This is a genomic window from Spirillospora sp. NPDC048819, from assembly GCF_040650055.1.
Taxonomy (GTDB): domain Bacteria; phylum Actinomycetota; class Actinomycetes; order Streptosporangiales; family Streptosporangiaceae; genus Spirillospora.
This window is the reverse complement of sequence record NZ_JBEZGN010000035.1, coordinates 55532-108968: the sequence shown is the minus strand read 5'-3', so window position 1 is coordinate 108968 and position 53437 is coordinate 55532. Positions and strand designations below refer to the sequence as shown.

General features: G+C 71.8%; 62 protein-coding genes, 1 tRNA gene and 1 riboswitch. Of the genes, 23 read left to right on the top strand and 40 right to left on the bottom strand.

Features of this window, described 5'->3' with window-relative positions; all coding sequences use genetic code 11:
* Positions 1-25 precede the first annotated feature (25 nt).
* The 3 genes from AB0C35_RS35300 to AB0C35_RS35290 are packed head-to-tail and all read left to right on the top strand — an operon-like array spanning position 26 to position 3079.
* On the top strand, positions 26-1132 hold the full coding sequence (locus AB0C35_RS35300) for a ferritin-like domain-containing protein (RefSeq protein ID WP_358465883.1): 1107 nt from the start codon (positions 26-28) through the stop codon (positions 1130-1132).
* A 51-nt stretch (positions 1133-1183) separates the two neighbouring features.
* On the top strand, positions 1184-2047 hold the full coding sequence (locus AB0C35_RS35295) for an SDR family NAD(P)-dependent oxidoreductase (RefSeq protein ID WP_358465881.1): 864 nt from the start codon (positions 1184-1186) through the stop codon (positions 2045-2047).
* 60 nt (positions 2048-2107) lie between these two features.
* Positions 2108-3079 carry a diiron oxygenase gene (locus AB0C35_RS35290; protein WP_358465879.1) on the top strand — a complete coding sequence of 324 codons (972 nt, stop codon included), beginning with the start codon at positions 2108-2110 and terminating at the stop codon, positions 3077-3079.
* A 336-nt stretch (positions 3080-3415) separates the two neighbouring features.
* Here AB0C35_RS35290 and AB0C35_RS35285 read toward each other — a convergent pair whose 3' ends face one another.
* Positions 3416-4150 carry a hypothetical protein gene (locus AB0C35_RS35285; RefSeq protein WP_358465877.1) on the bottom strand — a complete coding sequence of 245 codons (735 nt, stop codon included), beginning with the start codon at positions 4148-4150 and terminating at the stop codon, positions 3416-3418.
* Positions 4151-4332: 182 nt separating this feature from the next.
* The gene (locus tag AB0C35_RS35280) at positions 4333-4512 is read right to left on the bottom strand and encodes an Arc family DNA-binding protein (RefSeq protein WP_358465875.1); all 180 of its coding nucleotides are present in this window, start codon (positions 4510-4512) and stop codon (positions 4333-4335) included.
* 17 nt (positions 4513-4529) lie between these two features.
* On the opposite strand from AB0C35_RS35280, the gene AB0C35_RS35275 reads away from it, so the two are divergent.
* Together AB0C35_RS35275 and AB0C35_RS35270 are read left to right on the top strand one after the other, a co-directional pair.
* Positions 4530-5738, top strand: a complete 1209-nt coding sequence (locus AB0C35_RS35275; protein WP_358465873.1) for a transposase — start codon at positions 4530-4532, stop codon at positions 5736-5738.
* A gap of 82 nt (positions 5739-5820) precedes the next feature.
* Positions 5821-7431 (top strand): ATP-dependent DNA ligase, encoded by a 1611-nt coding sequence (locus AB0C35_RS35270; RefSeq protein ID WP_358465871.1) that lies wholly within the window; start codon positions 5821-5823, stop codon positions 7429-7431.
* 145 nt (positions 7432-7576) lie between these two features.
* On the opposite strand, the gene AB0C35_RS35265 is transcribed toward AB0C35_RS35270, so the two are convergent.
* The gene (locus AB0C35_RS35265; RefSeq protein ID WP_358465869.1) at positions 7577-8647 is read right to left on the bottom strand and encodes a hypothetical protein; all 1071 of its coding nucleotides are present in this window, start codon (positions 8645-8647) and stop codon (positions 7577-7579) included.
* Between the two features lie 89 nt (positions 8648-8736).
* Between AB0C35_RS35265 and AB0C35_RS35260 the strand changes: the two genes are divergently transcribed.
* Positions 8737-9834: a PLP-dependent cysteine synthase family protein gene (locus tag AB0C35_RS35260; RefSeq protein WP_358465867.1), complete on the top strand. Its 1098-nt coding sequence runs from the start codon at positions 8737-8739 to the stop codon at positions 9832-9834.
* Here AB0C35_RS35260 and AB0C35_RS35255 read toward each other — a convergent pair.
* On the bottom strand, positions 9824-11122 hold the full coding sequence (locus tag AB0C35_RS35255) for a site-2 protease family protein (RefSeq protein WP_358465865.1): 1299 nt from the start codon (positions 11120-11122) through the stop codon (positions 9824-9826). The two genes, AB0C35_RS35260 and AB0C35_RS35255, sit on opposite strands and share 11 nt — an antisense overlap.
* Positions 11123-11364: 242 nt before the next feature.
* Here AB0C35_RS35255 and AB0C35_RS35250 point away from each other — a divergent pair, with 242 nt between their 5' ends.
* From AB0C35_RS35250 to AB0C35_RS35230, 5 genes are all read left to right on the top strand, one after another.
* The gene (locus AB0C35_RS35250) at positions 11365-11700 is read left to right on the top strand and encodes a hypothetical protein (RefSeq protein WP_358465863.1); all 336 of its coding nucleotides are present in this window, start codon (positions 11365-11367) and stop codon (positions 11698-11700) included.
* Between the two features lie 44 nt (positions 11701-11744).
* Positions 11745-11840, top strand: a riboswitch (glycine riboswitch).
* A gap of 164 nt (positions 11841-12004) precedes the next feature.
* Complete coding sequence (gene gcvT / locus AB0C35_RS35245; protein WP_358465861.1) at positions 12005-13099, top strand: glycine cleavage system aminomethyltransferase GcvT; 1095 nt, start codon at positions 12005-12007, stop codon at positions 13097-13099.
* Between the two features lie 17 nt (positions 13100-13116).
* Positions 13117-13506, top strand: a complete 390-nt coding sequence (gcvH, locus tag AB0C35_RS35240; protein WP_358465859.1) for a glycine cleavage system protein GcvH — start codon at positions 13117-13119, stop codon at positions 13504-13506.
* A gap of 2 nt (positions 13507-13508) precedes the next feature.
* Positions 13509-14765: a serine hydroxymethyltransferase gene (gene glyA / locus AB0C35_RS35235; RefSeq protein ID WP_358465857.1), complete on the top strand. Its 1257-nt coding sequence runs from the start codon at positions 13509-13511 to the stop codon at positions 14763-14765.
* A 55-nt stretch (positions 14766-14820) separates the two neighbouring features.
* Positions 14821-16194, top strand: a complete 1374-nt coding sequence (locus AB0C35_RS35230) for an L-serine ammonia-lyase (RefSeq protein ID WP_358465855.1) — start codon at positions 14821-14823, stop codon at positions 16192-16194.
* A gap of 28 nt (positions 16195-16222) precedes the next feature.
* On the opposite strand, the gene AB0C35_RS35225 is transcribed toward AB0C35_RS35230, so the two are convergent.
* Both AB0C35_RS35225 and AB0C35_RS35220 read right to left on the bottom strand, forming a co-directional pair.
* Positions 16223-16804, bottom strand: a complete 582-nt coding sequence (locus AB0C35_RS35225; RefSeq protein WP_358465853.1) for a hypothetical protein — start codon at positions 16802-16804, stop codon at positions 16223-16225.
* Positions 16794-17129 carry a hypothetical protein gene (locus AB0C35_RS35220; RefSeq protein WP_358465851.1) on the bottom strand — a complete coding sequence of 112 codons (336 nt, stop codon included), beginning with the start codon at positions 17127-17129 and terminating at the stop codon, positions 16794-16796. The genes AB0C35_RS35225 and AB0C35_RS35220 overlap by 11 nt, the downstream gene beginning before the upstream one ends.
* A 390-nt stretch (positions 17130-17519) precedes the next feature.
* Here AB0C35_RS35220 and AB0C35_RS35215 point away from each other — a divergent pair, with 390 nt between their 5' ends.
* Positions 17520-17861, top strand: coding sequence for a VOC family protein (locus tag AB0C35_RS35215; RefSeq protein WP_358465849.1), 342 nt, complete (start codon positions 17520-17522; stop codon positions 17859-17861).
* A gap of 6 nt (positions 17862-17867) precedes the next feature.
* On the opposite strand, the gene AB0C35_RS35210 is transcribed toward AB0C35_RS35215, so the two are convergent.
* The 17 genes from AB0C35_RS35210 to AB0C35_RS35130 all read right to left on the bottom strand — a co-directional run bounded on the left by AB0C35_RS35210 (position 17868) and on the right by AB0C35_RS35130 (position 30904).
* On the bottom strand, positions 17868-18356 hold the full coding sequence (locus AB0C35_RS35210) for a hypothetical protein (RefSeq protein ID WP_358465848.1): 489 nt from the start codon (positions 18354-18356) through the stop codon (positions 17868-17870).
* 229 nt (positions 18357-18585) lie between these two features.
* On the bottom strand, positions 18586-19032 hold the full coding sequence (locus AB0C35_RS35205; protein WP_358465846.1) for a helix-turn-helix domain-containing protein: 447 nt from the start codon (positions 19030-19032) through the stop codon (positions 18586-18588).
* Between the two features lie 352 nt (positions 19033-19384).
* Positions 19385-20548: a thiolase family protein gene (locus tag AB0C35_RS35200; RefSeq protein ID WP_358465844.1), complete on the bottom strand. Its 1164-nt coding sequence runs from the start codon at positions 20546-20548 to the stop codon at positions 19385-19387.
* Positions 20549-20669: 121 nt separating this feature from the next.
* Positions 20670-21260: a hypothetical protein gene (locus AB0C35_RS35195; protein WP_358465842.1), complete on the bottom strand. Its 591-nt coding sequence runs from the start codon at positions 21258-21260 to the stop codon at positions 20670-20672.
* Between the two features lie 312 nt (positions 21261-21572).
* Complete coding sequence (locus tag AB0C35_RS35190) at positions 21573-22151, bottom strand: alkaline shock response membrane anchor protein AmaP (protein ID WP_358465840.1); 579 nt, start codon at positions 22149-22151, stop codon at positions 21573-21575.
* Complete coding sequence (locus AB0C35_RS35185; protein ID WP_358465838.1) at positions 22151-22759, bottom strand: DUF6286 domain-containing protein; 609 nt, start codon at positions 22757-22759, stop codon at positions 22151-22153. The genes AB0C35_RS35190 and AB0C35_RS35185 overlap by 1 nt, the downstream gene beginning before the upstream one ends.
* Entirely contained in the window at positions 22756-23109 is a 354-nt protein-coding gene (locus AB0C35_RS35180) for an Asp23/Gls24 family envelope stress response protein (protein WP_358465836.1), read from the bottom strand. The genes AB0C35_RS35185 and AB0C35_RS35180 overlap by 4 nt, the downstream gene beginning before the upstream one ends.
* Complete coding sequence (locus AB0C35_RS35175; protein ID WP_358465899.1) at positions 23106-23285, bottom strand: hypothetical protein; 180 nt, start codon at positions 23283-23285, stop codon at positions 23106-23108. Before AB0C35_RS35175 ends, AB0C35_RS35180 begins: the two co-directional genes overlap by 4 nt.
* 168 nt (positions 23286-23453) lie before the next feature.
* On the bottom strand, positions 23454-23771 hold the full coding sequence (locus AB0C35_RS35170; RefSeq protein WP_358465834.1) for a hypothetical protein: 318 nt from the start codon (positions 23769-23771) through the stop codon (positions 23454-23456).
* Positions 23772-24004: 233 nt separating this feature from the next.
* Complete coding sequence (locus AB0C35_RS35165; RefSeq protein WP_358465897.1) at positions 24005-24436, bottom strand: Asp23/Gls24 family envelope stress response protein; 432 nt, start codon at positions 24434-24436, stop codon at positions 24005-24007.
* A 140-nt stretch (positions 24437-24576) separates the two neighbouring features.
* Positions 24577-24792, bottom strand: a complete 216-nt coding sequence (locus AB0C35_RS35160; RefSeq protein ID WP_358465832.1) for a hypothetical protein — start codon at positions 24790-24792, stop codon at positions 24577-24579.
* Between the two features lie 47 nt (positions 24793-24839).
* Complete coding sequence (locus AB0C35_RS35155; RefSeq protein ID WP_358465830.1) at positions 24840-25511, bottom strand: response regulator; 672 nt, start codon at positions 25509-25511, stop codon at positions 24840-24842.
* Positions 25508-27124: a sensor histidine kinase gene (locus AB0C35_RS35150; protein WP_358465828.1), complete on the bottom strand. Its 1617-nt coding sequence runs from the start codon at positions 27122-27124 to the stop codon at positions 25508-25510. The genes AB0C35_RS35155 and AB0C35_RS35150 overlap by 4 nt, the downstream gene beginning before the upstream one ends.
* A 295-nt stretch (positions 27125-27419) precedes the next feature.
* Positions 27420-27971, bottom strand: a complete 552-nt coding sequence (locus AB0C35_RS35145; RefSeq protein ID WP_358465826.1) for a hypothetical protein — start codon at positions 27969-27971, stop codon at positions 27420-27422.
* Between the two features lies 1 nt (position 27972).
* Positions 27973-28587 carry a DUF6286 domain-containing protein gene (locus AB0C35_RS35140; RefSeq protein WP_358465824.1) on the bottom strand — a complete coding sequence of 205 codons (615 nt, stop codon included), beginning with the start codon at positions 28585-28587 and terminating at the stop codon, positions 27973-27975.
* A gap of 144 nt (positions 28588-28731) precedes the next feature.
* Entirely contained in the window at positions 28732-29580 is an 849-nt protein-coding gene (purU, locus tag AB0C35_RS35135) for a formyltetrahydrofolate deformylase (RefSeq protein ID WP_358465822.1), read from the bottom strand.
* 166 nt (positions 29581-29746) lie between these two features.
* The gene (locus tag AB0C35_RS35130) at positions 29747-30904 is read right to left on the bottom strand and encodes an epoxide hydrolase family protein (RefSeq protein WP_358465820.1); all 1158 of its coding nucleotides are present in this window, start codon (positions 30902-30904) and stop codon (positions 29747-29749) included.
* A gap of 97 nt (positions 30905-31001) precedes the next feature.
* Here AB0C35_RS35130 and AB0C35_RS35125 point away from each other — a divergent pair, with 97 nt between their 5' ends.
* The 6 genes from AB0C35_RS35125 to AB0C35_RS35100 all read left to right on the top strand — a co-directional run bounded on the left by AB0C35_RS35125 (position 31002) and on the right by AB0C35_RS35100 (position 36944).
* Positions 31002-32135, top strand: coding sequence for a winged helix DNA-binding domain-containing protein (locus tag AB0C35_RS35125; RefSeq protein WP_358465818.1), 1134 nt, complete (start codon positions 31002-31004; stop codon positions 32133-32135).
* A 34-nt stretch (positions 32136-32169) separates the two neighbouring features.
* On the top strand, positions 32170-33102 hold the full coding sequence (locus AB0C35_RS35120) for a PHB depolymerase family esterase (protein WP_358465816.1): 933 nt from the start codon (positions 32170-32172) through the stop codon (positions 33100-33102).
* A gap of 55 nt (positions 33103-33157) precedes the next feature.
* Positions 33158-34342, top strand: coding sequence for an amino acid deaminase/aldolase (locus tag AB0C35_RS35115; RefSeq protein ID WP_358465814.1), 1185 nt, complete (start codon positions 33158-33160; stop codon positions 34340-34342).
* 308 nt (positions 34343-34650) lie between these two features.
* A complete protein-coding gene (locus tag AB0C35_RS35110) occupies positions 34651-35328 on the top strand; it encodes an SIMPL domain-containing protein (protein ID WP_358465812.1) in 678 nt (225 codons plus the stop codon).
* A complete protein-coding gene (locus tag AB0C35_RS35105; protein WP_358465810.1) occupies positions 35325-36596 on the top strand; it encodes a glycoside hydrolase family 4 in 1272 nt (423 codons plus the stop codon). Before AB0C35_RS35110 ends, AB0C35_RS35105 begins: the two co-directional genes overlap by 4 nt.
* Positions 36597-36632: 36 nt before the next feature.
* Entirely contained in the window at positions 36633-36944 is a 312-nt protein-coding gene (locus tag AB0C35_RS35100) for a zf-HC2 domain-containing protein (protein ID WP_358465808.1), read from the top strand.
* Here the strand turns inward: AB0C35_RS35100 and AB0C35_RS35095 are convergent.
* Positions 36895-37221 (bottom strand): DUF3618 domain-containing protein, encoded by a 327-nt coding sequence (locus AB0C35_RS35095; protein ID WP_358465806.1) that lies wholly within the window; start codon positions 37219-37221, stop codon positions 36895-36897. The two genes, AB0C35_RS35100 and AB0C35_RS35095, sit on opposite strands and share 50 nt — an antisense overlap.
* 138 nt (positions 37222-37359) lie before the next feature.
* On the opposite strand from AB0C35_RS35095, the gene bcp reads away from it, so the two are divergent.
* On the top strand, positions 37360-37827 hold the full coding sequence (gene bcp, locus AB0C35_RS35090) for a thioredoxin-dependent thiol peroxidase (protein ID WP_358465804.1): 468 nt from the start codon (positions 37360-37362) through the stop codon (positions 37825-37827).
* 57 nt (positions 37828-37884) lie between these two features.
* On the opposite strand, the gene AB0C35_RS35085 is transcribed toward bcp, so the two are convergent.
* Positions 37885-37969: transfer RNA gene (locus AB0C35_RS35085), tRNA-Leu, on the bottom strand.
* Positions 37932-39518 (bottom strand): MFS transporter, encoded by a 1587-nt coding sequence (locus AB0C35_RS35080; protein WP_358465802.1) that lies wholly within the window; start codon positions 39516-39518, stop codon positions 37932-37934. The genes AB0C35_RS35085 and AB0C35_RS35080 overlap by 38 nt, the downstream gene beginning before the upstream one ends.
* A gap of 79 nt (positions 39519-39597) precedes the next feature.
* On the opposite strand from AB0C35_RS35080, the gene AB0C35_RS35075 reads away from it, so the two are divergent.
* From AB0C35_RS35075 to AB0C35_RS35060, 4 genes are all read left to right on the top strand, one after another.
* A complete protein-coding gene (locus tag AB0C35_RS35075) occupies positions 39598-40257 on the top strand; it encodes a TetR family transcriptional regulator (RefSeq protein WP_358465800.1) in 660 nt (219 codons plus the stop codon).
* 161 nt (positions 40258-40418) lie between these two features.
* Positions 40419-41387 carry a sensor histidine kinase gene (locus AB0C35_RS35070; RefSeq protein WP_358465798.1) on the top strand — a complete coding sequence of 323 codons (969 nt, stop codon included), beginning with the start codon at positions 40419-40421 and terminating at the stop codon, positions 41385-41387.
* A gap of 79 nt (positions 41388-41466) precedes the next feature.
* Entirely contained in the window at positions 41467-42393 is a 927-nt protein-coding gene (locus tag AB0C35_RS35065) for an MEDS domain-containing protein (RefSeq protein ID WP_358465796.1), read from the top strand.
* Positions 42393-43334, top strand: a complete 942-nt coding sequence (locus AB0C35_RS35060) for a sensor histidine kinase (RefSeq protein ID WP_358465794.1) — start codon at positions 42393-42395, stop codon at positions 43332-43334. The genes AB0C35_RS35065 and AB0C35_RS35060 overlap by 1 nt, the downstream gene beginning before the upstream one ends.
* A 175-nt stretch (positions 43335-43509) precedes the next feature.
* On the opposite strand, the gene rdgB is transcribed toward AB0C35_RS35060, so the two are convergent.
* The 14 genes from rdgB to clpS all read right to left on the bottom strand — a co-directional run bounded on the left by rdgB (position 43510) and on the right by clpS (position 53364).
* A complete protein-coding gene (gene rdgB, locus AB0C35_RS35055; protein WP_358465792.1) occupies positions 43510-44127 on the bottom strand; it encodes an RdgB/HAM1 family non-canonical purine NTP pyrophosphatase in 618 nt (205 codons plus the stop codon).
* Positions 44124-44843, bottom strand: coding sequence for a ribonuclease PH (rph, locus tag AB0C35_RS35050; protein WP_358465790.1), 720 nt, complete (start codon positions 44841-44843; stop codon positions 44124-44126). Before rph ends, rdgB begins: the two co-directional genes overlap by 4 nt.
* Before the next feature lie 20 nt (positions 44844-44863).
* Complete coding sequence (locus AB0C35_RS35045; RefSeq protein ID WP_358465788.1) at positions 44864-45613, bottom strand: MBL fold metallo-hydrolase; 750 nt, start codon at positions 45611-45613, stop codon at positions 44864-44866.
* 29 nt (positions 45614-45642) lie between these two features.
* Positions 45643-46482 carry a glutamate racemase gene (gene murI / locus AB0C35_RS35040; RefSeq protein WP_358465786.1) on the bottom strand — a complete coding sequence of 280 codons (840 nt, stop codon included), beginning with the start codon at positions 46480-46482 and terminating at the stop codon, positions 45643-45645.
* A gap of 192 nt (positions 46483-46674) precedes the next feature.
* Positions 46675-47466 carry a thioesterase family protein gene (locus tag AB0C35_RS35035; protein ID WP_358465784.1) on the bottom strand — a complete coding sequence of 264 codons (792 nt, stop codon included), beginning with the start codon at positions 47464-47466 and terminating at the stop codon, positions 46675-46677.
* A 152-nt stretch (positions 47467-47618) separates the two neighbouring features.
* A complete protein-coding gene (locus AB0C35_RS35030) occupies positions 47619-48566 on the bottom strand; it encodes a cysteine synthase (RefSeq protein WP_358465782.1) in 948 nt (315 codons plus the stop codon).
* Positions 48567-48587: 21 nt separating this feature from the next.
* Positions 48588-48860 (bottom strand): MoaD/ThiS family protein, encoded by a 273-nt coding sequence (locus AB0C35_RS35025; RefSeq protein ID WP_358465780.1) that lies wholly within the window; start codon positions 48858-48860, stop codon positions 48588-48590.
* Between the two features lie 95 nt (positions 48861-48955).
* On the bottom strand, positions 48956-49090 hold the full coding sequence (locus AB0C35_RS35020) for a hypothetical protein (protein ID WP_358465778.1): 135 nt from the start codon (positions 49088-49090) through the stop codon (positions 48956-48958).
* A 64-nt stretch (positions 49091-49154) separates the two neighbouring features.
* Entirely contained in the window at positions 49155-49574 is a 420-nt protein-coding gene (locus AB0C35_RS35015) for a M67 family metallopeptidase (protein WP_358465776.1), read from the bottom strand.
* Between the two features lie 44 nt (positions 49575-49618).
* On the bottom strand, positions 49619-50596 hold the full coding sequence (locus AB0C35_RS35010; protein ID WP_358465774.1) for a sensor histidine kinase: 978 nt from the start codon (positions 50594-50596) through the stop codon (positions 49619-49621).
* Entirely contained in the window at positions 50593-51438 is an 846-nt protein-coding gene (locus AB0C35_RS35005) for an MEDS domain-containing protein (RefSeq protein WP_358465772.1), read from the bottom strand. Before AB0C35_RS35005 ends, AB0C35_RS35010 begins: the two co-directional genes overlap by 4 nt.
* Before the next feature lie 27 nt (positions 51439-51465).
* Positions 51466-52383 carry an MEDS domain-containing protein gene (locus AB0C35_RS35000; protein WP_358465770.1) on the bottom strand — a complete coding sequence of 306 codons (918 nt, stop codon included), beginning with the start codon at positions 52381-52383 and terminating at the stop codon, positions 51466-51468.
* 135 nt (positions 52384-52518) lie between these two features.
* Positions 52519-53046, bottom strand: a complete 528-nt coding sequence (locus tag AB0C35_RS34995) for a DUF2017 domain-containing protein (RefSeq protein ID WP_358465768.1) — start codon at positions 53044-53046, stop codon at positions 52519-52521.
* A gap of 21 nt (positions 53047-53067) precedes the next feature.
* Positions 53068-53364, bottom strand: a complete 297-nt coding sequence (clpS, locus tag AB0C35_RS34990) for an ATP-dependent Clp protease adapter ClpS (RefSeq protein WP_358465895.1) — start codon at positions 53362-53364, stop codon at positions 53068-53070.
* Positions 53365-53437 lie beyond the last annotated feature (73 nt).

Here is a 53437-nt window from a genome sequence, read left to right as displayed (position 1 = left end):
CGCGCCTCTCCGGGAGGAGTCGCCCATGTCGACCCATGACCTCTACACCGAGCCCGTCGACACGTCCACCTGGAACGTGCCCCTGGCCGGCGACACCCGGTTCACCTGGGAGTACGACGACGGCCGCGACCGCCTTCTCGCCCTCTACCAGAAGGGCAAGGACAAGCAGTGGGACTCCACCAAGCGGATCGACTGGGACCTTGAGGTCGACCCGCACAACCCCCTCGGCGTCCCCGACCAGTCCCTCGCCATCTACGGGACCAAGTACTGGGACCGGCTCTCCGACAAGGAGCGCGGCGAACTGCGGCAGCACTCCACCTCCTGGCAGTTCTCCCAGTTCATGCACGGCGAGCAGGGCGCGATGGTCACCGCCGCCCGCATCGTCGAAACCGTGCCCGACCTCGACTCCAAGTTCTACTCCGCCACCCAGACGATGGACGAGGCACGCCACGTCGAACTGTTCGCCAAGTTCCTGCACGACAAGGTCGGGCTGATCTACCCGATCAACACCAAGCTGCAGGACCTGCTGAACGAGACCCTCACCGACTCCCGCTGGGACATGCCCTACCTCGGCATGCAGGTGCTCATCGAGGGCCTCGCGCTCGCCGCGTTCGGCGTCATCCGCGACATCACCACCAAGCCGCTCCCCAAGCAGATCCTCGCCTACGTCATGCAGGACGAGGCCCGCCACGTCGCGTTCGGCCGCCTCGCCCTCCGCGACTACTACAAGCAGCTCTCACCCGCCGAACTCCGCGAACGCGAGGACTTCGTCATCGAGGGCTGCTACCTGATGCGCGACCGCATCCGCGGCCGGGAGATCTGGACCAACTTCGGCATCGACCCCAAGGAGGTCGACGAGATGGTGGAGAACTCCCCCTACATGCGGATGTTCCAGAGCCTGCTGTTCAGCCGCATCGTCCCGTGCGTCAAGGACATCGGCCTGTGGAGCGAGCGCATCCAGAAGACCTACGACGACATGGGCGTCCTGGACATGTCCAAGGCCGACCTCGACGCCCTCATGACCCAGGACGAGGAGATCGCCGACAAACTCGACACCGAGCGCTTCGCCGCCGAGGAGGCCGACCGCAAGGCCGAGGTCGACGCGGTCATCGCCGACGCCGCGGCGGGCTGAGTACGGTTTAATCCTCCCGTCTCGGACTCGGTCAATTCTCGGAGGTCTCGCATGCCACTCGCGCACTTCGACGGAGCGCTCGCCGTCGTCACCGGAGCCGGCAGCGGAATCGGCCGCGCCACCGCGGTCGCACTGGCCGGACGCGGCGCGAGCGTCATCGCCGCCGACATCGACCTCCCCTCCGCGGAGCAGACCGTCGACATCGCCAAGACCGTCGGCGCCGGCGGCACCGCCTACCAGGTGGACGTGGCCGACGCAGAAGCCATGGAGAACTTCGCCACCGAGGTCAAGGAGGCCCACCGGGCCCCCGACATCGTCGTCAACAACGCGGGCATCGCGGTCGCCGGCCCCTTCCTCGACACCAGCCTGGACGACTGGGACCGCATCATGGGCGTGAACCTGTGGGGCGTCGTCCACGGCTCCCGCCTGTTCGGCAAGCAGATGCGCGACCGCGTCCACGCCCTCCCCAACAAGCCCGACAAGCCCAACTTCGGCGGCCACATCGTCAACGTCGCGTCCGCCGCGGCGTTCGCGCCCTGGCGCGCGATGCCCGCCTACTGCACGACCAAGTCCGCCGTCCTCATGCTCAGCGAATGCCTGCGCGCCGAACTGGCGGGATCCCGCATCGGCGTCACCGCCGTCTGCCCCGGCTTCGTCAGCACCGACATCGTCGAGCACGGCACCTACGTCGACGGCGACGCCGCGTCCCGCGACCGTCTCCGGCAGCGCGGCCAGAAGGCCATCAAGCTGCGCAACTACCCGCCGGAGAAGGTCGCCGAGCGGATCATCCAAGCCATCATCAAGAACAAGGCCGTGGTCCCGGTCAACTTCGAGGGCCACCTTCTGCACACCCTCTCCAGGGTGTCCCCCACGACCGTCCGCCTCCTGGCCAGAATCCCCACCTCCCGGGGGTAGCGCCCACGTCCGGGCGCGGCCCTCCCCCACGACTCTCCCTCGGTGAGAGGAGATGGATCGATGCCCTCTGATGTGTTGTTGAGCGATGGCCGGCCCCGTACGTGGACGGCGCAGATCCGGTGCAAGGACGGCGACCACACGCTGGAGCTGACGCACCGGGAAGTGGTCGCCGAACGCCTGCTGCGGACGTCGCGCAAGCACTCGTTCGACCCGGACACCGACGTCGACTGGGACGCGCCGCAGGACCCCGACGCGTACTACATGCCGCCGCAGCTCGTGTCGATCTACGAGACGCCGCTGTGGGACGGGCTCACGCACCGGCAGCGGGTGGAGCTGACCAAGCGGGAGATGTGCAGCATCGCCTCGTTCGGGATCTGGTCGGAGATGCTGCTGATGCAGTCGCTGGTGATGCACGCCTACCGGCACCGCTACGACAGCGACCACGTCGCGTACGCCCTGACGGAGATCGCCGACGAGTGCCGGCACTCGAAGATGTTCGGGCGGATGGTGCGGACCTGCGGACTGCGCACCCACCGGCCGCGCGCGCTGGAGTTCCACTTCGCGAAGCTCTTCGGAGCCGTGTACGACCCGATGCCGATGTTCGCCGGGACGCTCGTCGTGGAGGAGTTCACCGACGCGTTCCAGCGGCTGACGTTCCCCGACGAGGACGTGCAGCCGATGATCCGGCAGGTGACGCGGATCCACGTGATCGAGGAGGCGCGGCACATCAAGTACGCGCGGGAAGAGCTGAAGCGGCTGGTGACCGAACTGCCGGCCGTCCGGCGGCGGATGGCGGCCTACGGGCTGGCGCAGGCGACGCGGCTGACGGCCGGGCAGGCGATCCACCCGTCGTGCTACGAGGCGGTGGGCCTGGACCCGGTGCTGGCGCGGCGGGTCGCGGCGCGCAGCCCGCACCGGCGCGCGACGCTGGCGTGGGCGTTCCGCAAGTGCACCGCGTTCTTCGACGAGGTCGGGTTCCTGGACGGCCGGGCCCGCGACGTGTGGATCAAGGCGGGCCTGTTGGAACGATAACCCGTTCTACCTATCGGCCATTTATCTCGATGTCGAACCAGCTATTAGAAAATGGTTCGTGAACAGCGGCCAGTGGTCTGCACACCGGGAGCGAAAGGGCCGCGGAGCGGGGTCCACTCCGCGGCCCGTCGACGTAACAGCCTGCTGACCTGGGCTTATTACACCCAGGATATTCCTACCGATTGCACGGTCACGTCGTCGACCTCCTCCTCCCAGGTGCCGCAAGCACGCCGATCGCCCGGCCTCGGCGGGGACATGATCGGTGTACCCCTCCCCTATTACCGCATCACCCTAGAAGGTGTTGACAGAAAATATGCCATGATCGGCCGATTCAGGTCAGAAATGATTTAGCGCGGCGAGCACTTCGCGGGCGACGGCGGTGGCCTTACCGAGGCAGACGCGCTCCCGCTCGTCCCCGCCGCCCTCACCGGACGCCTGCTCGCTGTAACTGACCGTGAACACCGCGTTGCGGATTCGGGCCGTGACCTCCCCCACCACCGTCGGCTGTCCCTCGTCGGCCTTGAACCAGCGGTACGCCTCGTCGCCGATGCCCCGGTGGCGCTCAAGCGTGTACGTCCGGAACAGCGGGGCGTCGTGCGCCTGCGTCCACTGCGCGTCGTAGTAGTTCTCGGCGTCCTTCACCGGCGTCGGGGTGTTGCCGGGCGTGTACAGGTGCGCCTCCACCCGCAGCCACCGGAACGCCGACCCCGTCGAGGAGTACGTGCACGTCGTCAAGGTCGAGTTCGCGCTCTCCCGCCGCGTCGCCTCCGGGACGGTGCGGTCGACGGTGCCCTCCGACACCGTCCCGCACGGCGCCGGCAGCGCCCGGACGATCCGCTGCGCCGCCGTGGCCGACGGCGCCGGCGTCTCCGGCGTACCGGCCGGCGTCGGCCGCACGGCCGCCCGGTCGCCGCCGCGCCCCGGCACCACCAGGAAGACGACCACCCCGGCCACCGCGAAGGCGGCCGCCACCGCCAGCAGCTTGAGCAGCTTCGGCCTGCGGGCCGGCGCCGGCGGCTCCGGCGCGGAGTAGACCCGGTGGAACGGTTCCGACGGACGCTGAAGCCCCACTCCCCGCTCCTCACTCCCCCGTCTCGCTCACCGGCCCGTCACACGCACTGGCCGTCTCACGCACTGGCCCGCCTCCCGTCAACGTAGTCAGGCCCGCACCCCCTGACCAGGCCCCCGGACGGTGTGGATTGTCAGACCCGGTGGTCACTTGGTCTTCCCGGAGGATGCTCCGGCCTTCAGCTTCAGGCCGGGGAGGAATCCGGCCCCCCGGGGCGCGGGGCAGGGGTCTCCTCCGCGGCGTCGTCCAGGACGGTCTCCAGCAAGTACAGGATCTCGGAGTTGAGGGAGCGCCGGTCGGCGGACGCGCGCTCGACCAGTTGCTGGTGGAGTTGTTCGGGAAGCCGCAGCGATATTCTGATCATGACGCTATATTGGCAGCATGACGACGCCAGCTGAAGCCGTGGGCGAGGGGGCCGGGAACGCCCGGTACACCTACCGGCTCCGGCTGTCGTCGACCGCCGAGCGGGCGCTGCTGGCCGAGTGGGACCGGTGCCGGTGGGTGTGGAACGAATGCGTCGCCCGATCCAAGACCGCGCACCGGGCGAAGGAATCGTGCGGCCCCGCGCGGCTGGACAAGATGCTGACCGGCTGGCGCGCCGAGCGGCAGTGGCTGCGCGAGGGCGCCTCGGTCCCCCAGCAGCAGACCATCCGGGACTTCGCCAAGTCCCGGACCAAGACCCTCAAAGACATCACCGAACGGCTGCCGGTCAAGCAGCGCGCCGGGATGCCCCGGTTCAGAAAGAGAGACCTGGCCGCCCCCACGCTGAACTACACCCGCCGGGGGTTCCGCCTCAAAGACGGCCGCCTGCGTCTGGCCGGCGGGATCGCGGTGACGGTGGTGTGGTCGCGGGACCTGCCCGCCGACCCGTCATCGGTGCGGATCCACCGCGACACCCTCGGCCACTGGTACGCCTCCTTCGTCGTCCCCGCCCAGGCCGAGCCGCTGCCCGCCACCGGCCAGGCGATCGGGATCGACTGGGGCGTGACCGAGACCGCCACCACCACCTCCGACACCCACGACCTGGCGCACGCCGAGCACGGCACCAAGACCGCCGGGCGACTGGCGCACTACCGGCGGATGATGGCGCGGCGCCGTGCCCCGAAGGGCAAGGCGCAGTCCAAGGGATACCGCAAAGCCCAGCGGCAGGCCGCCAAAGCCTGCAAGAAGGTCGCGCGACAGCGGCAGGACGACGCCCGCAAATGGGCCAAGAAGGTGGTGCGCGACCATGACGCCATCGCGGTGGAGGACTTCCACCCCAAGTTCCTGGCCAAAACCACGATGGCGCGCAAGGCCGCCGACGCGGCGATCTCGGCCACCAAGCACGAACTGATCAACATGGCGCGCAAGCACGGCCGCGAACTGCGGCTGGTGCACCCCGCGCACACCACCATGGACTGCGGAGGGTGCGGTGCGAGAGCCAAGCACGCGCTGCCGCTGTCGGAACGCACCTATACCTGCACCGCGTGCGGAGCCGTCTCGCCCAGGGACAAGAACTCCGCACGGGTGATGCTGGTCCGGGCGGGTCTGAACCCGGACGGTGCCGATGGCGCAAGACCTCCTGCCCCGCCGGGGCAGCAGGCGGCCTGAGCCGTGAATCCCCGCACATCTCATGGCGGGAGGGACCCCAACGATCCCTCCCTTCAGGGAGGGGAGCAGTCAAAATGGAGGGGTGCTTATTGCCGATATCACGCGGACGTCGCAGGCGGTGGCGGGCACCTCGGGCCGGAAGGCCAAGGTATCCGCGCTCGCGGAATGCCTGCGCGCGGCGGAACCGGGCGAGGCCGCGACCGTCGTCGCCTACCTGTCCGGTGAGCTGCCGCAACGCCAGATCGGGGTCGGGTACGCGTCGCTGCGGGAAATCCCGCCGCCCGCCGCGGAACCGACCCTGACCGTCCCGGAGGTGGACGCCGCGTTCACCGAGATCGGCGCGGTCTCCGGCCCGGGCTCGGTCGCCCGGCGGCGCGAACTGCTCGCGGCGCTGTTCGGCCGCGCCACCCGCACCGAGCAGGACTTCCTGATCAGGCTGCTGGCGGGCGAGCTGCGGCAGGGCGCGCTGGACGGCGTGATGGCCGAGGCGATCGCTGCCGCCGCGCGGATCCCGTCCGCCGAGGTACGGCGGGCACTCATGCTGCGCGGGACGCTGGGGCCGGTCGCCACCGCCGCCCTCGCCGGCGGCGTCGACGCACTGCGCGAATTCACACTGGAGGTCGGGCGGCCCATCAAGCCGATGCTCGCCGCGTCCGCCCCGTCCATCGAGGACGCGCTCGGCAAGCTCGACGCCGAGGCGGCCGTCGAGTGGAAGCTCGACGGGATCCGCGCGCAGGTCCACGTGTCCGACGGCGAGGTGCGGGTGTTCACCCGGACGCTGGACGAAATCACCTCCCGGCTGCCCGAGGTGGTGGCGGCCGTGCGGGAACTGCCCGTCCGGGCGGCCGTGTTCGACGGCGAGCTGATCGCGCTCCGGCCGGACGGGCGCCCCCACCCGTTCCAGGTCACCGCCGCCCGCACCGCCACACGGACCGCCAAGACCACCGAACCGGTACCGCTGTCGGTATACCTGTTCGACGTCCTATACCTGGACGAAACCGAACCCGCCACAGAAGGCGCGGGCAACGAAGCCGGAGGCACGCCTGAAGGCGCGGGGCGGTCCTCGGGGGGCGGTGCCGGGGGCGATCTGCTCGATGCGCAGGGTGCGGTGCGGTACGAGGCGCTGGCGCGGGTCGTGCCCGAGGAGTTGCGGATGCCCCGGGTCGTCACCGCCGACCCGGCACGGGCCAAGGAGGTCTTCGACGAGGCGGTCGCGCGCGGCCACGAGGGCGTCGTGGTCAAATCCCTCGACACCCCGTACACGGCCGGGCGGCGCGGCGCGGGCTGGATCAAGGTGAAGCCGCGGCACACCCTCGACCTCGTCGTCCTCGCCGTCGAATGGGGGCACGGCCGCCGGCAGGGGCTGCTGTCCAACCTGCACCTCGGCGCCCGCGACCCCGAGACCGGCGGGTTCGTCATGCTCGGCAAGACGTTCAAGGGCCTCACCGACGAGCTGCTCGCCTGGCAGACGAAGCGGCTCCGCGAACTGGCTGTGCGCGAGGACGACTGGACGGTCCACGTCCGGCCCGAGCTGGTCGTCGAGATCGCGTTCGACGGCGTCCAGCACAGCCCCCGCTACCCGGGCGGCATCGCCCTCCGCTTCGCCCGCGTCCTGCGCTACCGCCCCGACAAGTCCGCCACCGAGGCCGACACGATCGAAACCGTCCGCGCCGTCGCCCCACTCATGGACTAAGCCCCGGCTGATGCGCCAGTGGCGGGCTGTCATGCGCCGGGCCGGTCATACGCCAGGTGCCAGCCCCAGGCCGATCAGGCACCGGCGCGGCCCCCGTCGCTGGGCCGGTCATGGGCTGGGCCGGTCAGGGGTTGGGGTGGGGTGGTCAGGTGGGGGTGCCGGCTCGGGGGCGGCCGCCGGTTGGGGGTTCCTCTTCGGGGGCCTGGTGGGGGTCGCGTTCCGGGGCGGGTGGGCGGTCGCGGCGTTTGGACGCGGCGCGTGTCCTTAGCCGGGACGCGTTTCCGTCGCGGGTCACGGCGCGGCGGCGTGTGCGCGTCTCGGCGCGGCGTTCGGCCCAGGTGCGGGTCTTGCGCCGGGAGGGGGACGCGGCCTTGCGTTCCGCGCGGGCGGCGGCTCTGCGCTGCACTCGGGCGAGGCGCCGGCGGCGGGCGCGCTCGGTGGCCTCGTTGCGGCGTTGCAGCAGCTCGGGCGGGATGAGGTCGTGGCGTCCCGCGATGAACTCCTGCACCCAGATCTTGCCGCGGATGAGCGGCCGGCGGATCGACTTCTCCCGCCGGACGGCCCGCTGGTACCGGCGCGACTCCCGGTCGTACCGCCAGCGCGACCAGGGCGAGCCGGGCCGCGCCACCCGGATCGCGCCGATGATCAGGAGGGCGGGGACGAACAGGCCGATGAGCCCGGTCCAGATCTTGCCCTTCAGCAGCGTGAGCACGGCGAGGGCGAGGTTGACGACGAGGAACGCGACATAGACCGGGGACATGGAGTCGGCGGGATCCAGGCCGAGGGTCGCGTAGCCGAGCGGGTGGACGCCAAGCAGCAGCAGCCCCGTCACCGCGATGGCGACGAAGACGGCGTCGACGGACGCGCGGCCCTTCTCCGTCCAGTAGACGTCGCTGAGGTGCAGGATCAGCGCGAACTCGTCCAGGACGAGGGCGGAGCCCATCCCGAACACGACGGCCGCCGCCAGGTCGAGGCCGACGAGCGCGTCGGGGACGGCGAGGCTCGCCACGCCGCCCGCCAGCATCAGCACGACGCCGAACACGACATGGTGGATGTGCACGTCGCCGGCGGTCACGTTCCGGAACCACCGCACGTTCGAGCGGATCAGCCGGACGTTCACCCGCGTCAGCACAAAAGTGATCATGAACGCGACGAAGAAACCGAACAGCGGCAGCCGCCCGGTCTCCACGATGCGCGCGTCGAACATCTCGATCATCTGCCCCCCGCAGCCTCCATCATGCCCGGTGACATGCACGGATATCGTGGGACGCGGCCGATCAGCGACGATCCGAGGAGAAACCCGCCGTGACCCGCATCGAGGACCGTTGCGACCCCGGGTACCGGGCGTGGATTTCCGAGGCCGTCCGGCTCGTCGACGCCGACGCCAACCGCAGCGCCGACACGCACCTGCACGTGTTCCCGCTGCCGCCGGAGTGGGGCATCGACCTGTATCTGAAGGACGAGTCCGTCCACCCCACCGGTTCCCTCAAACACCGGCTCGCGCGGTCGCTGTTCCTGTACGGGCTGGCGAACGGCTGGATCCGCGCCGACACGACGATCATCGAGGCGTCCAGCGGGTCGACGGCGGTGTCGGAGGCGTACTTCGCGCGGCTGCTCGGGCTGCCGTTCGTCGCGGTGATGCCGGCGTCCACCAGCCCGGAGAAGATCCAGCTCATCGAGTTCCACGGCGGCCGCTGCCATCTGGTGGACGACCCGTCGTCGATCTACGACGAGTCGCGGCGGCTCGCGGCCGAGTGCGGCGGGCACTTCATGGACCAGTTCACCTACGCCGAGCGGGCCACGGACTGGCGCGGCAACAACAACATCGCCGAGTCGATCTTCGAGCAGATGCGGCTGGAGCGGTTCCCCGAGCCGTCCTGGGTGGTGGTCGGCGCGGGCACCGGCGGGACGTCCGCGACGATCGGCCGGTACGCGCGGTACCGGCGGTTCCAGACGCGGCTCGCGGTCGTCGACCCGGAGGGGTCGGCGTTCTTCGGCTCGTTCGCCGACGGGGACCCGGAGCGGACGGCGGCGGGCTCGCGGATCGAGGGCATCGGGCGTCCCCGCGTCGAGCCGTCCTTCCTGCCGACGGTCATCGACCGGATGATCCGGGTGCCGGACGCGGCGTCCGTCGCGGCGATGCGCTGGACGAGCGAGGTCACCGGCCGCGACGTCGGCGGCTCGACCGGCACCAACATGTGGGGCGCGGCGGTGCTGATCGCGCAGATGCGGGCGAACGGGGAGCGCGGCAGCGTCGTCACGCTGATCTGCGACGGCGCCGAACGCTACACCGGGACCTACGGGTCGGACGCGTGGCTGGCCGAGCAGGGCCTGGACATAGAGCCCTACCTCGCCGCGCTGGACGGCTTCCTGAAGACCGGCGCGTTGCCCGCTAACCCGTGAACCGGACGGGGTTGACGAGGTCGGCGTAGATGAGCAGCCCGCCCATGACGATCAGGACGGCCGCCATCACATAGGTCACCGGCAACGCCTTGGCGACGTCCACATAGCCGGGGTCGGGCCTGCGGAAGAGCTTGGCGAACGCCTTCTTGATCGCCTCCAGGAGGGCGCCGGCGATGTGCCCGCCGTCCAGCGGCAGCAGCGGGACGAGGTTGAACATCCCGACCGCGAGGTTCAGCGACCCGAGCAGCATCACGAAGTAGGAGACCTTCTCGGCGCCGGTGAGGGTGTCGGACGCGGCCACGTCCCCGCCGATCCGGCTGACGCCGACGACCCCGATCGGCCCGTTCGGGTCGCGCTTCTCCCCGCCGAACGCCGCCTCCCAGATGCCGACCATCTTCTCCGGCATCCGCACCAGCGCTCCCGCGGTGCGGGCGGTCAGGTCGCCCATCGTGCTCGCGACCGCGCCGGGGCCCTGCCGCTCGACGGCGCTGGTCGGCGTGATGCCGAGGAACCCGACCTCGACGATCCGTTCCCGGTCCTCCAGGTGGTACATCTGGTTGCGGGTGATCGGGACGTTGAGCTTCACGTCCTGCCCGCCGCGTTCGACGGTCATCGGCACGGTCTGGCCGCCCGCCCCGCGGATCAGCTCCTGCAGCTCCCGGTAGTCGTCGATCTTCTTGCCGTCGAACACGACGATCTGGTCACCGGCCTGCAGCCCGACCTGCTTCGCCGGGGTCGGCGCGGCGTTCGCCGGGCACTCGGTGAGCTCGGACTGGCTCGCCGGCACCATGCACTGGGCGACCTCCCGGATCACCGGCTGCGGCTGGTTCGTGCCGATGCCCATCAGCAGGATCGCGAAGAAGACCACCGCCAGCAGCAGGTTCATCGCGGGCCCGCCGGACATGATCAGCAGCTTCTGCCACCACTTCTTGCCGTAGAAGACGCGGTCCTCGTCGCCCGGCCGGACCTCCTCCAGCGCCACCCCGCGCGCGGACTCGATGAGCCCCTGGAACGGGCCGGTGCTGGCCTGCCGGATCGTGCCCGGGGCGTCTCCTTTGCGCGGTGGCAGCATCCCGATCATCCGGATGTAGCCGCCGAGCGGAATCCATTTGATCCCGTACTCGGTCTCGCCGCGGCGCCACGACCACATCGTGGGCCCGAACCCGACCATGAACTGGGTGGTCCGCACCTTGAACAGCTTGGCGAACGAGAAGTGCCCGAGCTCGTGCAGCGCGATGGACACCAGCAGGCCGAAGAACAGAATCAACGCTCCAGCCAGGTATGCCATGCGGCTAGCCCCTCCGGTTCATGCACCCCGCTCACCGGGGGGTGGTCAACAGCAACCAACTCAGAGTACGTCACAGGCTCCGATTTGGTTGAACCACCGCGCAAGGCTGCCGGGGCCATTCGCGACCCCGTTTTGAGGTGTGCTGCTAAGCGGGGCGCCCGGGATTGGCACACTCCGCGCTATTCCCGGGACGCTTCGCCTGCGACCATGGCGCCCCCACCCCGGTGCACGGAGGTTCTGCCTTGAAGCGCGGTCATATAGCGGTCCTGGCGTTGGTGCTCGCTCTCGGCGCAGGCGGATGCGGCGGCTCCGACGACGGCGGTGGCGGGGCCGCGGAGACGTCGCCGCCCGCGCCGTCGTCCGCTTCGTCCGGTCAGGGGAACACGGTCCTGCCGTCGCCGCCCCCGCAGTCGGAGGCGGCCAAGGCGTTCAGCGACTGCATGCGCAAGCAGGGGGTGGAGCTGCCGAGCCCGCACCCGACGTCCACCCCGACCGAGCAGGACATCAAGAAGCGGATGACGGCCCTGCGCACGTGCATGAAGGCGCTGTCGGAATCCCCGCCCACGGCGCCGCGCTGACCCTCGCGGCGTCGGGGGCGATGCCCTAGGATGCTGGACGCCGATGATCCCGTGCGGGAGAGTCCCTCGCAGCCGGCCAGGGACGCCGAAGGAGCAAATCCTCCCCGGAACCTCTCAGGCCCATGGACCGCACGGGTACGGCGACCTCTGGAAAGCGGGGACCCGGTCCCCCGCCGAAGGTGAAAGCCCGCCCCGGTGGCGGGTGAATCTCTCAGGCGCCGATGACAGAGGGGGAGGCACCGAACCGCCCGGTGCGCGAGTGGGACGATGGACCACACGCGCCCGTGACGAAGGAGCCGATCCGATGTCCGCCGAACCGACCGCGAAGAAGACGCCGCTGTACGACGTCCACCAGGACCTCGGCGCGAACCTCGTCGACTTCGCCGGCCACCTGATGCCGCTGCGCTACGCGAGCGAGACCGCCGAGCACCAGGCCGTCCGCACCGGAGCGGGGCTGTTCGACCTGTCGCACATGGGGGAGATCTTCGTCTCCGGGCCGGGGGCGGGCGCGGCGCTCGACTTCGCGCTGGTCGGCAACCTCGCGTCGATGCCGGTGGGCAAGGCCCGCTACACGATGGTCTGCGGGCAGGACGGCGGCGTCCTCGACGACGTGATCGTCTACCGGCTCGCCGACGCCACCTGGATGGTCGTCGCGAACGCCGCCAACACCGATGTCGTGCGGGAGGCGCTGACCGAACGGGCCGCGGCCTTCGAGGCGGCCGTCGAGGACCGCTCCGGCGCCTACGGCCTGATCGCGCTGCAGGGTCCCCGTTCCCAGGAAATTCTCGAAGGGTTCACCGACGCGGCCGTCGGCGACCTCAAGTACTACGCGGTCCTCGCCGGGCGGGTCGCGGGCGTCGACGCCCTCATCGCCCGCACCGGGTACACCGGCGAGGACGGCTTCGAGCTGTTCGTCGACGCGTCCGACGCCGTCGCGGTGTGGAAGGCGCTCGCCGGGGTGGACGGCGTCGTCCCCGCCGGGCTGGCCGCGCGCGACTCGCTGCGTCTCGAAGCGGGCATGCCGCTGTACGGCAACGAGCTGACCGCCGAGACCACGCCGTTCGAGGCGGGCCTCGGCCGGATCGTGAAGCTGGACAAGGCGGGCGACTTCGTCGGGAAGACCGCCCTGGCGGCGCAGGCGCAGACCCCGCCGGGCCGTAGGCTCGTGGGACTTGTCGCGCGCGGGCGTCGCGCGCCGCGCAAGGGGTATCAGGTCGTCACGTCCGGCGGCACGCCGTGCGGGATCGTGACGAGCGGCGCCCCGTCGCCCACACTGGGCACGCCGATCGCCTTGGCGTACCTCGACAGCGGCGTCGAGGAGACGGACCTCGCGGTGGACGTCCGCGGCCGGCAGGAGCCGGTGGACGTGGTGTCCCTGCCGTTCTACAAGCGTTCCTGAGAGAGAAAGAAGTGATCGTGAGCGTTCCGGAGCAGCTCCGCTACAGCGAAGAGCACGAGTGGGTGTCCGGCCTCGGTGGCGAGGACGGCATCGTCACCATCGGCATCACCGCGCACGCCGCCGACGCCCTCGGGGAGATCGTCTACCTCGAGCTGCAGCCGTCCGAGGGCGACGCCGTCGAGGCGGGCGAGCCCTGCGGCGAGATCGAGTCGACCAAGTCCGTCAGCGACATCTACTCCCCCGTCAGCGGCGAGATCACCGCGATCAACGGCTCGGTGGTGGACGAGCCCAAGGTCATCAACGACGACCCGTACGGCGAGGGCTGGATCTTCAAGGTCCGCATCTCCGAGGAGCCGGGCGACCTGCTCGACTCCGCCGCCTACGACAAGCTGATCGAGGAGAGCTGATCTTGAGCCTGAACGATTCGCTCGCCACGGCCGACCCGGAGGTCGCCGCGGCCGTCGCCGCCGAGCTCAGGCGGCAGCAGTCCACCCTCGAGATGATCGCCTCGGAGAACTTCGCGCCGGTCTCCGTCCTGGAGGCGCAGGGCTCCGTCCTCACCAACAAGTACGCCGAGGGCTACCCCGGCCGGCGCTACTACGGCGGCTGCGAGCACGTCGACGTCACCGAGCAGCTCGCCATCGACCGCGCCAAGTCGCTGTTCGGCGCCGAGCACGCGAACGTCCAGCCGCACAGCGGCGCGCAGGCCAACACGGCCGTGTACTTCGCGATGCTCCAGCACGGCGACACGATCCTCGGCCTCGACCTCGCGCACGGCGGGCACCTCACCCACGGGATGCGGCTGAACTACTCCGGCAAGACGCTGAACGTGGTGCCCTACCACGTCCGCGCGGAGGACGGCCTGGTCGACATGGACGAGGTGGCGTCCCTCGCGGCCGAGCACCGTCCCAAGATGATCGTGGCGGGCTGGTCGGCGTATCCGCGGCAGCTCGACTTCCCCGCGTTCCGGGAGATCGCGGACGCGTGCGGTGCCCTTCTCATGGTCGACATGGCGCACTTCGCCGGCCTCGTCGCCGCGGGGCTGCACCCGTCGCCCGTCCCGTACGCGGACATCGTCACGACCACCACGCACAAGACGCTCGGCGGCCCCCGCGGCGGCCTGATCCTCGCCCGCGAGGAGTACGGCAAGAAGATCAACTCCGCGGTGTTCCCCGGCATGCAGGGCGGCCCGCTGGAGCATGTGATCGCCGCCAAGGCCGTCGCCCTCAAGATCGCCGCCTCGGACGAGTTCCGCGCCCGCCAGTCCCTCACCGTCGAAGGGGCCAAGCTCCTCGCAGAACGCCTGCTCGCCGAGGACTCCGCCAAGGCCGGCGTGCGGGTCCTGACCGGCGGCACGGACGTCCACCTCGTCCTCGTCGACCTCGTGGACTCCGACCTCACCGGCCGCGACGCCGAGGACCGCCTCCACGGCATCGGCATCACCGTCAACCGCAACGCCGTCCCGAACGACCCGCGTCCGCCGATGGTCACCTCGGGCCTGCGGATCGGCACGCCCGCCCTCGCCACCCGCGGCTTCACCACCGCCGACTTCGCCGAGGTCGCCGACATCATCGCGCTGGCCCTCCAGCCCGACTTCGACCGCGACGCCCTGTCGGCGCGCGTGAAGGCCCTCGCCGACGAGCATCCCCTGTACCCGAACCTGTGACGTCGCCGCGCCCCCTGCCACCCCGGGAGGGGGCGCAAGCTACAACGGAGTAGCAATGGCCATCAGCGTTTTCGACCTGTTCAAAATCGGGATCGGCCCGTCCTCGTCCCACACCGGCGGCCCGATGGCCGCCGCACACCGCTTCGCCCGCGGCCTGCACCAGGACGGACTGCTGGAGAAGACCGCGTCCGTCCAGGCCGTCCTCTACGGTTCCCTGGGCCTCACCGGAAAGGGCCACGGCAGCGACAAGGCCGTCATCCTCGGCCTCGAAGGCGACAAACCCGAACTCGTCGACGTCGACGGGATGGACGACCGCCTTGCAAGAATCCGCGAACGCGGAGTTCTGCGCCTCTTCAACGACCACGAAATCCCCTTCGTGGTCAACGAACACCTCGTCTTCGAGCGCAAGAAATCGCTGCCCGGCCACCCCAACGGCATGTGCTTCACGGCCCTCGACTCCTCGGGCGGCGAACTGCGCACAAAGGTCTACTACTCCGTCGGCGGCGGCTTCATCGTGGACGAGAACGCCACCGGCGCCGACCGCATAAAACCCGACGACACCACCCTCCCCCACCCCTTCGACACGGCCGCCGAACTCCTCGAACGCTGCCGGGAGACGGGCCTGTCGATCTCCGCCCTCATGCTGGAGAACGAAAAGGCGTTCGGCCGGACGTCCCGGCAGATCCACGACGACCTCCTGAACCTCTGGCAGGTGATGCGCGCCTGCGTGACCCGCGGCTGCACCTGCGAGGGCCTCCTGCCCGGCGGCCTGAAGGTACGCCGCCGCGCACCCCAGCTGCACCGCCAGCTCACGACCGAGAAGGCGTCCGACCCGCTCCACGCGATGGACTGGGTCACCCTTTTCGCGCTGGCCGTCAACGAGGAGAACGCCGCCGGCGGCCGCGTCGTCACCGCCCCCACCAACGGCGCCGCCGGCATCGTCCCGGCCGTCCTGCACTACTACGACCGCTTCGTCCCCGGCTGCGACGACGACGGCATCGTCCGGTTCCTCCTGACCGCCGGCGCGATCGGCGTCCTGTTCAAGCAGAACGCCTCCATCTCCGGCGCCGAGGTCGGCTGCCAGGGCGAGGTCGGCTCCGCCTGCTCCATGGCCGCCGCCGGCCTCACCGAGGTCCTCGGCGGCACCCCCGAGCAGGTCGAGAACGCCGCCGAGATCGGCATCGAGCACAACCTCGGCCTCACCTGCGACCCCGTCGGCGGCCTCGTCCAGGTCCCCTGCATCGAACGCAACGCCGTCGGCGCCATCAAGGCCATCAGCGCCGCCCGCATCTCCCTCCGCGGCGACGGCCGCCACTTCGTCTCCCTGGACAAGGCGATCAAAACCATGCGCGACACCGGCCGCGACATGCTCGACAAGTACAAGGAGACGTCCCGAGGCGGCCTCGCCGTCAACGTCATCGAATGCTGACCGGCGGAGGCCGGTTGCGTGCGGCTCGCTACCGGTAGCCGCGTTTGAGCAGGTATTTTGCCCCTGCCTCGAAGCCCTCGGGGCTGAGCACCTCGAACCCGAAGGCGTCGGCGAGCCTGTCGGTGACGTTGAAGGCGGCGCAGACCGCCAGCGCGTCCTTGACCTGCTGGGGTGAGACACCGGCGGCGAGCACCTCCCGCATGTCCTCGGCGCCGACCTTTCCCTCCCGGGTCAGCTTGCCGAGCATCCGCAGCGTCGCCCGCAGCGGCTCCTCGACGGGCGCGGATTCGAGGTCGGCCAGCACCGCCGCGACCCGCGGCCCGTCCTGGTACGCCTGGCTCGCGGTCGCGGTGTGCGCGCGGATGCAGAACGCGGTCTCGTTCACCTTGGACACGTAGGCCGCCATCAGCTCCCGGTCGCCCACCGACCAGTCGGACGGCCCGCGCATCGCCTCATGGGTGAACTCCTTGGCGCGGGCACCGTAGAAGCCGGGCCGGTAGAAGACCAGCCTGGCGGCGTCCGGCACCGGGTGCCCGGAGAACCGCCGGATGAGCGCGAACAGCAGTTTGGTCCTGCGGCGGTAGCCGTGGTCGAGGATGTCAAGTCGCATGACCCGGCCTCCCCTGGACGGCCGCTTCGGCCAGGGCCGCCAGTCCGGCTTCATACTGCCGGGCGGACTGGCCGACCGCGGCGCATATCACCAGCTCGAAAAGCTGGTCCTCGGTGCAGCCCGACGCCTTCGCCGCAGCCAGGTCCGCCTCGGTGACCTGCGCCGGGCTGTCGGCGACCTTGCCGATCAGCGCGTCCAGCGGTGGGGGGAGGCCGTCGTTGGCGAAGGCACGCGCCCGCTGCTCCGCCGACGCCCTGCCCTCTCCGCTCAGCACGCGATCCACCAGGGCTCGGTGCGCTGCTCGCTTCTTGTCCTCGTCCGGCACGGTGCCTCCACCTCCTTCTGGGCTGGGACGTCCGCCCTCATGAACTAGACGATCGGCGCGCACCCGAACAAGACACACGGCCGAAGAAAAGCCGACCACCGAGCGGTACCCGCACACCAGACGGATATTTCAAGGCGGCTGTCTGATCACCGTTCGCGCGGGCCGGTCGATCGCCCGTCGCGGCATCCCGGACGCCGACGCTACCGACCCGTCATCGTGTACAGGTCACGTTCCGGTGCCGTCGCTGCCACGCACGGGGTGCACATCGGTCATGCTCCTTTTCCTGAGCACCTCCGGCGGGTCGGGTGGGCTGCCTTCGTCGGCGGCGATGAGTTCGCGGCGTCGTGGAGGTCGGTATCGGCGACACATCGGCTCCACAGTGAGGACGACATGGCACTGGATCTCTTCGCCGGCATTCCCGTCACCGATTACGGCGCCGCGTTGCCGTGGTACGAGCGGTTCTTCGGCGGGCCGCCGTCGTTTCTGCCGAACGACATCGAGGCGGTGTGGGAGGTGGCCGAGCACCGGTACATCTACATCGTGCAGGAACCGGAACGGGCGGGGAACGCCATGGTGCTGTCGTTCGTCAGCGACCTCGACGACCGGGTCGCCGGGATCGCCGGGCGGGGCATCGAACCCGCGGAGCGCGAGACGTACGACAACGGCGTGACCAAGGTGACCTACCGGGACGCGGAAGGCAACGAGATCAGCTTCGGCGGCGGGCCCGGCTGACGGGGTTCACTCCGGACGTCTGAAGTGCCGCACGCCCAGTTGCAGGAAGGAACCACCGAACGCGAACGTCGCGAGTCCGGCGAGCAGGAAGAGCACCGTGCTCAGCAAGGTCGTCACGAGGCGGCTCCAACTCCACGCCCCGGGCTCGTACGCCGTCCCGCCGGCCAGCCGTGCGGGCAGCCTCCGGTCCCGCCGGCATTCGCCGGAGTGCTCCACCTTGACGCCGGGTGTGCCAACGCCTCGATCAGGCAGAAAATCCCCCTGGCACGTCGACGGTGACCTATGTCCGCCATTGTGCTTCAGGCCCGTGATGGTCACCGTCCCGGAAGTCCCGGTCATGCCGTAGGTCGCCGCCCAGGCCTTGCCGTTGGCGAACAGTCCCCAAGCGGACAGGCCCAGGAACGGCGCCGCCACGAGGAACAGAACGCCGAATACGAGCCACCCGTAGTCGCGCCCCGCACCTTCGCTCGTTGCTATCGGGCTCACCTTCTCCAAGCAGCAGGGCCGAGCCTGTCCGTGGCCGGCCCACTTCCTGTGTGAGATGCGCACCGATGGTGCGGGGTTCATCCTCGGGCACGGGAGCGGCTGAGTGCGCCGTCCCGTCATGGGCGCGCCTCCCGGGCGGGAGATCGGCGCGCGGGAGCCGGCCCGGGGCTCGGCGGTCGCAAGCGCCGATCTCGTCCTGCCTCGTTGCGCGCTCTGGCCCTCGCAGGCGCGGGCCGGGTCAGGAGGTGACGGTGCCGCGGCCGGTGGGTGAGTGGGCGCCCCGGCGGGCCTCGTTGCCGCAGTGGCGGCAGATGACCATGGGGCTGACCGGGTGGCCGCAGGAGTGCTGCCAGCGGACGGGCGGGTCGTCCGCATGCAGGTGGCGGTCGCCCCACTTCATGAGGACGAGCAGGACGTCGCACAGTTCCACGCCCGCGGGCGTCAGGTGGTACTCGTGGCGGACCGGGTGGTCGCTGTAGCGCTCGCGGCGGATGATGCCGTTCGCCTCCAGCTTGCGGAGCCGGGACGCAAGGATGTCGCGGGACGCGCCAGTGTTGCGAACGATCTGGTCGAAGCGCCGCACCCCGTAGCTGAGTTCGCGGATCGCGAGAAGGCTCCAGCGTTCGCCGACCAGGTCCAGGGTGTCGGCGACCGAACACTCGCGTGGATGGGCGTCCTTCGGCATACCGGGAAGCCTAGTCCGCTGCCCGCCTGCCTTCGCCGGTCTGATGCCCTCGCCGCCCACGGGCCGGGCCGGCGCGTGCGCGAGGACGCCACGGGCACGAGGACCCCGCGGGCACGAGGACCCACGGGCACGAGGCCGGCGCGGGCACGAGGACGGCACGGGCACGAGGACGGCACGGGCACGAGGACGGCACGGGCACGAGGCCGGCACGGGGCACGAGGCCGGCACGGGGCACGAGGCCGGCGCGGGTGCGAGGGCGGCGCGGGTGTGAGGACGCGGCGACGGGACTGCCCGGTGCCGGTCGGCGCCGAGCCGGGTCCGCACCGGCTGTGGGGTCTGGTCGGCTCGTCTGTCAGAGCCGCTCGATGACGGTGGCGTTGGCGAGACCGCCGGCCTCGCACATGGTCTGCAAGCCGTATCGTCCGCCGCGGTCTTCGAGGGCGTGCAGCAGCGTCGTCATGATGCGGGCTCCGCTGGCGCCGAGGGGGTGGCCGATGGCGATCGCGCCGCCGCGGACGTTGACGCGCGCGAGGTCGGCGCCGGTCTCGCGCTGCCAGGCGAGGACGACGGGTGAGAACGCCTCGTTCACCTCGAACAGGTCGATGTCGGCTAGTGCGAGGCCGGCCCTGTCGAGGACCTTCTCGGTCGCCGGGATGATCGCGGTGAGCATCAGCAGCGGGTCGTCGCCGGTCACGGCGAACGCGTGGAAGCGGGCGCGGGGGCGCAGGCCGAGGCGCTCGGCGACGTCGGCGCCCATGACCAGGACGGCGGCGGCGCCGTCGTTGATCGGGGACGCGTTGCCCGCGGTGATCTTCCAGCCGATCTCGGGGAACCGCTCGGCCGTGCGCTCGTCGTAGTAGGCGGGCTTGAGCCCGGCGAGGATCTCCGGGGACGTTCCGGGGCGGACGGTCTCGTCCCGCTGCCCCGGCCAGGCGACCTCGCGGTCGAACTCGCCGTTCTTCCACGCCTCGGCTGCGCGCCGGTGCGACTCGTGGGCGTAGGCGTCGAGTTCCTCGCGGGACAGGTCCCAGCGGGCGGCGATGAGTTCGGCGCTGATGCCCTGGCCGACGAGGCCGTCCGGGTAGCGTTCGCCGAGCATCGTCCCGTACGGGTTGCTGCCGGGCAGCACGTTCGACCCCATCGGGACCCGCGACATCGACTCGACGCCGCACGCGATCGCGATGTCGTACGCGCCGCTCTGCACGCCCTGCGCCGCGATGTGCAGGGCCTGCTGGGACGAGCCGCACTGCCGGTCGACGGTCATCGCGGGGACGCTTTCGGGGAACCCGGCGGCCAGGACGGCCGTGCGGGTGATGTTGAGCGCCTGGTCGCCGACCTGGGTGACGACACCGCCCACGACGTCGTCGATCTGTGCCGGGTCGATGCCCGCGCGTTCGACCAGCGACTTCAGCGTGCGTGCCAGCAGGTCGGCCGGGTAGTCCTCGTGCAGCATCCCGTTGGGCTTGCCCTTGCCCACGGGGGTGCGCACCGCCTCCACGATCACCGCGTCCCGCATGACCTCACCTCCGTTGCGTTTTCCAACTCACTATCGAAGTATGCGATCAGTAAGTTGGAAAACACAACCTACTCCCCGGTGCTCTGCCTCACACCCGCGTGGAAGGGGACGTCCCCGGAACTCAGAGCTTCCCGTCGAGCAGCACCGTGCGATGCCCCGCCAGGCGGCGAGTGAACTCGGCGACGAACTCGGGCCGCAGCGGCGGCCAGTTCCAGAACGTGAACCCGAGATGCCCGAAGGCGAAGTAGTCGTCCGCCCACCGCCACGCGGCCGGTTCGACGGCGCGCGTGCAAGCGGGACAGGCGATGATGCCGTCGCGCCCCTCAGACCACTCCGTCATCGCCTCGCCGAAGGGTTCCCAGGCCTCGCGGACGAGCTCGTAGCCCTCGTCGACCAGCTCGATCGTGGTGGCGCAATGAGGACAGGAGACGGCGCTGGGCTCGCCCTGTCCCGCGTCGAACACACTTCGCCCGGTCGCGATGTCGAGGCCGTTCGTCCAGAGGTCCCGCCAGGAGGGATACCCCTCGCCGTCCAGCACCGCATCGGCACGCGGACCGGGCGGGTGCCCGAGATCGGCGCCCAGGACGCAGTCGGTGCGCCCGGCGGCGACGACGCCCGAGGCGACGAGCCAGTCCAGCACGTCCCGTGCCAGACGCTCCGCCTCGTCGGGGCCGGCCTGCACGTCCACCAGCGTCTGGAAGTAGTCACCCATGATCGGATCAGCGTAACGGCCGGGACAGGCACGGCGCTTCGTGACGGACGCGGCGAAGCGCCCGGACAGACGGAACCCGGGGGTCACGGCGTATACCGTCGTGACCCCCGGGCGGTCGGGCCGCTCAGCGGGAGGGGCCCATGCTGTGGTCCGTCTGATCCCTCCATACGTCGAAGGACCCCGTGGTGGAGCCGCCCGAGACTTCAAGGTCGGACAAGCATGCCTCCTCTGCCCTCGACGTCACGTTCACTTCGGACATTAACCCCAATACCTCCACAAAGCCCTCAATGGATACCAAAGTGTCGTCAAGGATCAGATGACGGTCGGGGACTGCTCTCCGGGCACCAGGCGCAGCCGCACCACCGTGGGCACCGAATCACGCTCCAGAGCGGCCCGCAGGTGCGGGACGGCCTCGTCCTGGACGCGCCGGCGCAGCTCGGCGGGGTCCGCGAGCCGCTCGTAGGCGACGTTCAGCCGCAGCTCGGGCCGCCTCGACGAGCCGACCAGCCGGGCCCGCACCTTGCGCACGCCCGGATACTCGCCGATCTCGGCCTCGAGCGCGCCGGCGAGGGCCTTGGCCGACAACCGCGTCGTCCCGGCCTCGGCGTCCGGCTCCAGCGCGAGGCCCGGCAGTTTCCCCGTGCGTCCCTGCGCGAGCAGCCACGCCAGCCCCAGCAGCGCCAGGACGACCGCCGCGGCGGCGACGGCCGGCCAGAACCAGGCGTTGTCCTCGGCGAAGCGGCGCGCCCCGCCGGTGAGGACCGGGGAAGAGGCCCGCCCGTCCCCGAAGGCGCCCAGGCCCCGGGCGAGGCCCGCGCCCCCGGCGGCGGCGAGGACGGCGCCGAGCAGGGTCAGGCCGGTGCGGTTGATGCGCGCGGGACGGCGGTCCATCACGTCCCCTGATGCGTCAGCCGCACCCGGACGGACCGGCCGGGCAGCGGCTCAAGGCGGTCGAGCCGGTCGCGCACGGCCGCGGTGACGCCCTCGTCCAGCCCGGCGGGCTCGCGCACGGGCGTCTTCGCGACCACCTTCACCCGGCGGCGGCGCAGCCGGACCCGCCGCACGCCCGACACCCCCGGCGCCTCCTCGGCGGCCGCGGCGACGGCGCGCTTGAGCCCGCGTCTGCTCACCCCCATCATCAGGCTCGGATCGCGGCCGTGCAGCGGGACCATCCGGGACCTGCCCGGCAGCAGCGCCGCCAGCAAGAAGACCAGGCCGAGCAGCGCCAGGGCGCCGAAGATCGCGAGTGCGTACCAGTCGTCCCACGCCGCGTCCCGCACCCACCCGTACGGAAAGATCCGCGCCGGACGGTCGAGCAGCGCCGAGATGACCTCGATCGCCGTCAGCACGCCCGCCGCCGTGAGCAGCAGCGCACCGACCATGGCGGGACGCACCCGGCGCGAGTGGAACGCGCGCTTCGCCGCACGGTCGGCCTTGCGCGTCCTGCCCTTCGGCTCACGCCGCTCTTCGGTGGTCCGAGGCGCGGCCTGCACGGTCACAGCACGGTCCTCTCGCGCGATGCCGCGCTCCCCAGCTCGGACACGTCGATGTCCACCTGCCGGACGGTGAGGCCGGTCAGCTCCGCCACCCGTCCGCGCACGCTCTCGCGCACCTGCCGCGCGACCTCGCGCACCGGCATCGGGTAGGCCACCGACATCGCCACCCTGGCGGTGACGATGTCCCCGTTCACCCGGACCTCGGTGCGGGCCGGACGGCGCCCGGGGACAGGCACGCCGAGGACGCTCCGGCCGACTCCGCCGGACTCCTCGACCTCCCCCGCGGCCTCGGCCACGATGCGCGCCACGGCCCGTTCACTGATCGTCGTGCTGCCCCGCTCCGCGGCCGTCATCGCGACCGCCGGCCGGTGCCGATCAGCCGCCCGAGGTCGAGATCGCCCTCGACGGCGCGGCCCACCAGGAAGCCGAGCGCGCCGAGGAACAGGACGATGAAGAACGGCCCGAACCCGCCGAACGCGCCGGCGAACCCGAGCGCCACCCCGAAGGCCATCCCGACGAGCGGCCACAGCAGTCTCATGTCCATCCCGATCTCCCCCTCGCGTCCGGGCCGCCGCCGGTACGGCGGTCACCCGCCTTCGTCCGGCAGGCGCTCCGCCCGGCGGGCCGCCCGCGGGCGCGGGCGAGCCGGTGCGGCGCTCCCCGGCCGGCCGCGGGGCGGGCCCACCGGGCGTCCGCGCTAGCCGTCATCGGCCAGGTCCCCGATCAGTACGTCGACCCGCCGCCGACCTGCCAGCGGACGCACGGCCCGCCGGACGTCGTCGGCGATCTCGGCACACGGCCGTCCGTACCGGACGACGACCCCGACCTCGACCTCACCGGAACGCACCGCAACGCCCGCGAGCGGCGGCCCGGCCCGATACGTCGCGATCCAGCCGCGCGGACCGGCCGTCAGCCCCAGCACGTCCGGACACGTCATGGCCGCCTCGGCGACCCGCTCGGCCAAACCGGCGACCGCCTGCGGCCCCTCAGCCCCGACCCCGGCCTGTGCGCCCATGCCCCTCACCACACCATCAGCTTCCGCGCCAGGCCCCCCGGACGATCCCGGGCCGCGCTCACGAGACGAACCCGGGCCGATCCCGCCGGACGATCCCTCACCAAGTCCACGGGGCACGGAATCGTCTGGGCGCGGGTGCGGACGGTGGTCGTCCCGAGCCGGGTTGTGGCGGCGGTACGTGTCGGCCGCGGACCTGGGCTGCGGGAACAGGCCCGCGTCGTTCGTCCAGGCGATCATCGAACCCGGGGCTCCTCGGGCCGCTCGTCCACATCCTCACCGGCGACGTGGACGTCGTCCACGGTGATGTTCACCTCGACGACCTCCAGGCCGCACATGTGCTCGACCTCGTTGACGACGTTGGTGCGCACGGCGCCGGCGAGGTCGGGGATGGACAGCCCGTACTCGACGACGAGGTCGATGTCGACGGCGGCCTGGCGCTCGCCCACCTGGACGGCGACGCCCTGCGTGCTGTCGGTCGTCATCCCGGGCATGCGCTCCCTGACCGACCCGAGCGTCCGCGACATCCCGGTGCCCATCGCGTGCACGCCGCCGACCTGCTTGGCGGCCATCGTCGCGATCTTGGCGACCACGGCGTCGGCGATCCGGGTGCTGCCGTCGGACGTGACGAGTTCGCTGGAGCCTCCGTCGGCGCCGCGCTTGCGCATCGTCCCGGCAGCGCTCTGACCGGCGACCCGCGCATCATCCTGGCTCATGACGTTCCCCCATGCCTCGGCTGATGTGCGATTACTGCTCGCCGCAGACCGGGCGAACCGCGTTATCGGAGAAAAAGCGGGTCAACGTCGGTTTACTCGACCGGCGCGGAACGGGCGCCGCCGTCGCGGTGCGCGGCGCGTGCGTCGCGCGGCGGCGCCTGGCCCTTGAACATCTCGCGCATCTTGCGGGCGGCGTCGCCGGGCTTCTTCTTCTGCCCCTTGCCCTCGGTGCGGGGCGGGCGTTTCCCGTGCTCCGGCTCGGTGTCCCCGGTCGCCTTGTCGTCGGCCCTGTCTGGCTTGTCGTTCACGACAACTCCCCCGAAGTCGTTTCACCCTCGCCCCATGCGTACCCCGTCTACCCGGGATAGAAGCGCATTTCCGGGCGGCCGACCTGGCCGTAGTGGGGCCGGCGGTGCGCCAGGCCGTTGTCCGCGAGGTATTCGAGGTAGCGGCGGGCGGTGACGCGGGAGACGCCGGTCAGGTCGGCGGCCGCCGCGGCCGACAGCCCGTCGGCGGCGCCGCTCAGCACCTCGGTGACGGCCTGCAGCGTCTCGCCGCTCATGCCCTTGGGCAGCGAGCGGTGGTCGGGGGTGCGGAGGGTGGCGAGCATGCCGTCCACGTCGGCCTGGCCGCTGACCTCGCCCGCGCCGACCGCCCGCTCCCGGAACCGCGCGTAGCGGTCGAGCTTGTCGCGCAGCGACGCGAACGTGAACGGCTTGAGCAGGTACTGGACGACGCCGACCGACACCGCCGACCGGATCACGGCCAGGTCGCGGGCGGAGGTGACGGCGATGACGTCCACGTCGCTGCCCCCGGCGCGGAGCGCGCGGCACACCTTGAGGCCGTGGGTGTCGGGCAGGTAGAAGTCCAGCAGGACGACGTCGACGGCGGTGCGCTCGCAGAACCGCAGCGCGTCGGCCCCGGAGTGGACGACGCCGGAGACGGCGAAGCCGGCGACGCGCTCGACGTAGGAGCGGTGCGCCTCCGCGGCGACCGGGTCGTCCTCGACGACGAGCACTCTGATCATGGCGGGTCCAGGGGCAGCCGGACGGTGAAGACGGCGCCGTCGTCGTGCCCCACGTGAACGTCGCCGCCGTGGCGCCGGACGGCCTGCCCGACCAGCGCGAGACCGAGGCCGTGGCCGACGGGCCCGCCGGACGTCTTGGTCGTCCAGCCGCGCCGGAACATCTCGGGCACGGCGTCCGGATCCACTCCGGGCCCGCTGTCGGACACCTCCAGGACGAGCGCGCCGCCGTCCTTCCGGGCCCGGACGACCACGCGCGGCGGTCGGACGTCGGCGCCCGCGAGCGCGGCGTCCACCGCGTTGTCGATGAGGTTGCCGAGGATGGTGAGGAGGTCGCGGGGCTCGGCGACGCACTCGATCACGGTGTCCTCGGTGACGACCAGGTCGACGCCGCGTTCCCCCGCCTCCGCGGACTTCCCGAGCAGCAGGGCCGCCAGCACCGGTTCGGTCACCGAGCCGACGACCCGGTCGGTGAGCCGCTGCGCGGTCTTCAGCTCGGCGGTGGCGAACTCGACGGCCTGGTCGGTACGGCCCAGCTCCACCAGCGACACCACCGTGTGCAGGCGGTTCGCCGCCTCGTGGGCCTGCGACCGCAGCGACTCGGCGAACCCGCGCACGGTGTCGAGCTCGCCGGTCAGCCCCTGCAGCTCGGTGTGGTCGCGCAGGGTGACGACGTTGCCCATCGCCCGGTCCCGCGACCGGACGGGCGAGGTGTTGACGACGAGGACGCGCGTGTCGGCGACGTGGATCTCGTCCGGCCGCGGCTCCGGTGAGACAAGGGTGGCGACCAGCTCGTCCGGCAGGCCCAGCTCCGTGACGAGCCGTCCCCGCAGTTCGGCTGAGGGCACTTGCGGGGGGTGCAGGTCGAGGAGGTCCCGGGCGGCGTCGTTGCAGAGGACGACGCGTCCCGACCGGTCCAGCAGGAGGAGGCCCTCCCGGACGGTGTGCAGGATCGCCTGGTAGTACTCGAACATTTCGCGCAGCTCGCCGGGCGCGACGCCGCGGGTCTGGCGGCGCAGGCGGGCGGCGACCAGGTAGCTGCCGCCCACGCCGACCACGAGGACGGCGGCGGCGACGCCGACCAGGTAGAGAAGCCGCTCCCGCAGCTCCGCGGAGATGACGCGGATCGTGATGCCGACCGCGACCAGCGCGACGATCCGGCCGCCGACGTAGACGGGTGTGACGGTGCGGACGGACGGGCCGAGCGTCCCGGTGTAGGTCTCGGTGAACGTCAGCCCCGTGAGGGCGGGCCCGGTGTTGCCGACGAAGCGCCCGCCGATCCGGGACGGGTTCGGGTGGGTGTAGCGGATCCCGGCCGGGCTCATGATCGTGATGAAGTCGACGCCGGTGTCGTGGCGGACGCGTTCGGCGTACGGCTGGAGCAGCCGGCTGGGGTCGGGGGACGCGAGCGCGGTGCGGACGTTGTCCGCGTCCGCGATGCTCTGCGCGACGGCCGTGACGGTCTGCGCGGCGGCGTCGTCCGCGGACCGCCCGGCGTCCAGGTAGGCCATGGTCGCACCGGCCGTCACGAGCAGCCCGACGATCGCGGCCTGCAGCACCAGCAGCTGCCGCGCCAGGCTCCAGCTGCTGGGAACCGTCCATCCGGGACGCCGCACACGCGCACCTCTCGTTCTCGGACTCACCGTGAACGAAATGTACACAAGGGTGACCAGTCACATCAGAACGCGCATAGTGACGGGTGCACAGCATTCCGTCCCCCGCCGACCGCTCGCCTCCGACCTCTGCGGCTCCTCCCGAGCGCAGGCGCCCGCCGTGTGCATGTGCCCGCTCCGCCGGCACATGGGCGTCTGCCCAGGGCGCGGGCGCCCGTCCGGAAGTCCGCGCCCCTACGGGCAAGGACTCCCGGACGGGCGCCGCCCCGTTGGCCCGCGCCCGGCCGGGCGGTCCGCGTCAGGCGGCCTCGGGTTGCGGGCGGCGTCTCCCGGGACGCGGCAGGTCGGGGCGGAAGCGGATCACCACCGGCAGGTCGGGCATGCCGACGGCGCGGCGGTAGCGTTCGACCGGGCCCGCGCCCAGTTCCCCGTAGACCTCGCCGACCAGGGTGTCGCCGGCGCAGGCGACCTTCAGCAGCAGCCGGGGCCTGTCCGCGGTGCCGGTGAGCCGGACCCGGGTGCCGTGGACGCCGGGCAGCTCGCGCGCGGCCCGGACCAGGTCGCCGGCGGCGGCCCTGGCGCGGTCGCGGGTCTGCCTGTCGACGTCCGGCCACCACTGGTGGACGGCGTACCGGGCCTGGACGACCAGCCACAGCTGACCGGCGAGCGCCAGGATCTCCGCGACGCCGGCGGCCGCCGGCAGGAACCAGCCGTGGTCGCCGGCGAACCGGGCCAGGGCGGGGTCGAGCAGCGGACGCTCCGCCGCGCCGAACGCGCCGAGGCCGGCGGCGAGCGCCGTGGCGCCGCACGCGAACAGCACCGCCCCGACCACCGCGATCGCGATCTTCATCTCAGTCCCTCCGCCAGCCGAGCCGGACGTCGACCTGGGGCCGGTGCATCGGCTCGATCCGGTCCAGCCGTGCGTCGACCGCGAGGTGGACGAGGTCCGCGAGGTTCGCCGGGTTGCGGTAGCCGGTGACGGCCCGGACGACGAGACCCCTGCGGAACAGGCCCGGGCCCCGGACCCGGGCGCTGTCGATTCCGGGGACGCCGAGCGCCGCGTCCGCGACCGTGCGGCGCAGGGCGGCCCGTCCGATGACGCCGGCCTGGCGCGGGTCGGAGCCGTCCAGCGGGACGCCCCGCAGGCGGCCGGGCAGCGCGGCCAGCAGGAACGCGAGGCCGAGGAAGGCGATCGCGCCGGACCCCAGCAGGACGTCCGGGTCCCGCCAGGAGAGCCGCCGCAGCGCGTCCGCGACCACGGCGACGCCCGGCACCGGGTGGACGCCGGAGCCGAGCGCGGCGGCCAGCAGCTCGATGGCGGCGACCCCGCCGGCGACGGTCACCAGCAGCGCTGCGGCGACCCCGGCGAACGCGCGGCGCGGCCGGAACTCGCGGACGGCGAGCCGCCGCGCCTGCCGTCTGCTCTGCGCCTCCTCGATCAGGTCCTTGACCAGCGTCTCCGTCATGGCCACCCCCGTGAGCCAATCGGCACGTCCGACATCGTCACCCATGGTGAGGCATTGTCACGTGGAGTGAAACACGCCATGCCGACATCTCACGCGTTCGCCTGACCGAACGCGCCGGCCGGCGGACCGGTCAGCGGAAACCGGTCAGCGGAAGACGACCGTCCGGTCCCCGTTGAGCAGGACGCGGTGCTCGGAGTGCCAGCGGACCGCGCGGGCGAGGGCGAGGCACTCGACGTCGCGTCCCACGGCCACCAGCTCCTCCGGGCTGTGGGTGTGGTCGACGCGCGCGACCTCCTGCTCGATGATCGGGCCCTCGTCCAGGTCGGCGGTGACGTAGTGGGCGGTGGCGCCGATCAGCTTCACGCCGCGCGCGTGCGCCTGGTGGTAGGGGCGGGCGCCCTTGAAGCTCGGCAGGAACGAGTGGTGGATGTTGATGATCGCGCCGGGCAGCTTGGCGCAGAAGTCGTCGGAGAGGATCTGCATGTACCGGGCGAGGACGACGAGGTCGGCGCGGTAGTGCTCGACCAGCGTCAGGATCTCCGCCTCCTGCGCGGCCTTGCCGCCGGACCCGACCGGGAGATGGTGGTAGTCGATCCCGTACGACTGGGTGAGGGGCCGCAGGTCGGGATGGTTGGACGCGACCGCGACGATGTCGATGTCGAGCAGCCCCGACCGCGTCCGGTAGAGCAGGTCGTTCAGGCAGTGCCCGCCCTTCGACACCATGATCAGGACGCGCGGGCGGTCGGCCAGCGCGTCCAGGCGCCACTGCAGCCCCAGCTCGGGCACCAGGGACGCGAACGCGCCGCGCAGCTCGTCCGGGTCGGTGTCGTCCAGGACCGCGAACTGCACCCGCATGAAGAAGGTGCCGGAGTCCGCGTCGCCGAACTGCTGGCTCTCCAGGATGTTGCAGCCGCGCTCGGCCAGCAGCCCCGAGACAGCGGCGACGATGCCGGGCCGGTCCGGGCAAGACAGGGTCAGCACATATTCGTTCAACGGTCTCACTCTTGTCGCGGTCGGGACGGGGCGGGCCCTGGCGCGACGCGGCAGCTCAGGGCGGGTCGCTTCGAGCTTACGCGCCGGCCGCCCGTCCCGCCGCAGTCCCGGCCGAGACGGGCGGGCGGCGTGTCCCGCGCCGGGACGCGCCGCTCGCCGCCGGCGTTCAGCCGAGCTTGCGGTAGAAGTCGCGGATGTCGCCCACGAGGAGGTCGGGGGCGTCGTGGGCGGACCAGTGGCTTCCCCGGTCGAACTCGCTCCAGTGGACGATGTTGCGGTGGTCGCGCTCGGCGAAGCGGCGCAGCGGCCGGAAGTCGAACGCGAACGAGGCCAGCCCGATCGGGAACGTGGTGGGCTCGGTGGCCTTCTCCTCGTGCGCGTTCTCGTAGTAGAAGCGGGCCGAGGACGCCGCGGTGTTGGTCAGCCAGTAGATCGTGGCGTTGGTCAGGACGACGTCCGGGTCGGGGACGCCGCCGAGGAGCTGGCCGATCCAGGCGAGCTGCCCGGACGGCGAGTCGGCGAGGGCGTGCGCGAGGGTCTGCGGCTGGGCCTGCTGGGCGCGGTCGTGGATGGCATGCTCGACGAAGCCCTGGAGGAACTGCAGGTACTGCATGTCCTCGGGGGTGAGGCCCTCGAACTCGGCGGGGTCGCCGGAGGGGAACGAGAAGATCTGGTTGACGTGGACGCCGATGACCGCTTCGGCGTGGCGGCGTCCGATCTCGGGGCTGACGATGGCGCCGGCGTCGTTGCCGTGCGCGCCGTAGCGCTCGTAGCCGAGGCGGCGCATCAGCTCGTGCCAGGCGTCGGCGGTGCGGGCAGCGCCCCAGCCCTTCTCGCGGGTGTGGCCGGAGAAGCCGAACCCGGGCAGGGACGGGATCACGACGTGGAACGCGTCGGACGGGTCGCCGCCGTGGGCGCGCGGGTCGGTGAGCGGGCCGATGAGGTCGAGGTACTCGACGAAGGTGTTGGGCCAGCCGTGGGTGAGGATCAGCGGCGTCGCGCCCGGCTCGGGCGAGCGCACGTGGACGAAGTGGATGAGCTGGCCGTCGATCTCGGTGGTGAACTGCGGGAAGCCGTTGATCTTGGCCTCCCAGGCGCGCCAGTCGTAGGTCTCGCGCCAGCGGGCGACCAGGTCGCGGACGAACGAGACCGGGACGCCGTACTCCCAGCCCGGCTGGACGGGCCCGGACGGCTGCCCCGTCGTGACCTGGTCCTCCGGCAGCTCGTCGGCCCAGCGGACGCGGGCGAGCCTGCTCTGGAGGTCGTCCAGATCGGCCTGCGGCACATCGACGCGGAACGGCGTGATCTCGGTGTTCTCCCCCATGGGCTGCCCCCTTTAGTGTGGTTTGTACTGCTTCAGTCTACCAGAACGGAATGATCCGTTCTACACATGTCCGGCCGCGGGCGCGAGAATGACCCGCATGACAGAGCGACTCTCCCGGCGCGCCCTGAACCGCGCCACGCTGGCCCGGCAACTCCTCCTCGCACGGGCGGACATGCCCGTCGTCGAGGCCGTCGAACGGCTCGCCGGGCTTCAGGCGCAGACCCCGCACACCTGGTACATCGGGCTGGGGAGCCGGCTCGACGGGATCACGCCGGAGGACGTGTCGGAGCTGCTCGCCGAACGCCGGATCGTCCGGCTCGCGTTGATGCGGTCCACGATCCACCTGGTCAGCGCGCGGGACGCGCTGTGGTTGCGGCCGCTGATCCAGCCCGTCCTCGACCGGGACCTGTTCCGCAACTTCACGCACGCGAAGCCGGTCGAGGGGCTCGACATGGACGAGCTGGTCGCCGCCGCCCGGCCGTTCCTGGAGGAGAAGCCGCTGACCGGCAAGCAGCTCGGCGAACTGCTGGCCGAGCACGGGCGCAAGGCGGGCTGGGGCGACCGCCCCGGAGCGTCGCTCGCCTACGCGGCGCGCAACCGGATGGCGCTGGTGCAGGTCCCGCCGCGCGGCATGTGGGGGCGCAGCGGCCCGATCGCGCACACGACCGCCGAGGCGTGGCTCGGGCGGCCCCTCGCTGGGGACGCGTCGCCGGAGGAGATGATCCTGCGCCACCTGGCCGCGTTCGGGCCGGCGAGCGTGATGGACGTGCAGACCTGGTCGGGGCTCACCAGGCTCAAGGAGGTGATGGAGCGGCTGCGTCCGCGCCTGGTCGCGTTCGAGGACGAGAACGGGCGCGAGCTGTTCGATCTGCCGGATGCGCCGCGTCCCGACCCGGACACGCCCGCCCCGCCGCGCCTGCTGTACGACTTCGACAACCTGCTGCTCTCCCACGCCGACCGCGGCCGGGTCGTCACCGGCCGCTTCGAGGCGCAGAACTACCGGGTCCGGCGGCCGGTCCCGAGCATCGTCCTCGTGGACGGTTTCACCGCGGGCGAGTGGACGCTGGAGACCAGGCGCGGCGAGGCCGTGCTGACGATCCGGACCTACGACGAGCTGTCATCGGGCGACGCGGAGGCACTGGAGGCGGAGGCTCACCGGATGATCGGCTTCGCGGCCGCGGGGGCCGAGACCCGTGAGGTGAGGATCACCCCGATCACTACTGATGAGTAGTTTGTGGTCGCGCTTTGAGGTTAGTTTTGCTTCCATGCGGCGATTCCTGCTCGTGGTTCTGGCGGTCACCCTCGTCCTCGCGGGCTGCACGAACGAGACCGGCGGGGGCGCGGGCGGGGAGGGCGAACGGCCGGCGAAGGTGGACGGGATCCCCACCTCGGAGGGCACGCATAAGCAGAAGATCGACGTGGGGACGATCGGGCACCGCGAATTCCTGCTGCACGTCCCGTCCAAGGTGACCGGCGGCACGTGGAAGGACGGCAAGCCCGCCGACCCGCCCGCGCTGGTCATCGCCCTGCACGGCGGTCTCGCCACCATGGGCAAGATGGAGGACCTGTCCGGCTTCAACCGGCTGTCGGACGAGAACGGCTTCCTCGTCGCCTACCCGAACGGCGTCATGACGACGTGGAACGCGGGCGACTGCTGCGGCGCGGCGAAGATCGGCAACGTGGACGACGTCGGGTTCCTGACCAAGCTCATCGACAAGCTCACCGGCGCCGGGCTGGCCGACCCGGGCCGCGTCTACGTCACCGGGTTCTCCAACGGCGCCGGGATGGCGTACCGGATGGCCTGCGAGAAGCCCGGGAAGGTCGCCGCGATCGGGGTCGTGGAGGGGGCGCTGGTGACCGAGTGCGATCCCGGCCGGCCCGTCTCGGCGATGATCTTCCACGGGACGGCGGACCGCAGCGTGCCCTTCAACGGCGGCGGGAACCGCGACTTCAACGACCGGCGGCCGTTCCCGCCCGTGTCGAAGGCGGTCGACTTCTGGCGCCGGGTCGCCGGGCTTCCCGAACCGAGCAGGCCGGTGAAGGCGCTGACCGACGACACCGTGTGCGAGAGCACCGGCAAGGGGGGCGAGGGCGTCGCGGTGGCCTTCTGCAAGATCGAGGGCGGCGGCCACCAGTGGCCGGACAGGGCGAGCGCGATGCTCTGGGAATTCTTCGCCTCCCATCCGCGCGGCGGCTGATCGACGTTACGTGAGAGGTTTTCACATTCGCCGGTAATATGGCAGTCTGGCCAGCATGAACCTCCGGGACCGCTATGACGCCGCGACGGCCGGGATCGAGGCGCCGTTCGCCGTCGTCGACCTGGCGGCCTTCCGCGCCAACGCCGCCGGCCTCGTCCGCCGCGCCGCCGGTAAGCCGATCCGCGTGGCCAGCAAGTCGGTGCGCTGCCGGGCGCTGCTGGAGGACGTCCTCGCCATGGACGGCTTCGCGGGGATCATGGCGTTCACCCTCCCCGAGGCGCTCTGGCTGGCCGCCGAGGGCGTCAGCGACGACATCCTCGTCGCCTACCCCACCGCCGACCGGACGGCCATCGCCGCGCTGGCCGCCGACCCCGCCGCCTCCCGCGCCGTCACGCTCATGGTGGACTCCCCCGAGCACCTCGACCTGATCGAGTCGGCCGCCGGCGACCGCACGGTCCGCGTCTGCATCGACATCGACGCCTCCTACCGCCCCCTGGCCGGACGGGTCCGCATCGGCGCGCTGCGCTCCCCGCTGCGCACCCCCGCCCAGGTCTGCGCGTTCACCGAGCGGATCCTCAAGCGCCCCTCGCTCGAACTCGCCGGGCTCATGGCCTACGAGTCGCAGATCGCCGGCGTCGGGGACGTCCCCCCGGGACGCCCCGCGCGGGGCCGCGTCATCCGCACCATGCAGCAGCGGTCCCGGATCGAGCTGGCCCGCCGCCGCGCCGCGATCGTCCGCGCCGTCCGCGAGCTCACCGACCTGGAGTTCGTCAACGGCGGCGGCACCGGCAGCGTCGAGAAGACCGCCGCCGAGCGCGCGGTCACCGAGGTCGCCGCCGGCTCCGGCCTCTACCAGCCGCACCTGTTCGACCAGTACTCCAACTTCAGCGGACGTCCCGCCGCGCTGTTCGCCCTGCCGGTCGTCCGGCGCCCCGCACCCGGCGTCGCGACCTGCCTCGGCGGCGGCTACCTCGCCTCCGGCCCCGCCGACGCCGTCCGGCTGCCCCAGCCGTACCTGCCGACCGGCCTGTCCTACGACGTCAACGAGGGCGCCGGTGAGGTGCAGACACCGCTGCTCGGCCGCTCCGCCGACCTGCTGTCCATCGGCGACCGCGTCTGGTTCCGGCACACCAAGGCGGGCGAACTGTGCGAACGGTTCGCCGCGCTACACCTGATCGACGACGACCGAGTAGTCCGGACCGTCCCGACCTACCGAGGCGAGGGCCGAACTTTCCTGTGAAGGGGGGCGACCCCCTTCGACCCCCGGACGAGCCGGTCGATCCTCACGACACGGTCCCGGTCGTCATGACCGTGCAGGCCGGCGACGTGTCGCTGCGGTCGCCCGGCTCGACGTTTCTGTGAAGGGGGGCGACCCCCTTCGACCCCCGGGCGAGCCGGTCGATCCTCACGACACGGTTTCGGTCGTCATGACCGTGCAGGCCGGTGTCGTGTCGCTGCGGTCGCCCGGCTCGGCGGATCGTGCGACCTGCGCTCGCTGCGCTCGCTCCGGCCGCACGATCCGTGCTCCGGTGGCTTAGGTTGGGTCGTATGAGCGACGCTCCCATGATCAGTGTTCGCGGTGAGGCGGTGGTGGAGGCCGAACCGGAGATCGCGCGGCTGTCGGTGCACGTCCAGTCGCAGGAGTCCGACCGGCGCGCGGCCCTCGGCAGGCTCACCGAGCGCAACCAGCGCTGCCTCGACCTGGTCAAGTCCTACGGCGAGGCCGTGGAGAAGCTGGAGACGGGTGGGCTGTCGATCACGCCGCTGCTGAAGTACAAGCGGCGCGAAGGGGACATCCGCGCCTACCGCGGCACCGTCTGGATCAAGATCACGGTCGCGGATTTCGGGGTGCTCGGCGAGCTCGTCACCCGGCTCGGCGACCTGGAGCGCACCTACGTGGACGGCCCCGAATGGGAGCTGCGGCGCGACAGCGAGGTGTACAGGCGGGCCGCGCGGCAGGCCGCCCACGAGGCCGTCGAACGCGCCCGCAGCTACGCCGAGGCGCTCGGGTCCCGGCTCACCGGCCTGGTCGAGCTGTCGGACGAGGGGCTCGGCCGGCCCCAGGACGCGGGCGGTCCCGTCACGCTGGCCGCCGCGTACGGGCGGGGTCTCGGCGACGCGCCCGACGAGCCCGAGCCGATCGACCTGGAGCCCGCGACGCAGATCGTCCGCGCGGCCGTCGAGGCCCGCTTCACCGTGTCGCCGCCGGACCTGGAGCCCCGGTGAAGATCGCGATCATCGGGGCGGGCAGCGGCTACATGCCCGGCGTGATCCGGGGCCTGCTGCACCGCGCCGGCGACCTGGCGGGCACGGAGGTGTCCTGCTACGACATCGACACCGCGCACCTGGTCGTCATGACGCGGCTGGCGCGCAACATGTTCGCCGCGCGGGACGCCGCGATCACCGTCTCCGCGCACACCGACCTCAAGGCCGCGCTGGACGGCGCCTCCTACGTCTTCACGACGTTCCGTCCCGGCGGTCTCGCCGCCCGTCACCTGGACGAGTCGATCCCCCTCAAGCACGGCGTCGTGGGGCAGGAGACGGCCGGGCCGGGCGGATTCCTGATGGCGCTGCGCTCCGTTCCCGTCCTGCTGGAGATCGCGTCCGCCGCCGGCCCGGACGCCTGGATCGTCAACTACACCAACCCCACGAACGTCGTCACCGACGCCGTCGCCCGCACCACCGGCGCGCGCATCATCGGGCTGTGCGACCAGGCCATCGGCGACACCGAGATGTGGGCCGACCTGCTGGGCCTCCCGTCCGACGGGCTGGAGGCCGACTGGACCGGCCTCAACCACGCCACCTGGGCGCAGCGGCTCCGGCTCGACGGCCACGACCTCGACGTCCCGCTGCTGCTGGACGACCTGAAGGTCCCCGGCGGCGGTGCGACGCCGTGGCGCGACCCGTCCCGCATGGCCGAACTCGCCAAGACCCTCGGTTTCCTACCGAACTCCTACGCGAAGTACTACTTCTTCCACGACGACGTCGTCGTGGAACTGCGCAAGAAGGGCACGACCCGCGCGCAAGACATCCTCGCCATGCTCCCCGCCTACTACGAGCAGGTCACCGCCGAATCCGGGAAGGCCGACCCGAACCCGTCCCGCGAGCGCGGCGGGGGCGAGCACGGCGAGTTCGCCGTGGACGTCATCTGCGCCCTGCACCGCGACGAGGGCCGCCGGATGATCGTCAACACCCGCAACAACGGCGCGATCCCGTCCCTGGACCCGGACGCGATCGTCGAGGTCCCGTCACTCGTCGGACGTTCCGGTCCGGTCCCGCTGACGATGGGCCCGCTCCCCGGGCCGGTGCGCGGTCTCACCCAGGCGATCCACGCTTACGAGCGGCTCGCGTCCGACGCCGCCGTCACCGGCGACCGCCGGACCGCCCTGCAGGCCCTGATGGCGCACCCGTTCATCCGGAGCAAGCACACCGCCGAGAAGATCCTCGACGAGGGCCTGGCCGCCCACCGCGAGCACCTCCCCCAGTTCACCTGACTGAACGGGACGGGCCCCGGACCCGTACTCCATGGTGTGGGAGGAACGGATTGCGGGGAGTACCGCATCGGCCTCGGCGTCTATGCCCTCGGACGGCTGCCCGGCGCCGAGGCCGACGAGTTGTCGGCGCATCTGCGGGACTGCCCGCAGTGCCGCGCCGAGCTCGCCGAACTGCGCGTCGTCGCCGAACTCCTCGCCCGCGGCTTCCCGCAGCGCCCCGCCCCCGGACGAAGAGGCGGCGTCACGACGCGAAAAGGCGCCGGCCGCAGACCGCGGACCGGCGCCTCACTGACGGGGCTCAGCGGCGTTTGCGCCTACGGTTCAAGAGGACCAGGGCGGTCACGGTGACGGCGACCCCGACACCGGCCAGCACCAGGCGCTTGTCGAGCCCGCCGCCCCCGGCCTCCTCGTCGTCGACGGCCTTGCCGTCCGCGGACGGACGCACCATCGCGCCGACGGCCCTGGCGACCTGACCCGCCTCCTCCTTCAGCCGCTCGGCGCCCCGCTTGGCGGCCTTCCTCGGATGGACCCGGTCGGAGAGTTCGTCGACGTTGCGGGCGAGCTCCTGGACGTTGCGCTCTATGTACTTCTCCAGCCCTTCCGGGTCGCTGGGCCTGTCAGCCATGCCGTGTCCTTATCGTGTGGGGCGAGACCATGTCCTGCGAAGCATGATCCGAACAGTCTGGCAGGTCTTCCCACCGAACGCCCGGCGTACCCCGGACGGTACGGTTGGAGCCACCATCCGAGCGAAAGGCGGGCCAGGGTGTCCGAGCGGCTGCAGCCGGGCGACGTCGCCCCCGATTTCGAGCTTCCCGACGCCGACGCGTCCCCGGTGTCGCTGTCCTCGCTGCGCGGGAAGCGCGTGATCCTCTACTTCTACCCGGCGGCCATGACGCCCGGCTGCACGAAGGAGTCGGTCGACTTCGAGAGCAGCCTCGGCGACCTGGAGGCCGCCGGGGTCACCGTCGTCGGCGTCTCCCCCGACAAGCCGGCCAAGCTGGCGAAGTTCCGGGAGAAGGAGGGCCTGACCTTCCCGCTGCTGTCCGACCCGGACGCCGAGGTCCTGAAGTCCTACGGCGCGTACGGGGAGAAGAAGCTGTACGGCAAGGTCGTCGTCGGCGTGATCCGCTCCACCTTCCTCATCGACGCCGACGGCAAGATCGAGAAGGCGTACTACAACGTGAAGGCCACCGGCCACGTGGAGCGCCTCCGCCGCGACCTCGGGCTCTAGCCCGCCGCACGTGAAGAACCGGCCCGCTCGGTGCGGGCCGGTTCGCCGCGGTCAGGGTGCGGGCGGGGGGATTCGAACCCCCACGGTGTCGCCACCAACAGGACCTAAACCTGCCGCGTATACCTGATTTCGCCACGCCCGCCGGTGCCGTCAGGAAGCGCGTTCAGCTTAGCGTTCTGATCGGCGGGCCCGGCAATGGATTTGCCCGCTCCGGAGCGGTGCGCGCGGGACAGGGCCGCTACGGCGACGGCCGTGACGGCCAGGGCGATCGACGCGGTCAGCATCGCCGACTGGACGCCGTCCGCGAACGCCGCTCGTGCCTGCTCCGCGACCTGGGGGCCGGCCCTCAGCGCCAGCGCGAGGGACGACTCCGCCCGCTCCGCGACCGGGCCGGGCAGCCCCTCGGTGTTCAGGTTCGCGCGGTAGCCGGACTGGAGGAGGCTGCCGAGGACGGCGATGCCGAGCGCACCGCCGAGTTCCCTCGCCAGGTCGTTCATCGCGGAGCCGACACCCTGCTTGTCCTGCGGAAGCGCGTCGGTGATCGCGGCCGTCGCGGGGGTCATGGCCAGTCCCATGCCGGCGCCGAGCGGGAGCAGGCCCGTCAGCAGGAGCCAGTACGAGCTGGTCTCGTCCAGCCGGGAGAGGATCAGCAGCGCGACGCTCACCAGGAGCAGGCCGGCGGTGATGACCCGGGGCGCGCCGAGCTTGGCGGCGAGCCGCGGCGCGACGCCGCGGGCGAACGGCATCATCGTGAGCGCCATCGGCAGCAGCATGAGCGCCCCGACCAGCGCACTCTCGTCCTTCACGAGCTGCAGGTACTGCAGGACGATGAAGATGAACCCGAAGAAGGCGAAGAACTGCAGGGTGATCGACAGCGCGCCCGCGGAGAACGGCCGGATGCGGAACAGCCTCGGGTCCAGCAGCGGGTTCGGCCGCTTCAGCTCCCAGCCGACGAAGCCCGCGAGGATGACGATCCCGGCGGCCAGTCCGCCCAGGGTCCGCACGCTCGTCCAGCCCTCCGTGGGCGCCTCGATGATGGAGTAGACGCCGATCCCCAGCCCGGCGACGGTGATGGCGGCGCCGGTCAGGTCGAGCCTGGGCGCGTCCGGGTCGGCGGACTCGGGGACGACCGCGAGGGTCGCGACGAGCGCGATCACCGCGAGCACGACGTTCAGCACGAAGACCGACCGCCACGACCACGCCTCCAGCAGCGCGCCCGAGGCGAGCAGCCCGAAGATCGCGCTGGCGCCGGCGACGCCCGCCCACGCCCCGACCGCGCGGGTGCGCTGCTCCGCCGGGAACGTCGACGTGATCGTCGACAGCGTCGCGGGCATGACCAGGGCGGCGCCGACGCCGAGGACCCCGCGCATCGCGATCAGCCAGTTCGGGTCGCTGGCCAGCGCCGCAGCGGCCGAGCCCGCGCCGAACACGATGAGCCCGGCGGCGAGGGCGCGGCGGCGCCCGTACCGGTCGCCGACGGCGCCGCCGAGCAGCAGCAGCGCGGCGAAGACGAGCGCATAGGCGTCGATGATCCACGCCAGTTCCGTCTGGCCCGCGCGGGTGTCGCGGGCGATGGACGGTATCGCGGTGTTGAGAGACGCCACGGCGGACACGACCGTGGCGAGGGACAGCATCACGGTCGGCAGCACCGCGCGATGGACGGTCCCGCCTCCGGCTGAACGGGCGGCCATGGTGAGCCTCCTTGGACGACGTGCTCGGTTTCTGTTCGCTCACCCCGAATCTGGCCGCCGCCCCGGCTATATTTCAACCATGATGAATAAATCCGCGGCCGCCCGCGGCCGGCGGCGCGGCAGCCCCGACACCCGCGAGGAGATCCTCGCGGTGGCCCGCCGCCGGTTCCTCGCCGACGGCTACGGGCCCGTCACGATGCGCTCCATCGCCGCCGAGGCCGGTGTGGACGCCGCGCTGATCAGCTACTTCTTCGGATCGAAGAAGGGCCTGTTCGGCGCGGTGCTCGGGCTGATCGCCAATCCGCCGGAGGTGCTCGCGGGCGCCCTGCCCGGCGATCCCGCGGCGCTGCCCGAACGCGTCCTGCGCGCCCTTCTGACCGCGTGGGACGACCCGGAGCGGGGCCGCCCGCTGGTGCTGATGGTCCGGGCCGCGGTCCAGGACCCCGAACTCGCCCGGCTGGTGCGCGACATCGTCGAGAACGAGCTGATCGGCCGCATCGCCGACCACGTCGGCGGCCCCGATGTCCGGAACCGCACCGGCGTGTTCGGCGCGCAGCTCGCCGGCGTGATCTTCGCGCGCTACATCCTCGGCGTGGAACCCGTCACGTCGATGCCGCGCGATGAATTAATCGCCCGGCTCACACCCGGGCTCCGCGCCGTCCTGTACGGACCTCCGCGCCGGGCCCTGCCCCGGCCGGCGGACACGGCCGCCCGTGCGGCACGCGGCCGGGCCGGATAAGGGACAGGCCCGCACCGGGATTGCGGACAGCGGCGCCGCGATTCCGACGGCATCATTTGAAAAACGCTCTCGGCAGGCCGGGGGCGGGCGGCCTAGGCTTGACGGGTCAGGCCGTCGACACAGTCGGTGACGCCATGATCACAAGCTCGCCGGGGACCGTCGTGAACGCTCCATTCACGCATCGTCTGCTGCCCTACGACGGCGCGGACCAGTTCCTCGACGGCGCCCTCCCCTTCCTGCTGGACGGGCTGGACGCCGGTGACCGCGTCCTCGCCGTCTGCGGGACGGGGCAGGAGATGCTGCTGCGCGACGCGCTCGGCCCGGCCGACGCCGGCGTCGAGTTCAGCGAACCGTCCGCCTGGTACGCGCACCCGGCGCGGACCCTCGCGGACTGCCTGAGCGAGGCCGACGAAACCGCCCGGCGGGGACGCCGGCTGCGCGTCCTCGGGGAGCCGGCGTGGACGGCGCGGTCCCCGATGGAGATCGCCGAATGGCAGCGGACCGAGGCCGTCATCAACATCGCGTTCCGCGGCACCGGCGCGGCGCTCATGTGCCCGTACTCGGCGACGCTCCCGGCGGGCATCGTCGCGGCGGCCCGCAAGACCCACCCCGAGACCGTGCGCGGCGGGCGGTCGCTGCCCAACCCCGGATACCTGGAGCCGTGGACCTACTGCGCTCAGTGCGACCGCGAGCCGCTGCCGCCTCCGCCGGCCGACGCCGACACCCTGAAGATCGACAAGGCCGACCTGTACTGGCTACGCGCGTACGTCACCGAGTACGCGCGGCAGACGCCGCTGGCGGAGGAGGACCTCCAGCGGCTCCTCGTCGCGGTCACGGAGGCCGTCACCAACGCCATGCGCCACGGCGAGCCGCCCATCGTCCTGCGCATGTGGACGGAGACGTCCGGCGGCGACCCCGCCTTCGTCTGCGAGGTCGCCGACGAAGGACGGTGGGCCCCCGGCACCGGGTACGGGCTGATCCCGCCGCGACCCACGGGCACCGCGTCGGGAAGCCGGTTCGGGCTGTGGGCGGTGCGGCTGCTGTGCTCCACCGTGCAGATCAGGACGGGCGACGGCGGCAGCGTCGTCCGGCTGAGGATCGCGCTCCCCGTCCCCGCGAACGGAGAGTGAGGGCTTCCATGCGTTGGGCTTCCAAAACCTTCCGGGCGGCGTACGCTGGACGAATCATCGACCTCGATGGGCAGGCCCCATGATCAGCGAACGGGAGACCCCCTGGTTCGCCAAGCGTCCCGTCAGCGACGTGCGGCCGGGCGATCACGGCTGGCTGGCCTACAGCGGCTTCGAGGAGCGCGACCGGGTCATCGGGCCGTTCGTCCAGGAGGCCCTGCGGACCAACGAGAAGGTCGTGTACGTGACCGACGCCCCGGCCGAGCGGCTTCCCGGCCTCGGCCCGAGGCACCGCATCGACCTGGACGCCTACGGCAGGACGGGCCAGCTGCGGGTGATCTCCCGGCGGGACGCCTGCCTCGACCGGCGGGGCGAGTTCGAGCCTTCCATGATGCTCGACACCCTCGCCCGCGAGGTCGACGAGGCGTTCGACCAGGGTTTCCGCGCCGTGCGCATCACCACCGACTACAGCTGGCTGGTGAACCGTCCCGGCCCGCCCGACCTCGGCCGGATGCTGGGCTGCGAGCACCGGGTGGGCGACGCGGTGTCCCCGAGCACGATGGCCATGGCGATCTGCCAGATCGACCGCCACGCGTGCCCGCGCGACGAGCTCAACGCCCTCCGCGACACACACGAGGTCCTCGTGGAAGTGAACCCCGAATTCGATGACGGGATCCTGAAGATAGTGCGCACGTTCGAACCCGACGGACTGCGGGTCGAGGGCGAGCTGGACGCCGCCCGGCACGCCGTGTTCGCCGAGAAGCTCGCCCAGGTGAGCGGCGACCGGCGCCGCGTCCACCTCGATCTGTCCCGGCTCGGCTTCATCGACCTCGGCGGCCTGCACCTGCTGGCCCGGCACGCGACCGGGCTGCCCGCCGGCGAGCCGCTGGTCCTCGACCATCTGGCGCCCGATGTGGAGAACGTCATCGAGATGGTCGGCTGGCACCGGCTGCCGGGCCTCGCCCGCGGCGGCGAACGGACGCTCCCGGACACGAAGGGCAGCACCTGATGGCGTTGGAGCACAAGGCGTTCCTGTACCGCGGAATCGACGACTTCCTGTCGGTCACCGTGCCGTACCTCCAATCCGGGCTGGAGAAGGACCAGGCCGTCATCGCCGTGGTCCGCGAACCCAACCTGACCGCACTCAAGGACGTCCTCCCGGCCCGCGACACGCCCATCCAGTACTTCGACTCGGCCGAGTTCTACCGGCATCCCGTCCACACCCTGCGCGACTACCAGACCGTCGTGAAGCAGAGCCGGCCACGCAGCCTGTGCGCACTCGCCGAACCCGTCTGGGACGGCTGGGACGAGCGGCAGACCCTGGAATGGATCCGCTACGAGTCCCTCATCAACGTGGTGTTCGGGAGTTCGGGGGCACGGGCGCTGTGCCCCTACGACACCACGACCCTGCCGCCCGGAATCGTCGCGGAGGCCAGACGGACCCACCCGCTTCTGCTGGCCCCCGGACACCACGACGGCCCGAGCCCCGAGTACGTCGACCCGGAGACGTTCGGGTCCGGCTGCGATCGCGGCCTGCGCTTCGACCGCCCCCGCGACGCCGAGTACCTTCCCATCGAAGGCGACGACCTGCACGCGCTGCGGACGTTCATCGGCGAACGCGCCGACAAGCACGGCCTGGCCCAGCAGCCCGCGCGCAACCTCGTCACGGCCGCCAACGAGGTCGCGGCCAACGCGCTGCAGCACGGCACACCGCCGATCGGCCTCTGGACATGGCAGGACGGCGGCGACCTCGTCTGCGAAATCGGCGACCACGGATTCTGGCGCCCCGGCCCGCTCACGGGCTTCATCCCACCGGACACGGCCCTCCAGCCCGGCTTCGGCCTGTGGACCGTCCGCCTCCTCGTCGACCTGATGGAACTCCGAGCAGGCTGGGACGGCACCTTCGTCCGACTGCGTGTTCATTGCAGTTCCCCTGGCGCCGGGCGCTAGAGCGCCCTCCTTCGGCGGGAACTGCGGTGCGATCGCTGCATCGCTCCGGCTCGCCTTGCGGCTCGCTGCGCGATCAGGTTTCTCGCAGGCTCGAAACCTGCCTTCGGTCGCGATCGCGTATCTCTAGGTTGTTGACGGCTGAGGCAGGGGCTGAGGCGGCGGGGGCTCGGCGGGCTCAGGCCGACTCCGCGGCCACGGCGGCGGGGACGAGGGCGGCGAGGGCGCGGAAGGCCTTGCCGCGGTGGCTGATGGCGTCCTTCTCGTCGGGGGTCATCTCGGCGGTCGTGCGGGACTCGCCGTCCGGGACGAAGATCGGGTCGTAGCCGAAGCCGCCGGTGCCGCGCGGCTCGCGGATCAGGGCGCCGCGCATCCGTCCCTCGACGCGGTGCTCCGCGCCGCCCGGGACGACCAGGACGGCCGCGCACACGAACGCCGCACCGCGCCGCCCGTCGGCGACGTCGGCGATCTGGTCGAGGACGAGCTGCAGGTTGGCGGCGTCGCGGTCGCCGGTGGCGGCGCCGAACCGGCCCGACCAGCGGGCCGACAGGACGCCCGGCATCCCGTTCAGGGCGTCCACGCACAGGCCGGAGTCGTCGGAGACGGCGGGCAGGCCGGTGAACTCGGCGATCGCGCGTGCCTTCAGCAGCGCGTTGCCCTCGAACGTCAGCTCCGTCTCGGGCACGTCGGGGGCGCCGGGGAACGCGTCGAGGCCGGTGACCTCAAGGCCGCCGAGGATCCGGTGCAGCTCGGCGATCTTGCCAGGGTTGTGGGTCGCCAGGACGATCCGCGTCATCGGGCGAGGGCCTCCGCCTGGAGCCGGGTCAGCTCGGCGCAGCCGCCGGCCGCGAGGTCGAGCAGCGCGTCCAGTTCGGAGCGGTCGAACGGGGTGCCCTCGGCGGTGCCCTGCACCTCGACGAACCGGCCGTCGCCGGTGCAGACCACGTTCATGTCGGTGCCGGCGGCGGAGTCCTCCTCGTAGCACAGGTCGAGGCGGGCCTCGCCGTCCACGACGCCGACGCTGATCGCCGACACGGAGGTGATGAGCGGGTCGCCCTTGAGCAGCTTGCGCTCGCGCATCCAGCTCACCGCGTCGGCCAGCGCCACGTACGCGCCGGTGATCGCGGCGGTGCGGGTGCCGCCATCGGCCTGCAGGACGTCGCAGTCGAGCTGGACGGTGTTCTCGCCGAGCGCCTTGAAGTCGAGGCACGCGCGGACGGAGCGGCCGATCAGCCGGGAGATCTCGTGGGTGCGCCCGCCGATCCGGCCCTTCACGGACTCGCGGTCGTTGCGGGTGTTGGTGGCGCGGGGCAGCATCGCGTACTCGGCGGTGACCCAGCCGAGGCCGCTGTCGCGCCGCCAGCGCGGCACCGAGTCCTGAACGGACGCGGCGCACAGCACTCGTGTCGCGCCGAACTCGACCAGCACCGACCCCTCCGCGTGGTCGAGCCATCCGCGCTGGATGCGGACGGGACGGAGCTGGTCGGACGCGCGGTCATCGGGGCGAGGCATGCACTCCACCCTAGCGGGACTCACAGGGTGTACTGGGCGCCCACGCGGGCCAGCTCGATGTCGCCGTCGTAGCCGCTGGCCTTGGCCTCCTTGAGCGAGAGGTCCGTGTCGTTCCACGGCACCAGGTGGGTGAGGACGAGCCGTCCGACGCCGGCGCGGGCGGCGTGCTCACCGGCCTCGCGGGCGGTCAGGTGCAGCTCGGACGGCAGGCCGGGACCTTCCAGGAAGGACGCCTCGCACAGGAACAGGTCGGCGCCGGTCGCCAGCTCGACCAGCGTGTCGGACACGCCGGTGTCGCCCGAGTAGGCGAGGGTCCTGCCGCCGTGCTCGATGCGGAACGCGTACGCCTCGACGGGATGCGGCATGAGCGCGGTCGTCACGCGGAACGGTCCGATGTCGTAGGGGCCGGAGCGCAGGTCACGGAAGTCGAACGTCCCGGACATGCCCGGGTCGGGGTCGAGGTCGTAGGCCCGCGCCATCCGCGCCGCGGTGCCGGCGGGGCCGTGCACCGGGATCGGCGGCGGCGGGCCGCCCGGACGGTACGTGCGCGCCACCCAGTATCCGCACAGGTCCAGGCAGTGGTCGGCGTGCAGGTGCGAGATGCAGACGGCGTCGATCTCGTACAGCGAGCGGAACCGCTGCAGCGACCCGAGCGCCCCGTTGCCGAGATCGAGCACCAGCGCGAAACCGTCCGCCTCGATCAGGTAGCTGGACGCGGGGCTGTCCGGCCCCGGGAAACTGCCGGAGCAGCCGATCACAGTGACCCGCACGCTCAACTCCTCCTTTGGTCCCCGAGGAATCAGGTCGTCAGTGCCTTGTTCTGCGCCGTCTCCACCGAGTCGATCTCCGGTCCGAGGAACCGGCGGCCGAGTTCGGCGAACACGGCGGGGTCCCCGGTGGCGCGGAACCGGTGCCGCGGCCGGGGCGTCGCCCCGGCGCGGGAAAGCCCCCGATCGTGGAGCACGCGATACACGTCCTTGGCGGTCTCGTCGGCGCTTGACACCAGTGTGACCCCGTCTCCCACGACATACGAGATGACGCCGGTCAGCAGTGGGTAATGCGTGCAGCCGAGGATGAGGGTGTCGCATCCGGCGTCCACGATCGGGCGGAGATAGCCGCGGGCCGCGTCCAGCAGGTCGCCGCCCATCGTCACGCCCGCCTCGACGAACTCGACGAAGCGGGGGCAGGCCGCGCTGACCAGCTCGATGTGCGGGGCCGCGGCGAACGCGTCGTCGTAGGCGCGGCTGTTCACGGTGGCCTCGGTGGCGATCAGCCCGACCCGCCCGTTGGACGTGGCGCGGGCCGCGCGCCGGGTGGCGGGGTTGATGACCTCGACCACCGGGACGTCGTAGCGTTCGCGGGCGTCGCGCAGCATCGCCGAGCTGGCGCTGTTGCAGGCGATCACCAGCATCTTCACGCCCTCGTCGACGAGCCGGTCGAGCATCTCCAGGGCGAAGGCGCGGACCTCGGCGATGGGACGCGGCCCGTACGGCTGGCGGGCCGAGTCCCCCAGGTAGACGATCGGCTCGTTCGGGAGCTGGTCGAGGATGGCGCGTGCGACGGTGAGCCCGCCGAACCCGCTGTCGAAAATCCCGATGGGGTCGTCTGGGAGGCCGTCCCCCCGGGATGCTGCTGACATGGTGCACAAGGCTAAGCGAGAAGGCCCCGCGCGGGTACGTCATGCGTTGGACATCACACCGTCACATGCCGGAAAACCGCCCAGTTCACACCGTGTGCGTGTGATCCGGATGCGAAGCGGGGCGAAACGCCGGTGAATCCCAAGTTCGAGCGCGACCGAACCGGGGGCGTCCCCCACAGGGAATGGCTCGCTTCAGGAGCGGGTGCGGGGCACTCGGGCTATCTGCCGGCTCTGGGCGACGAGCCTGCCGGCGGAGTCCCAGACCTCGACCTCCTCGTCGAACCAGCCGTCGGCGAGCAGCCGGCCGGTGCCGTGCACGGCCAGCCAGCCGGGCGCCGGCACGGCCCGCATGTGCCAGGTGAGTTCGACGGTCGGGGCCCACCCCTGCAGGCCGAGGTTGAGGGCGACGGGCGGGAGCGCGTCCACCGCGAGCGCGAGGGAGTAGGCGTCGATCGCGTAGTCGTCGCGGTGCCGGAACCAGCCGCGGACCTCGGGGCGGCCGCTCGGCTGCCCGTCCAGCCAGCCCATCGTCGACCGGTCGAAGCGCATGTCGACGTTGTCGGCGAAACCGCCGCCCGCCGGGGGCCGGAAGTCGGTGCACTCCTCCAGCGGAGGTATCGGCGGGGGCGCGGCGCCGGCCCAGTCGGGTTCGGCGGCGGCGTCGAGGGTGCCGGTGGTGATCAGGGCGTCCACGATCGGGCGGCCGTCCTGGACGAGGGTGACCCGCGACGCGGCGGCCGTGCGGCCCTCCTTGCGGGACTCGACGATCACCTCGGCGGGGCCCGCCTTGGCGACCCGGTGGAAGCCCGCCGCGGTCGAGACGGTGTGCGCGTGCGGGGAGGCGTCGACGGCGGCGCGGCCGAGCACGGCCATGAGGTAGCCGCCGTTCATGGCCTCGCCGATGCCGTAGCCGGCGTCCAGGACGGTCTCGTACCGGCCCTCGTCGACCTGCTTGACCGCGGTCGCCTCGCCGAACCCGCTCATCCGCACACTCCTGCGTCCTGCCGTGCCGCGGGGATCGTCCACCCGTCCGGCACGGTTCTAGAATCACGTTCGAAAACGCACTCTACCGTGCCGGACGGAACACCGGCCCGATCAGGGCACCGCCACGGAGCCGCCCCGCGCGTCCAGGGGCGTCAGGCCCAGAGCTGCCCTTCGAGCCGGGCCTCCGCCTCCTCCAGCGTCCCGCCGTACGCGCCGGTGGACAGGTACTTCCACCCGCCGTCGGCGATCACGAAGACGATGTCGGCACGCTCACCCGCTTTGACCGCCTTCGCCGCCATCCCGAGCGCCGCGTGCAGCGCGCCGCCGGTCGAGATGCCCGCGAAGATGCCCTCCTGCTCCAGCAGTTCGCGGGTGCGGCGCAGCGCGTCCCCCGACGTGACGGAGAACCGGGTGGTCAGCACCGACTCGTCGTACAGCTCCGGGATGAAGCCCTCGTCGATGTTGCGCAGCCCGTACACCAGGTCCCCGTACCGGGGCTCCGCCGCGACGATCTTCACGTCCGGCACCCGCTCGCGCAGGAACCGGCCGACGCCCATCAGCGTGCCCGTGGTGCCGAGCCCGGCGACGAAGTGCGTCACCGTCGGCAGGTCGTCCAGGATCTCCGGGCCGGTCGTCTCATAGTGCGCGAGGGCGTTGGCCTCGTTGCCGTACTGGTAGAGCATCACCCAGTCGGGGTTCTCCTCCGCCAGCCCCTTCGCCACCCGGACGGCCTCGTTCGAGCCGCCCGCCGCCGGGGAGGAGATGATCCGCGCGCCCCACATCTCCAGCAGCTGGCGGCGCTCGGCGGAGGTGTTCTCCGGCATCACGCACACCATCTCGTAGCCGCGCAGCTTCGCGACCATGGCCAGCGAGATGCCGGTGTTGCCGGACGTCGGCTCCAGGATCGTGCAGCCCGGCGTCAGCAGCCCCTCCTTCTCCGCCTTCTCGATCATGAAGAAGGCGGGCCGGTCCTTGACCGAGCCGGTGGGGTTGCGGTCCTCGAGCTTGGCCCAGAGCCGGACGTCGGCGCCCGGCGAAAGCCGCGGCAGGCCGACCAGCGGCGTGCGGCCGAGCGAGTCCAGCAGCGAGTCGAAACGCATGGTGCCGCCGCCCAGCCCGGCTCAGCCGCCGGCTACGGCCGGGAGGATGGTGACGCTGTCGCCGTCGGCGACCTGCGTCTCCAGGCCGCCGAGGAAGCGCACGTCCTCGTCGTTCAGGTAGACGTTGACGAACCTGCGCAGGCCCTTGTCGTCCACCAGGCGGCCGCGCAGGCCGGCGTGGCGCGAGTCCAGGTCGGTGAACAGCTCGTCCAGCGTGCCGCCCTTGCCCTCGACGGCCTTCGCGCCGTCGGTGAGGTTGCGCAGGATCGTCGGGATGCGGACCTCGATCGCCATCGCGGTGATCTCTCCTTCTACGTCGTACGGGGGCTTCCCGCCCTCTGCGTCACAACCGGGCGGGGAGCGGAATGATTCCGGGCGGGATCAGCGCGTCAGCGACAGTCGTAGACGACCTCGGCGCGCGAATGCCCGAACAGGAAGCTCTGTACGGGTGGCACCGCGGCGGAACCGGCGCGGCGCCGGGTCGCCGGCGACCCGCCGCCCGTCCCGTGCCCGCTCGTCCGCATGCCGCCAGTTTACCGGCCGCGACCCGGCCGTTCTTTGCCGACCCGTGCCGGGCCCGCGCCGCCGCTACGCGTCGTAGGCGTCGACGACGGCGACCTCTTCCTCGGTGACCTCGCCGTCCACGATCCGGAACGACCGGAACTCGGTGTCGTCGTCCTCGCGGGTGGAGACGAGCACGTAGTGGGCGTTCGGCTCCGAGGCGTAGGAGATGTCGGTGCGCGACGGGTACGCCTCGGTGGAGGTGTGCGAGTGGTAGATGACCACCGGCTCCTCGTCCCGGTCGTCCATCTCCCGCCACACCTTGAGCTGCTCGTGGGAGTCGAACCGGTAGAACGTCGGGGACCGCTCGGCGTTGACCATCGCGACGTACCGGACGGGCCGGTCCGAGCCGATGGGGCCGGCGATGACGCCGCAGGCCTCGTCGGGATGGTCGGCGCGCGCATGCGCGACGATCTTCTCGACCAGGGCACGCTCGATCGTCAGCATGGTCCGAAGGCTACCGGGCGCCGCGGCCCGCGCGGGCCGCGGCCTCAGGCCAGCCTGACGTGGAGGCGGAGCTGGGTGCCGCGGGAGCCCGAGCGGATCTCCACGATGTGGCACAGCCGCCGGACCGCCCACATCTCGGCGTCGTGCCCCGGGCCGCCCGGCGGCTCGTAGCCGGCGAAACGGCCGGTCAGGATGCGCGCCGGGTCGGTGATGTCGCAGATCAGCTCGCCGCCCTCCGCCCACACCCACAGCGAGCCGCGCCCGCCGCCGTCCCGGACGATGCCGGTGGCGACCTCGTTCGCCGCCAGCACGAACGGGAGCGTGCGCTCCTCCGGCAGCCCGAGCCTGCGCGCCTCGGCGGACAGGAATTCCCGCAGCGCCGGGAGCCCGCCCGTCGCGAACGACCTGCGGGCGGCCGTCGCCGGCGGCGGAGGCAGCGGCCCCGCGTCGCACTCGGCGCAGAACTCGGCGGGGCCGGTGAACCGCCCGGCGGGCGCCGCGCCGTCCGGGCCGGCCAGCTCGGGATGGGTGCGCGCCGCGGCGTCCAGCACGTGCGCGGGAAGCGCCGCCCTGTCGTAGGCGCACATGATCTGGGTGGGGGTGCCGGCGAACACGACGTTCAGCAGCGCGTCGTGCCGCTTCCACTCCCGCGTCTCCAGCGGTGTCAGGCCGTCCCAGACCGGCTCGGCCAGCAGCCGCAGCCGCCCGCGCGGCCACCAGTCGGCGCGCGCCCGGTCGTGGCAGGAGGCCAGCGCGTGCATCGGGCCGCGGAACCACTCCGCCGCGTCGATGAACTCGATCTTCGCGGCGGTCTCGGAGCCGAGCTGCTCGCGCAGGGCCGCCGCCACCGGCGGTGCGGCGATCACGACGACGGCGTCGCCCGCGCGCCGCCCCGCGCGCAGGAACGGCACGGCGGTCAGCAGGAACTCGCGCCTCGACCCGTACAGCAGTGCCCGGTGGGCGAGAACGTCCCCGCCGGTCTGTGCGGGAACCCCGGGACGCAGGGCGCTCCGCTCGGTCATACGGCCGCCTCCGCGACGATTCCGGGCGCGGTGTCCCAGCCGGACGCGCGCAGCATCAGCTCCATGCAGCCGGGCATCGACCGCAGGATCACCTGCCGGTCGAGCACGGTGCTCGTCTGGTTGGCGCGGATCAGGGCGCGCAGGCCGTCCAGGTCGCAGAAGTCGAGGCCGGACAGGTCCAGGCAGAGGTGCGCGGCGTCGTCGAAGTCGCGCAGCGCCTCGACCAGCGCGGGCAGGGTCGACTCGTCGATCGCGCCGGACAGCCGCAGGCCGGGCGGCGCGAACAGCGGGACGATCGTCAGCACGCCGTCGTCGAAGACGGCGTCGGCGCCGGCCCGTCCGCCGTGGTGGTCCTCCACCTCGCGCAGGTGGCCGCCCGCGAACCAGCGGCGGTCGTACTGGCACAGCGCCATCGCGGGACGGCCCGGCCGGGTGACGGCCCGGTGGACGGCGTCCTCGAACACCGTGAAGCGCTCCGAGCCGGGCCAGCCGCGCAGGGCGGGCGACGCCTCGGCCGTGACCCGCACCCCCGGGTGGCCGCGCGCGAGGGCGGACTCGATCACGGCGTCGAGATCGGCCTCGGCGGTGGGCAGTACGACCAGGCGGCCATCGCCGAGCGCGACCCCGAAGCCGTCGCGGAGCCGTCCCTCGGCGGCGCCGGCGGGCTCGGCGTCCACCAGGTAGACCAGGGCGTGCCCGGCGCGCAGGCCGTCGTTGAGGAACGCCGTCAGGACGGCGTGCCGCTCCTCGTGGTTGACGTAGGCGAGGCAGAGGTGATCGCCGGCCCGCATCTCACCGACCGGTGTTGCGGGCTCGCCGGACCTGGCCTGCTCGGGAGCCATGCGACCTCCTCCGTGGCGCCGGTGCCGTCAGCGTGAGCGGGGCTCGACGGAGATGCCCGGGACGTTGACGAGGCCCTCGTCGCGGAGCCGGTCGTGAAGGGCGGGCGGCACCGCCCGCAGCAGCAGCCCGTGGCCGCGGCCGGGACGGTCCGCGCCGGTCAGCAGGCGCAGCCCCGCCGCGTCGCAGGCGGTGACGCCGCCGAGGTCGAGGCAGAGCAGGCCCGTCCGGGTCGTGATCGACGCCAGGACCTTCTCGGCGGCCGGAAGGGTCGACCCGTCGATGATCCCGGCCAGCTCCGCGCCCGGCGGGGTGAAGATCGGCGTGATGCGCAGCGAGCCGTCGTCGTGGTAGTCGTCGACGCGGACGCGCCCCATGTGCCGGGTCTCGACCTCCGCCAGCCGCGCGTCGTCGAACCAGCGCCGGTCGAACTGGCAGACCGCCATCGCCTTCACGTCGGTGGTCATGAAGGCGTCGTCGAGCATCTGCTCGAACTGGCCGAACTGCTCGGTGCCCGGCCAGCGGCGCAGCGAGAACCTCGCCTCGCCCGCGATCCGCACGCCCGCGTAGCCCTGGACGTGCGCGAGGTCGATCTCCGTGGCGATCAGCTCGATGCTCTCGGCCGGGTCGAACCGGCCGCTCGCGAGGAAGGTCTCCTCGGCGGTCCGCACGACGAGCTGCCCGGCCTCCATCGCGGCGGCGAGATCGGCATGCCGGTCCCCCGGGTCGGGTGCGGTGACGTCGTCGCCGGACAGCAGCCAGTCGAGCACGTCCGGCGCGGGAACGCCGTCGGAGATGTAGACGACCTTGTGGGCGTCGCGGACGCCGTCGCGGGCGTAGGCGGCCATGATCGACCGCCGCTCCTCGTCGTTGTCGTAGAGCAGGGCGAGATGGTCGCCCAGCGCCATCGTGCCCACCGGCTTCGCGCGGGTGCGCAGTATCGACATGGCGGCCTCCGAACAGGTCTCAGGCCCGCCGGTACGGGCCTTGAACGCCCCGGAGATCCACGGTAACAACCGTCCGCACCGGCGTCCCGACAATCGGTAATGTCCGTTATGACCGAGAGTGGACGTCCGGGACGGTCACCAGAGAACGTGGACGAGGCCGTCCTGAAGCATCGTCAGCCAGTCGTAGGCCGCGAACATGGGCGTGCGGGGGTCGTCCGGGTCCATGGCCCCCGCCTCCTCGTACCACTCCTCGGTGATGTCCAGCCGGGTGCCCAGCGCCAGCCGGACGTCGTTCAGCGCCCGCAGCCAAGCCTGCGCCTGCTTCTCGTCCAGGACGATCACCGACCCCGCACCGCCCAGCGATGCCAGGACGGTCTCGGCGGCCTCGCGCTTGCCGTCGCGCAACCCCATCTCGGTGTACCGGCGGAACTCGCCCGCGGCCTCGCCGTCGTCGCGGTAGGCGTCCGGGAACAGCCGCGCGAGGACCGGGTCGTCCGGCTTCTCGGCGTTCTCGGTGATGCCCATAGAGGCCAGTTCGTCGTCCCCGCCGGGCGCGTCGCCCAGCAGCGCGAGGAGCTGCTCCATCAGGGCGCGCATGAGCGCGATCTCCTCGGCCTCCAGCCGCACCCTGATGCCTGCGCGGGTCTTCTCCACATGACTCATCGGATCGCTCCGCCCACGGGCTCAGTCGTCCCGTTTCACGGTGGCCCACAGGCCGTAGGAATGCAGGATCTCCACATCCCGCTCCATCTCCTCGCGGGTGCCGTTGGCCACGACGGCACGCCCCTTGTGGTGCACGTCGAGCATCAGCTTCTCGGCCTTCGTCTTGGGATAGCCGAACACGGTCTGGAACACGTACGTGACGTACGACATCAGGTTGATCGGGTCGTTCCAGACGATGGCCAGCCAGGGCCGGTCGGCGCTCACGTCCTCCTCGACGTCCGGCCGCTCCAGTTCGACGGGTGCGGGCGCCGTGCTCATGGCGCTCATTCCGCGTCTCCCCCTCTCCGCGTGAAGTCGGTCCGCCCACCGCACCCGATGCTATGCGCCACTT

Excerpts from the sequence above, each read along its gene's own strand:
- AB0C35_RS35145 (WP_358465826.1), bottom strand. The coding sequence starts at position 27,971 with ATGAAGATCGCGATCGCGGTGGTCGGGGCGGTGCTGTTCGCGTGCGGC.
- AB0C35_RS35215 (WP_358465849.1), top strand. The coding sequence starts at position 17,520 with ATGGCACTGGATCTCTTCGCCGGCATTCCCGTCACCGATTACGGCGCC.
- clpS (WP_358465895.1), bottom strand. The coding sequence starts at position 53,364 with ATGAGCACGGCGCCCGCACCCGTCGAACTGGAGCGGCCGGACGTCGAG.
- AB0C35_RS35130 (WP_358465820.1), bottom strand. The coding sequence starts at position 30,904 with ATGGGGGAGAACACCGAGATCACGCCGTTCCGCGTCGATGTGCCGCAG.
- AB0C35_RS35165 (WP_358465897.1), bottom strand. The coding sequence starts at position 24,436 with ATGCGCAAGCGCGGCGCCGACGGAGGCTCCAGCGAACTCGTCACGTCC.
- AB0C35_RS35000 (WP_358465770.1), bottom strand. The coding sequence starts at position 52,383 with ATGTCGATACTGCGCACCCGCGCGAAGCCGGTGGGCACGATGGCGCTG.
- murI (WP_358465786.1), bottom strand. The coding sequence starts at position 46,482 with ATGTCAGCAGCATCCCGGGGGGACGGCCTCCCAGACGACCCCATCGGG.
- AB0C35_RS35295 (WP_358465881.1), top strand. The coding sequence starts at position 1,184 with ATGCCACTCGCGCACTTCGACGGAGCGCTCGCCGTCGTCACCGGAGCC.
- AB0C35_RS35015 (WP_358465776.1), bottom strand. The coding sequence starts at position 49,574 with ATGCTGACGATCGAGCGTGCCCTGGTCGAGAAGATCGTCGCGCATGCG.
- AB0C35_RS35110 (WP_358465812.1), top strand. The coding sequence starts at position 34,651 with ATGAGCGACGCTCCCATGATCAGTGTTCGCGGTGAGGCGGTGGTGGAG.
- AB0C35_RS35230 (WP_358465855.1), top strand. The coding sequence starts at position 14,821 with ATGGCCATCAGCGTTTTCGACCTGTTCAAAATCGGGATCGGCCCGTCC.
- AB0C35_RS35205 (WP_358465846.1), bottom strand. The coding sequence starts at position 19,032 with ATGCCGAAGGACGCCCATCCACGCGAGTGTTCGGTCGCCGACACCCTG.
- AB0C35_RS35265 (WP_358465869.1), bottom strand. The coding sequence starts at position 8,647 with ATGATCGAGATGTTCGACGCGCGCATCGTGGAGACCGGGCGGCTGCCG.
- AB0C35_RS35120 (WP_358465816.1), top strand. The coding sequence starts at position 32,170 with ATGCGGCGATTCCTGCTCGTGGTTCTGGCGGTCACCCTCGTCCTCGCG.
- AB0C35_RS35275 (WP_358465873.1), top strand. The coding sequence starts at position 4,530 with ATGACGACGCCAGCTGAAGCCGTGGGCGAGGGGGCCGGGAACGCCCGG.
- AB0C35_RS35190 (WP_358465840.1), bottom strand. The coding sequence starts at position 22,151 with ATGGACCGCCGTCCCGCGCGCATCAACCGCACCGGCCTGACCCTGCTC.
- rdgB (WP_358465792.1), bottom strand. The coding sequence starts at position 44,127 with ATGACGCGGATCGTCCTGGCGACCCACAACCCTGGCAAGATCGCCGAG.
- AB0C35_RS35060 (WP_358465794.1), top strand. The coding sequence starts at position 42,393 with ATGGCGTTGGAGCACAAGGCGTTCCTGTACCGCGGAATCGACGACTTC.
- AB0C35_RS35025 (WP_358465780.1), bottom strand. The coding sequence starts at position 48,860 with ATGGCGATCGAGGTCCGCATCCCGACGATCCTGCGCAACCTCACCGAC.
- AB0C35_RS35080 (WP_358465802.1), bottom strand. The coding sequence starts at position 39,518 with ATGGCCGCCCGTTCAGCCGGAGGCGGGACCGTCCATCGCGCGGTGCTG.
- AB0C35_RS35225 (WP_358465853.1), bottom strand. The coding sequence starts at position 16,804 with ATGCGACTTGACATCCTCGACCACGGCTACCGCCGCAGGACCAAACTG.
- AB0C35_RS35300 (WP_358465883.1), top strand. The coding sequence starts at position 26 with ATGTCGACCCATGACCTCTACACCGAGCCCGTCGACACGTCCACCTGG.
- AB0C35_RS35170 (WP_358465834.1), bottom strand. The coding sequence starts at position 23,771 with ATGGGCGCACAGGCCGGGGTCGGGGCTGAGGGGCCGCAGGCGGTCGCC.
- AB0C35_RS35290 (WP_358465879.1), top strand. The coding sequence starts at position 2,108 with ATGCCCTCTGATGTGTTGTTGAGCGATGGCCGGCCCCGTACGTGGACG.
- AB0C35_RS35200 (WP_358465844.1), bottom strand. The coding sequence starts at position 20,548 with ATGCGGGACGCGGTGATCGTGGAGGCGGTGCGCACCCCCGTGGGCAAG.
- AB0C35_RS35280 (WP_358465875.1), bottom strand. The coding sequence starts at position 4,512 with ATGATCAGAATATCGCTGCGGCTTCCCGAACAACTCCACCAGCAACTG.
- AB0C35_RS35065 (WP_358465796.1), top strand. The coding sequence starts at position 41,467 with ATGATCAGCGAACGGGAGACCCCCTGGTTCGCCAAGCGTCCCGTCAGC.
- AB0C35_RS35155 (WP_358465830.1), bottom strand. The coding sequence starts at position 25,511 with ATGATCAGAGTGCTCGTCGTCGAGGACGACCCGGTCGCCGCGGAGGCG.
- AB0C35_RS35195 (WP_358465842.1), bottom strand. The coding sequence starts at position 21,260 with ATGGGTGACTACTTCCAGACGCTGGTGGACGTGCAGGCCGGCCCCGAC.
- gcvT (WP_358465861.1), top strand. The coding sequence starts at position 12,005 with ATGTCCGCCGAACCGACCGCGAAGAAGACGCCGCTGTACGACGTCCAC.
- AB0C35_RS35115 (WP_358465814.1), top strand. The coding sequence starts at position 33,158 with ATGAACCTCCGGGACCGCTATGACGCCGCGACGGCCGGGATCGAGGCG.
- AB0C35_RS34995 (WP_358465768.1), bottom strand. The coding sequence starts at position 53,046 with ATGAGTCATGTGGAGAAGACCCGCGCAGGCATCAGGGTGCGGCTGGAG.
- AB0C35_RS35075 (WP_358465800.1), top strand. The coding sequence starts at position 39,598 with ATGATGAATAAATCCGCGGCCGCCCGCGGCCGGCGGCGCGGCAGCCCC.
- AB0C35_RS35035 (WP_358465784.1), bottom strand. The coding sequence starts at position 47,466 with ATGAGCGGGTTCGGCGAGGCGACCGCGGTCAAGCAGGTCGACGAGGGC.
- AB0C35_RS35030 (WP_358465782.1), bottom strand. The coding sequence starts at position 48,566 with ATGCGTTTCGACTCGCTGCTGGACTCGCTCGGCCGCACGCCGCTGGTC.
- rph (WP_358465790.1), bottom strand. The coding sequence starts at position 44,843 with ATGCCTCGCCCCGATGACCGCGCGTCCGACCAGCTCCGTCCCGTCCGC.
- AB0C35_RS35010 (WP_358465774.1), bottom strand. The coding sequence starts at position 50,596 with ATGACCGAGCGGAGCGCCCTGCGTCCCGGGGTTCCCGCACAGACCGGC.
- AB0C35_RS35180 (WP_358465836.1), bottom strand. The coding sequence starts at position 23,109 with ATGACGGCCGCGGAGCGGGGCAGCACGACGATCAGTGAACGGGCCGTG.
- AB0C35_RS35125 (WP_358465818.1), top strand. The coding sequence starts at position 31,002 with ATGACAGAGCGACTCTCCCGGCGCGCCCTGAACCGCGCCACGCTGGCC.
- AB0C35_RS35140 (WP_358465824.1), bottom strand. The coding sequence starts at position 28,587 with ATGACGGAGACGCTGGTCAAGGACCTGATCGAGGAGGCGCAGAGCAGA.
- AB0C35_RS35005 (WP_358465772.1), bottom strand. The coding sequence starts at position 51,438 with ATGGCTCCCGAGCAGGCCAGGTCCGGCGAGCCCGCAACACCGGTCGGT.
- AB0C35_RS35255 (WP_358465865.1), bottom strand. The coding sequence starts at position 11,122 with ATGGCATACCTGGCTGGAGCGTTGATTCTGTTCTTCGGCCTGCTGGTG.
- AB0C35_RS35095 (WP_358465806.1), bottom strand. The coding sequence starts at position 37,221 with ATGGCTGACAGGCCCAGCGACCCGGAAGGGCTGGAGAAGTACATAGAG.
- AB0C35_RS35020 (WP_358465778.1), bottom strand. The coding sequence starts at position 49,090 with ATGCGGACGAGCGGGCACGGGACGGGCGGCGGGTCGCCGGCGACCCGG.